Origin of the sequence: Streptomyces sp. NPDC052721 (genome assembly GCF_040678315.1) — a bacterium.
Lineage (GTDB): Bacteria > Actinomycetota > Actinomycetes > Streptomycetales > Streptomycetaceae > Streptomyces.
In genome coordinates this window covers 110,613-165,340 of sequence record NZ_JBFATL010000014.1, presented here as the reverse complement: position 1 = coordinate 165,340, position 54,728 = coordinate 110,613, and the positions used below count along the sequence as shown (strand labels likewise).

General features: G+C 71.6%; 59 protein-coding genes (2 of these 59 cut by a window edge). 30 read left to right on the top strand and 29 right to left on the bottom strand.

The window, feature by feature from the left end; genetic code table 11:
• Positions 1-392, bottom strand: the 5' end (the start) of a protein-coding gene (locus AB0L21_RS16680; protein WP_365784641.1) for an FAD-binding oxidoreductase. Its footprint begins 1,180 nt before the window's first position; only the first 392 of its 1,572 coding nucleotides appear in the window; the start codon lies at positions 390-392; the stop codon falls past the left edge of the window.
• Between the two features lie 323 nt (positions 393-715).
• Here AB0L21_RS16680 and pstS point away from each other — a divergent pair, with 323 nt between their 5' ends.
• From pstS to pstB, 4 genes are all read left to right on the top strand, one after another.
• Positions 716-1,849 carry a phosphate ABC transporter substrate-binding protein PstS gene (gene pstS, locus AB0L21_RS16675; protein WP_365784639.1) on the top strand — a complete coding sequence of 378 codons (1,134 nt, stop codon included), beginning with the start codon at positions 716-718 and terminating at the stop codon, positions 1,847-1,849.
• A 114-nt stretch (positions 1,850-1,963) separates the two neighbouring features.
• Positions 1,964-2,968: a phosphate ABC transporter permease subunit PstC gene (pstC, locus tag AB0L21_RS16670; RefSeq protein WP_365708758.1), complete on the top strand. Its 1,005-nt coding sequence runs from the start codon at positions 1,964-1,966 to the stop codon at positions 2,966-2,968.
• Entirely contained in the window at positions 2,965-4,026 is a 1,062-nt protein-coding gene (gene pstA, locus AB0L21_RS16665; RefSeq protein WP_365708756.1) for a phosphate ABC transporter permease PstA, read from the top strand. Before pstC ends, pstA begins: the two co-directional genes overlap by 4 nt.
• Before the next feature lie 72 nt (positions 4,027-4,098).
• Positions 4,099-4,875: a phosphate ABC transporter ATP-binding protein PstB gene (pstB, locus tag AB0L21_RS16660; RefSeq protein ID WP_365708754.1), complete on the top strand. Its 777-nt coding sequence runs from the start codon at positions 4,099-4,101 to the stop codon at positions 4,873-4,875.
• Positions 4,876-4,984: 109 nt separating this feature from the next.
• Here pstB and AB0L21_RS16655 read toward each other — a convergent pair whose 3' ends face one another.
• Both AB0L21_RS16655 and AB0L21_RS16650 read right to left on the bottom strand, forming a co-directional pair.
• Positions 4,985-5,983 (bottom strand): inorganic phosphate transporter, encoded by a 999-nt coding sequence (locus AB0L21_RS16655; protein ID WP_365708752.1) that lies wholly within the window; start codon positions 5,981-5,983, stop codon positions 4,985-4,987.
• Between the two features lie 7 nt (positions 5,984-5,990).
• Complete coding sequence (locus tag AB0L21_RS16650; RefSeq protein ID WP_015493282.1) at positions 5,991-6,611, bottom strand: DUF47 family protein; 621 nt, start codon at positions 6,609-6,611, stop codon at positions 5,991-5,993.
• 215 nt (positions 6,612-6,826) lie between these two features.
• Between AB0L21_RS16650 and AB0L21_RS16645 the strand changes: the two genes are divergently transcribed.
• Entirely contained in the window at positions 6,827-7,135 is a 309-nt protein-coding gene (locus AB0L21_RS16645; protein WP_365784637.1) for a metal-sensitive transcriptional regulator, read from the top strand.
• A gap of 5 nt (positions 7,136-7,140) precedes the next feature.
• Here AB0L21_RS16645 and AB0L21_RS16640 read toward each other — a convergent pair whose 3' ends face one another.
• Together AB0L21_RS16640 and AB0L21_RS16635 are read right to left on the bottom strand one after the other, a co-directional pair.
• The gene (locus AB0L21_RS16640; protein ID WP_014673530.1) at positions 7,141-7,302 is read right to left on the bottom strand and encodes a hypothetical protein; all 162 of its coding nucleotides are present in this window, start codon (positions 7,300-7,302) and stop codon (positions 7,141-7,143) included.
• A 117-nt stretch (positions 7,303-7,419) separates the two neighbouring features.
• Positions 7,420-8,283 (bottom strand): hypothetical protein, encoded by an 864-nt coding sequence (locus AB0L21_RS16635; RefSeq protein WP_365708748.1) that lies wholly within the window; start codon positions 8,281-8,283, stop codon positions 7,420-7,422.
• A 184-nt stretch (positions 8,284-8,467) separates the two neighbouring features.
• Between AB0L21_RS16635 and AB0L21_RS16630 the strand changes: the two genes are divergently transcribed.
• Positions 8,468-8,653, top strand: coding sequence for a hypothetical protein (locus tag AB0L21_RS16630; protein ID WP_365784635.1), 186 nt, complete (start codon positions 8,468-8,470; stop codon positions 8,651-8,653).
• A gap of 4 nt (positions 8,654-8,657) precedes the next feature.
• Here the strand turns inward: AB0L21_RS16630 and AB0L21_RS16625 are convergent, their stop codons facing one another.
• The 5 genes from AB0L21_RS16625 to mshD form a co-directional block, all read right to left on the bottom strand.
• Positions 8,658-9,071, bottom strand: a complete 414-nt coding sequence (locus AB0L21_RS16625; protein ID WP_365784633.1) for an NUDIX hydrolase — start codon at positions 9,069-9,071, stop codon at positions 8,658-8,660.
• Between the two features lie 17 nt (positions 9,072-9,088).
• Positions 9,089-10,246 (bottom strand): CHAD domain-containing protein, encoded by a 1,158-nt coding sequence (locus AB0L21_RS16620; RefSeq protein WP_365784630.1) that lies wholly within the window; start codon positions 10,244-10,246, stop codon positions 9,089-9,091.
• Positions 10,227-12,464 carry an RNA degradosome polyphosphate kinase gene (locus AB0L21_RS16615; RefSeq protein WP_365708740.1) on the bottom strand — a complete coding sequence of 746 codons (2,238 nt, stop codon included), beginning with the start codon at positions 12,462-12,464 and terminating at the stop codon, positions 10,227-10,229. Before AB0L21_RS16615 ends, AB0L21_RS16620 begins: the two co-directional genes overlap by 20 nt.
• A gap of 258 nt (positions 12,465-12,722) precedes the next feature.
• Complete coding sequence (locus tag AB0L21_RS16610; protein ID WP_365708738.1) at positions 12,723-13,109, bottom strand: GntR family transcriptional regulator; 387 nt, start codon at positions 13,107-13,109, stop codon at positions 12,723-12,725.
• A gap of 93 nt (positions 13,110-13,202) precedes the next feature.
• Entirely contained in the window at positions 13,203-14,129 is a 927-nt protein-coding gene (gene mshD, locus AB0L21_RS16605; RefSeq protein WP_365708735.1) for a mycothiol synthase, read from the bottom strand.
• A 175-nt stretch (positions 14,130-14,304) separates the two neighbouring features.
• Here mshD and AB0L21_RS16600 point away from each other — a divergent pair, with 175 nt between their 5' ends.
• On the top strand, positions 14,305-16,089 hold the full coding sequence (locus AB0L21_RS16600; RefSeq protein ID WP_365784628.1) for a bifunctional metallophosphatase/5'-nucleotidase: 1,785 nt from the start codon (positions 14,305-14,307) through the stop codon (positions 16,087-16,089).
• Here AB0L21_RS16600 and AB0L21_RS16595 read toward each other — a convergent pair.
• The 8 genes from AB0L21_RS16595 to AB0L21_RS16560 form a co-directional block, all read right to left on the bottom strand.
• Complete coding sequence (locus tag AB0L21_RS16595; RefSeq protein WP_365784626.1) at positions 16,073-20,917, bottom strand: trypsin-like peptidase domain-containing protein; 4,845 nt, start codon at positions 20,915-20,917, stop codon at positions 16,073-16,075. The genes AB0L21_RS16600 and AB0L21_RS16595 overlap by 17 nt on opposite strands.
• A gap of 16 nt (positions 20,918-20,933) precedes the next feature.
• Entirely contained in the window at positions 20,934-21,245 is a 312-nt protein-coding gene (locus tag AB0L21_RS16590) for a trypco2 family protein (RefSeq protein WP_365708728.1), read from the bottom strand.
• A 235-nt stretch (positions 21,246-21,480) separates the two neighbouring features.
• Positions 21,481-22,935 carry a HAMP domain-containing sensor histidine kinase gene (locus tag AB0L21_RS16585; protein ID WP_365784624.1) on the bottom strand — a complete coding sequence of 485 codons (1,455 nt, stop codon included), beginning with the start codon at positions 22,933-22,935 and terminating at the stop codon, positions 21,481-21,483.
• On the bottom strand, positions 22,932-23,666 hold the full coding sequence (locus AB0L21_RS16580) for a response regulator transcription factor (RefSeq protein ID WP_103809650.1): 735 nt from the start codon (positions 23,664-23,666) through the stop codon (positions 22,932-22,934). The genes AB0L21_RS16585 and AB0L21_RS16580 overlap by 4 nt, the downstream gene beginning before the upstream one ends.
• 145 nt (positions 23,667-23,811) lie before the next feature.
• Complete coding sequence (locus tag AB0L21_RS16575) at positions 23,812-24,036, bottom strand: hypothetical protein (protein ID WP_365708724.1); 225 nt, start codon at positions 24,034-24,036, stop codon at positions 23,812-23,814.
• A 25-nt stretch (positions 24,037-24,061) separates the two neighbouring features.
• Positions 24,062-25,051, bottom strand: coding sequence for a trypsin-like peptidase domain-containing protein (locus tag AB0L21_RS16570; RefSeq protein ID WP_365708722.1), 990 nt, complete (start codon positions 25,049-25,051; stop codon positions 24,062-24,064).
• Between the two features lie 122 nt (positions 25,052-25,173).
• Entirely contained in the window at positions 25,174-26,196 is a 1,023-nt protein-coding gene (locus tag AB0L21_RS16565; protein WP_365708720.1) for a LacI family DNA-binding transcriptional regulator, read from the bottom strand.
• A gap of 108 nt (positions 26,197-26,304) precedes the next feature.
• Positions 26,305-27,084: a response regulator transcription factor gene (locus tag AB0L21_RS16560; RefSeq protein ID WP_365708718.1), complete on the bottom strand. Its 780-nt coding sequence runs from the start codon at positions 27,082-27,084 to the stop codon at positions 26,305-26,307.
• Positions 27,085-27,264: 180 nt separating this feature from the next.
• On the opposite strand from AB0L21_RS16560, the gene AB0L21_RS16555 reads away from it, so the two are divergent.
• The 4 genes from AB0L21_RS16555 to AB0L21_RS16540 all read left to right on the top strand — a co-directional run bounded on the left by AB0L21_RS16555 (position 27,265) and on the right by AB0L21_RS16540 (position 30,951).
• Positions 27,265-28,113 (top strand): alpha/beta fold hydrolase, encoded by an 849-nt coding sequence (locus AB0L21_RS16555; protein WP_365784622.1) that lies wholly within the window; start codon positions 27,265-27,267, stop codon positions 28,111-28,113.
• A 66-nt stretch (positions 28,114-28,179) separates the two neighbouring features.
• Positions 28,180-28,434 carry a MoaD/ThiS family protein gene (locus AB0L21_RS16550; protein WP_030653626.1) on the top strand — a complete coding sequence of 85 codons (255 nt, stop codon included), beginning with the start codon at positions 28,180-28,182 and terminating at the stop codon, positions 28,432-28,434.
• A gap of 3 nt (positions 28,435-28,437) precedes the next feature.
• Positions 28,438-29,706, top strand: a complete 1,269-nt coding sequence (locus AB0L21_RS16545; RefSeq protein ID WP_365784620.1) for a hypothetical protein — start codon at positions 28,438-28,440, stop codon at positions 29,704-29,706.
• Between the two features lie 75 nt (positions 29,707-29,781).
• A complete protein-coding gene (locus tag AB0L21_RS16540) occupies positions 29,782-30,951 on the top strand; it encodes a serine hydrolase domain-containing protein (RefSeq protein WP_365784618.1) in 1,170 nt (389 codons plus the stop codon).
• Positions 30,952-30,964: 13 nt separating this feature from the next.
• Here the strand turns inward: AB0L21_RS16540 and AB0L21_RS16535 are convergent, their stop codons facing one another.
• Genes AB0L21_RS16535 through AB0L21_RS16525 form a run of 3 tightly spaced genes read right to left on the bottom strand, consistent with a single transcriptional unit; the run spans position 30,965 to position 33,002 of the window.
• A complete protein-coding gene (locus tag AB0L21_RS16535; RefSeq protein ID WP_365708710.1) occupies positions 30,965-31,930 on the bottom strand; it encodes a folate-binding protein in 966 nt (321 codons plus the stop codon).
• A gap of 9 nt (positions 31,931-31,939) precedes the next feature.
• Positions 31,940-32,377 carry a transcriptional repressor gene (locus tag AB0L21_RS16530; RefSeq protein WP_030653614.1) on the bottom strand — a complete coding sequence of 146 codons (438 nt, stop codon included), beginning with the start codon at positions 32,375-32,377 and terminating at the stop codon, positions 31,940-31,942.
• Between the two features lie 49 nt (positions 32,378-32,426).
• A complete protein-coding gene (locus AB0L21_RS16525) occupies positions 32,427-33,002 on the bottom strand; it encodes an FABP family protein (RefSeq protein WP_365708708.1) in 576 nt (191 codons plus the stop codon).
• A gap of 234 nt (positions 33,003-33,236) precedes the next feature.
• Between AB0L21_RS16525 and AB0L21_RS16520 the strand changes: the two genes are divergently transcribed.
• A complete protein-coding gene (locus AB0L21_RS16520; RefSeq protein WP_365708706.1) occupies positions 33,237-33,599 on the top strand; it encodes a DsrE family protein in 363 nt (120 codons plus the stop codon).
• On the opposite strand, the gene AB0L21_RS16515 is transcribed toward AB0L21_RS16520, so the two are convergent.
• Both AB0L21_RS16515 and AB0L21_RS16510 read right to left on the bottom strand, forming a co-directional pair.
• Positions 33,593-33,991 (bottom strand): VOC family protein, encoded by a 399-nt coding sequence (locus AB0L21_RS16515; protein WP_365784616.1) that lies wholly within the window; start codon positions 33,989-33,991, stop codon positions 33,593-33,595. The two genes, AB0L21_RS16520 and AB0L21_RS16515, sit on opposite strands and share 7 nt — an antisense overlap.
• A 9-nt stretch (positions 33,992-34,000) precedes the next feature.
• The gene (locus tag AB0L21_RS16510; RefSeq protein ID WP_365708701.1) at positions 34,001-34,261 is read right to left on the bottom strand and encodes a DUF3099 domain-containing protein; all 261 of its coding nucleotides are present in this window, start codon (positions 34,259-34,261) and stop codon (positions 34,001-34,003) included.
• Between the two features lie 131 nt (positions 34,262-34,392).
• On the opposite strand from AB0L21_RS16510, the gene AB0L21_RS16505 reads away from it, so the two are divergent.
• The 4 genes from AB0L21_RS16505 to AB0L21_RS16490 all read left to right on the top strand — a co-directional run bounded on the left by AB0L21_RS16505 (position 34,393) and on the right by AB0L21_RS16490 (position 36,748).
• Positions 34,393-35,130 carry a DUF2993 domain-containing protein gene (locus AB0L21_RS16505; protein ID WP_365708699.1) on the top strand — a complete coding sequence of 246 codons (738 nt, stop codon included), beginning with the start codon at positions 34,393-34,395 and terminating at the stop codon, positions 35,128-35,130.
• A gap of 232 nt (positions 35,131-35,362) precedes the next feature.
• Positions 35,363-35,443, top strand: coding sequence for an Ms5788A family Cys-rich leader peptide (locus AB0L21_RS16500; protein WP_350751515.1), 81 nt, complete (start codon positions 35,363-35,365; stop codon positions 35,441-35,443).
• Positions 35,444-35,568: 125 nt separating this feature from the next.
• Positions 35,569-36,414 (top strand): sulfurtransferase, encoded by an 846-nt coding sequence (locus AB0L21_RS16495; protein ID WP_365708697.1) that lies wholly within the window; start codon positions 35,569-35,571, stop codon positions 36,412-36,414.
• A 46-nt stretch (positions 36,415-36,460) separates the two neighbouring features.
• Positions 36,461-36,748 carry a DUF1416 domain-containing protein gene (locus AB0L21_RS16490; protein ID WP_043441578.1) on the top strand — a complete coding sequence of 96 codons (288 nt, stop codon included), beginning with the start codon at positions 36,461-36,463 and terminating at the stop codon, positions 36,746-36,748.
• Between the two features lie 105 nt (positions 36,749-36,853).
• Here AB0L21_RS16490 and AB0L21_RS16485 read toward each other — a convergent pair whose 3' ends face one another.
• A complete protein-coding gene (locus AB0L21_RS16485) occupies positions 36,854-37,165 on the bottom strand; it encodes a hypothetical protein (protein WP_365784614.1) in 312 nt (103 codons plus the stop codon).
• Entirely contained in the window at positions 37,162-37,563 is a 402-nt protein-coding gene (locus AB0L21_RS16480; RefSeq protein WP_365784612.1) for a hypothetical protein, read from the bottom strand. The genes AB0L21_RS16485 and AB0L21_RS16480 overlap by 4 nt, the downstream gene beginning before the upstream one ends.
• A 166-nt stretch (positions 37,564-37,729) precedes the next feature.
• Here AB0L21_RS16480 and AB0L21_RS16475 point away from each other — a divergent pair, with 166 nt between their 5' ends.
• Together AB0L21_RS16475 and AB0L21_RS16470 are read left to right on the top strand one after the other, a co-directional pair.
• A complete protein-coding gene (locus AB0L21_RS16475; RefSeq protein WP_365784659.1) occupies positions 37,730-38,572 on the top strand; it encodes a helix-turn-helix transcriptional regulator in 843 nt (280 codons plus the stop codon).
• The gene (locus tag AB0L21_RS16470) at positions 38,554-38,757 is read left to right on the top strand and encodes a DUF397 domain-containing protein (RefSeq protein WP_365784610.1); all 204 of its coding nucleotides are present in this window, start codon (positions 38,554-38,556) and stop codon (positions 38,755-38,757) included. The genes AB0L21_RS16475 and AB0L21_RS16470 overlap by 19 nt, the downstream gene beginning before the upstream one ends.
• Here the strand turns inward: AB0L21_RS16470 and dtd are convergent.
• Positions 38,754-39,179, bottom strand: a complete 426-nt coding sequence (gene dtd, locus AB0L21_RS16465; RefSeq protein ID WP_365708689.1) for a D-aminoacyl-tRNA deacylase — start codon at positions 39,177-39,179, stop codon at positions 38,754-38,756. The two genes, AB0L21_RS16470 and dtd, sit on opposite strands and share 4 nt — an antisense overlap.
• Before the next feature lie 159 nt (positions 39,180-39,338).
• Here dtd and AB0L21_RS16460 point away from each other — a divergent pair, with 159 nt between their 5' ends.
• The gene (locus tag AB0L21_RS16460; protein WP_365784608.1) at positions 39,339-39,944 is read left to right on the top strand and encodes an aerial mycelium formation protein; all 606 of its coding nucleotides are present in this window, start codon (positions 39,339-39,341) and stop codon (positions 39,942-39,944) included.
• Positions 39,945-40,303: 359 nt separating this feature from the next.
• Complete coding sequence (locus AB0L21_RS16455) at positions 40,304-41,218, top strand: winged helix-turn-helix domain-containing protein (RefSeq protein ID WP_365708685.1); 915 nt, start codon at positions 40,304-40,306, stop codon at positions 41,216-41,218.
• Positions 41,219-41,225: 7 nt separating this feature from the next.
• Here AB0L21_RS16455 and AB0L21_RS16450 read toward each other — a convergent pair whose 3' ends face one another.
• Positions 41,226-41,414: a hypothetical protein gene (locus AB0L21_RS16450; protein WP_365784606.1), complete on the bottom strand. Its 189-nt coding sequence runs from the start codon at positions 41,412-41,414 to the stop codon at positions 41,226-41,228.
• 130 nt (positions 41,415-41,544) lie between these two features.
• On the opposite strand from AB0L21_RS16450, the gene AB0L21_RS16445 reads away from it, so the two are divergent.
• From AB0L21_RS16445 to AB0L21_RS16415, 7 genes are all read left to right on the top strand, one after another.
• Positions 41,545-42,423 (top strand): GntR family transcriptional regulator, encoded by an 879-nt coding sequence (locus tag AB0L21_RS16445; RefSeq protein ID WP_365708681.1) that lies wholly within the window; start codon positions 41,545-41,547, stop codon positions 42,421-42,423.
• A complete protein-coding gene (locus AB0L21_RS16440) occupies positions 42,423-43,166 on the top strand; it encodes an HAD-IA family hydrolase (RefSeq protein WP_365708679.1) in 744 nt (247 codons plus the stop codon). The genes AB0L21_RS16445 and AB0L21_RS16440 overlap by 1 nt, the downstream gene beginning before the upstream one ends.
• Positions 43,167-43,507: 341 nt before the next feature.
• Complete coding sequence (locus AB0L21_RS16435; RefSeq protein ID WP_365708677.1) at positions 43,508-44,425, top strand: winged helix-turn-helix domain-containing protein; 918 nt, start codon at positions 43,508-43,510, stop codon at positions 44,423-44,425.
• A gap of 189 nt (positions 44,426-44,614) precedes the next feature.
• Positions 44,615-46,873: an aminoglycoside phosphotransferase family protein gene (locus AB0L21_RS16430; protein ID WP_365784604.1), complete on the top strand. Its 2,259-nt coding sequence runs from the start codon at positions 44,615-44,617 to the stop codon at positions 46,871-46,873.
• 9 nt (positions 46,874-46,882) lie between these two features.
• Positions 46,883-47,497, top strand: coding sequence for a TetR family transcriptional regulator (locus tag AB0L21_RS16425; RefSeq protein WP_365708673.1), 615 nt, complete (start codon positions 46,883-46,885; stop codon positions 47,495-47,497).
• A gap of 50 nt (positions 47,498-47,547) precedes the next feature.
• Complete coding sequence (locus tag AB0L21_RS16420) at positions 47,548-49,578, top strand: AAA family ATPase (protein WP_365784602.1); 2,031 nt, start codon at positions 47,548-47,550, stop codon at positions 49,576-49,578.
• A gap of 208 nt (positions 49,579-49,786) precedes the next feature.
• Positions 49,787-50,344 (top strand): DUF6817 domain-containing protein, encoded by a 558-nt coding sequence (locus AB0L21_RS16415; protein WP_365784600.1) that lies wholly within the window; start codon positions 49,787-49,789, stop codon positions 50,342-50,344.
• Positions 50,345-50,373: 29 nt separating this feature from the next.
• Here the strand turns inward: AB0L21_RS16415 and AB0L21_RS16410 are convergent, their stop codons facing one another.
• Positions 50,374-52,743 (bottom strand): excinuclease ABC subunit UvrA, encoded by a 2,370-nt coding sequence (locus AB0L21_RS16410; protein WP_365784598.1) that lies wholly within the window; start codon positions 52,741-52,743, stop codon positions 50,374-50,376.
• A 125-nt stretch (positions 52,744-52,868) separates the two neighbouring features.
• Here AB0L21_RS16410 and AB0L21_RS16405 point away from each other — a divergent pair, with 125 nt between their 5' ends.
• The 3 genes from AB0L21_RS16405 (at position 52,869) to AB0L21_RS16395 (ending at position 54,512) form a co-directional block, all read left to right on the top strand.
• Positions 52,869-53,357, top strand: coding sequence for a helix-turn-helix transcriptional regulator (locus AB0L21_RS16405; RefSeq protein WP_365784596.1), 489 nt, complete (start codon positions 52,869-52,871; stop codon positions 53,355-53,357).
• An 81-nt stretch (positions 53,358-53,438) separates the two neighbouring features.
• The gene (locus tag AB0L21_RS16400; protein WP_365784594.1) at positions 53,439-54,056 is read left to right on the top strand and encodes a hypothetical protein; all 618 of its coding nucleotides are present in this window, start codon (positions 53,439-53,441) and stop codon (positions 54,054-54,056) included.
• A gap of 108 nt (positions 54,057-54,164) precedes the next feature.
• Positions 54,165-54,512 (top strand): DUF2516 family protein, encoded by a 348-nt coding sequence (locus tag AB0L21_RS16395; RefSeq protein ID WP_365708661.1) that lies wholly within the window; start codon positions 54,165-54,167, stop codon positions 54,510-54,512.
• A gap of 112 nt (positions 54,513-54,624) precedes the next feature.
• Here AB0L21_RS16395 and AB0L21_RS16390 read toward each other — a convergent pair whose 3' ends face one another.
• Positions 54,625-54,728 carry the 3' portion of a fused response regulator/phosphatase gene (locus AB0L21_RS16390; RefSeq protein ID WP_365708659.1) on the bottom strand. It continues 1,198 nt past the right edge of the window, so only the last 104 of its 1,302 coding nucleotides appear in the window; its start codon lies off the right edge, out of view; it ends in the stop codon at positions 54,625-54,627.

Here is a 54,728-nt window from a genome sequence, read left to right as displayed (position 1 = left end):
CCGGCGTAGGAGTGGCCGCCGTTGCGGATGGAGACCTTCACGCCGTGCGCGTGGGCGTAGGCGAGGGTGGTGCGGATGTCGGCGGGGTGCGCGACATAGGCCACCGCTGCGGGCTTCAGCCCGTCGAAGCGGGTGTTGTACAACTGGTGGGCGGTCTTCCAGCTCGCCTCGCCGGGCCGCACCAGGGTGCCGTCCAGGTCACGGGCGAGGGCCGCCCAGTTCGCCGCGGCGGTCGCGCTCGTGGTCTTCAGGGCCGGGAGCGAGGAGGAGCGCGACGGCGTACCGGGGTGGTCCGCCGCGGGGGCGGACGAGCCTCCGCCCGCACCGCACGCGGTCAGTGCGGTCGTCGCGAGGGCGGCCGCGCCGCCCGAGATGAACGTACGCCGTTCCATGTCCGTCGCCTTTCCTCGGCTGTCGTGGAACGAGACGACGCGCCGCGCCGAGGGGTTCCCCCGACCGGGTGACGTACATCGAAGACATGTTCGCGCAACCCGGTCGTCGGAACCTTCGCGTGCTCTCCCCGTGAGCATTCCGTGACCTCACCGGGCTGACGGCAGGGGTTCACCCCTCGTTCACTTCCGGCCATCGGCGGCTTCACCTGATCTGCCTAATTTCGGCCTTACCGGGTGCTGAGTGCGGCCATGAAACGCGCTCACGCACCTCTATGACCTCGCGCGCCGCCGACAGCGGCGGCTCCTGGAAGGAACTCCCGAAAGTGAAGCTTCAGCGCAAGAACCGGCTGCGCGCCCTTTCTCTCGGTGCTGTCGCCGTCACCGGCGCCCTGGCCCTGACGGCGTGCGGCTCCGACGACAACGGCGGCGGTGGCGGTGCGTCGGGCAACCCGTCCACGTCCGCCGGCGCCGGCTCGGTCAAGTGCGACGACGCCAAGGGTCAGCTGCTCGCAGACGGCTCCTCCGCGCAGAAGAACGCGATCGACGCCTGGGTGAAGAACTTCTCCCAGGCCTGCGGCGTGCAGATCAACTACAAGGGCGGCGGCTCCGGTGCCGGTGTCACCGCGTTCACGCAGGGCCAGGTCGCCTTCGCCGGTTCCGACTCGGCGCTGAAGCCCGAAGAGGTCACCGCCTCCAAGCAGGTCTGCAAGGGCGGCCAGGGCATCGACCTGCCGATGGTCGGCGGCCCGATCGCCATCGGTTACAACGTCCCGGGTGTCGACAACCTGGTCCTGGACGCCCCGACCCTCGCCAAGATCTTCGACAGCAAGATCACCAAGTGGAACGACCCGGCGATCGCCGCCCTGAACAAGGGCGCGAAGCTCCCCGACCTGAAGATCCAGGCGTTCCACCGCTCGGACGAGTCCGGCACCACGGACAACTTCACCAAGTACCTGATCGCCACCACCCCGGACAACTGGAAGTACTCCGGCGGCAAGGCCTGGCAGGCCAAGGGCGGTCAGTCCGCTCCGCAGTCCGCGGGTGTGGCGCAGCAGGTGAAGCAGACCTCCGGCGCCATCGGCTACTTCGAGCTGTCCTACGTCAAGGACGGCCTCAAGGCCGTGTCCATCGACACCGGCGCCAGCAAGCCGGTCGCGCCCAGCTCCGAGAGCGCCACCGCCGACATCGCCGCCGCGCAGGTCGTCGGCACCGGCAAGGACCTCTCGCTGAAGCTGGACTACAAGACCAAGGCCGAGGGCGCCTACCCGATCACCCTGGTCACCTACGAGATCGTGTGCGACAAGGGCAACAAGGCGGACACCCTGCCCGCCACCAAGGCCTTCCTGCGCTACATCGCCAGCGAGGACGGCCAGAAGATCCTCCCGGGCATCGGCTACGCGCCCGTGCCCGCCGACATCATCTCCAAGGTCCGCACGACCATCGAGGGCCTGAGCTGACCTGATCCGAGAGTGCGGCCCGGTACCCGACAGGGCCGGGCCGCACCGTCCGGTGCACCGCCGCCATGAGCCGCCGCCCCCTCGCGGGTACGGCTCCGCAGACCGGAGAACCCGATGGACATATCGACGACAACCGACGTACCTCCCCCTGCCTCCCAGCCCACGGTCGCCGAGCACAAGCGCGCGGCCCGTGGCGCCACCCGCCCCGGTGACCGCATCTTCCTCGGCCTGTCCCGGGGCTCCGGCATCCTGCTGCTGGCGATCATGGCCGCCATCGCGGTCTTCCTCACCTACCGCGCCGCCCTCGCGATCAGCAAGGACCACGCGAACTTCCTGACCACGTTCGAGTGGAACACCAACGTCCTCGAACCGAAGTTCGGCATCGCGGTCCTCGTCTTCGGCACGATCGTCTCCTCGGTCGTCGCCATGGTCGTCGCGGTCCCGGTCGCGGTCGCCATCGCGCTGTTCATCACGCACTACGCCCCGCGCCGCATGTCCGGCCCGGTCGCCTACGTCATCGACCTGCTCGCCGCCGTGCCGTCCATCGTGTACGGCCTGTGGGGCGCCCTCGTACTCGTCCCGCACATGAACGGCCTGTTCGGCTGGCTCGACGACTTCTTCGGCTGGACCGGCGTCTTCTCCTGGGACCAGGGCGCGCCGCGCTCGATGCTCACCGTCGGCGTCCTGCTCGCGATCATGATCCTGCCGATCATCACCAACGTCAGCCGTGAGGTCTTCCGGCAGGTCCCGCAGATGCACGAGGAGGCGGCCCTGGCCCTCGGCGCCACGCGCTGGGAGGTCATCCGCATGTCCGTGCTGCCCTTCGGCCGCTCCGGCGTGATCTCCGCCTCCATGCTCGGCCTCGGCCGTGCGCTCGGCGAGACGATGGCCGTCGCCACCGTGCTCTCGCCGTCCTTCGACATCCAGGCCAGCCTGCTCAACCCGGGCGGCGGCACCTTCGCCCAGAACATCGCCAGCAAGTTCAGCGAGGCGAACGAGTTCGGCCGGGACGCGCTCATCGCCTCCGGGCTGGTCCTGTTCGTCATCACCCTGCTGGTCAACGGCGCGGCCCGGCTGATCATCGCCCGTCGCGCGGAGTACTCGGGGGCCAACGCATGAGCACCGCAGCCGTCACCGACAAGCGGCCCAGCACGCTGCGCGCCGCCAGCCTGCCCCGGTGGACGCCGTGGGCCATCGCCGCCGGCTCCCTCGCCCTGGGCATCGGCATCAGCCTGGCCGCCGGCCTGGACAGCAAGATCCAGTGGGGTCTGATCGCCGCCGTCCTCTTCGTCCTCGGCACGTTCGGGATCGCCGCGCGCGTCGAGGGCCGCCGCCAGGCCAAGGACCGCGTCGCCACCAGCCTCGTCTGGGTGGCCTTCCTGCTCGCCGTGGTGCCGCTGGTCTCCCTGATCTGGGTGACCGTCGCGCGCGGTGTGAAGGTCCTCGACGTCTACTTCCTGACCCACTCGATGGGGGTCGTCGCCGACACCGAGCCCGGCGGCGGCATCTACCACGCCATCATCGGCAGCCTGGAGCAGGTCGGCCTCGCCACCCTCATCGGCGCCCCGATCGGCGTGCTCACCGCGATCTACCTGGTCGAGTACGGCCGGGGCCGGCTCGCCAAGGCCGTCACGTTCTTCGTCGACGTCATGACGGGCATCCCGTCGATCGTCGCGGGCCTGTTCATCCTCAGCCTGATGCTCATCTTCGAGATGCAGCCGTTCGGCTTCGCCGGTTCGCTGGCCCTGGCCATCCTGATGATGCCGGTCGTCGTCCGCTCCACCGAGGAGATGCTCAAGCTCGTCCCGAACGAGCTGCGCGAGGCGTCCCTGGCGCTCGGCGTGCCCAAGTGGCGGACCATCCTGAAGGTGGTCCTGCCGACCTCCATCGGCGGTATCACCACCGGCATCATGCTGGCGGTCGCCCGTATCGCCGGTGAGACCGCGCCGGTGCTGCTGCTGGTGTTCGGCAACCCGTTCATCAACAACAACCCCTTCGAGGGCGCGCAGGCGTCGCTGCCGCTGTACATCTACCAGCAGTTCGCCAACAGCGCCGGCTCCGGTGCGGCGTACGACCGCGCGTGGGCGGCGTCCCTCACGCTGATCGCCTTCGTGATGATCCTCAATCTGGTGGCCCGCGGCATCGCCCGCTGGAAGGCCCCCAGGACCGGTCGCTGAGGCGACTATCTCCGGCTCCGCCGGGCGGAGCCCCACAGCGACCGAGCTTGAATCCCTGGAAGTGAAGCAGACATGGCCAAGCGAATCGACGTAAGCGGCCTCACCGCCTTCTACGGCTCCCACAAGGCGATCGAGGACATCTCGATGACCGTGGAGCCGCGGTCGGTGACGGCGTTCATCGGCCCCTCCGGCTGCGGCAAGTCGACGTTCCTGCGCACGCTGAACCGTATGCACGAGGTCACCCCCGGCGGGCGCGTCGAGGGCAAGGTGCTCCTGGACGACGAGGACCTGTACGGCACCGGGGTCGACCCGGTGTCCGTCCGCCGTGAGGTGGGCATGGTCTTCCAGCGCCCGAACCCGTTCCCCACGATGTCGATCTTCGACAACGTGGCGGCGGGCCTGCGGCTGAACGGCAACTACAAGAAGTCGGAACTGAACGACATCGTCGAGAAGTCCCTCAAGGGCGCGAACCTCTGGAACGAGGTGAAGGACCGCCTGAACAAGCCGGGCTCCGGCCTGTCCGGTGGTCAGCAGCAGCGCCTGTGCATCGCCCGCGCCATCGCGGTCGAGCCGAAGGTGCTCCTCATGGACGAGCCCTGCTCCGCCCTGGACCCGATCTCCACCCTCGCCATCGAGGACCTGATCGGTGAGCTGAAGGAGCGGTTCACGATCGTCATCGTGACGCACAACATGCAGCAGGCGGCGCGTGTCTCGGACCGTACGGCGTTCTTCAACCTCGCGGCGGTCGGACAGCCCGGCCGGCTGATCGAGATCGACGACACGGAGCGGATCTTCTCCAACCCGTCGGTCCAGGCCACGGAGGACTACATCTCCGGCCGCTTCGGCTGATCCCCCGATCCCCTCGCGGTGCTGCATGGCGGTGCCACCGCGAGGACGCAAAGGGCCCGCCCCTGGCTCCCGGGGCGGGCCCACTGCGGCTGGAAGGCGTGGGGCCCGGCTACAGCGCCACCAGCTTGACCAGCCCGAAGGCCAGGGCGGCTACCAGGGCCGCTGCCGGCATCGTGATGAACCAGCCCAGGATGATGTTCTTGGCCACGCCCCAGCGGACGGCGTTGACGCGCTTGGTCGCGCCCACGCCCATGATGGCCGAGGTGATGACGTGGGTCGTGGAGATCGGCGCCTTGAAGAGGAACGCCGTGGTGAACATGATCGAGGCGCCGGTCGTCTCGGCGGCGAAGCCCTGCGGCGGGTCCAGCTCGATGATCTTGCGGCCCAGCGTACGCATGATCCGCCAGCCGCCCGCGTAGGTGCCGAGGGACAGCATGATCGCGCAGACGATCTTCACCCAGACCGGGATTGGGTCGCCGTACGTCTCGTGGCCGGAAATCACCAGTGCCATGACGACGACACCCATCGTCTTCTGGGCGTCCTGGAGGCCGTGGCCCAGGGCCATGCCGGCCGCCGAGACCGTCTGGGCTATGCGGAAGCCGCGCTTGGCCTTGTGCGGGTTGGCCCGGCGGAAGATCCACAGGATTGCCGTCATGACCAGGTAGCCGACGATCAGGCCCACGACCGGGGACACGAACATCGGGATGATGACCTTGTCGACGACCCCGTGCCAGATCACCGTCGTACCGCCCGCCAGCGCCGCGCCCACCAGGCCGCCGAACAGGGCGTGCGAGGAGGAGGACGGCAGGCCGAAGTACCAGGTGACCAGGTTCCAGACGATCGCGCCGAGCAGGGCCGCGAAGAGGATGCCCATGCCGGTCGAGCCCCGGGGCGTCTCGATCAGGCCCTCGCTGACCGTCTTGGCGACGCCGGAGCCCAGGAAGGCACCGGCGAGGTTCATCACGGCCGCCATGGCGAGGGCCGCCCGCGGGGTCAGCGCCCGCGTCGACACCGACGTGGCGATCGCGTTCGCCGAGTCGTGGAAACCGTTCGTGTACGTGAAGAAGAGCGCGACCGCGATGGTCGCGACCAGGGCGAAGGTGTCCATCGACGCCTCAGGACTCCTTGACGGCGATGGTCTCCACCGTGTTCGCCACGTGCTCGAACGCGTCCGCCGCCTCTTCCAGGACGTCCACGATCTGCTTGAGCTTCAGCACCTCGATCGCGTCGTACTTGCCGTTGAAGAGGTGGGCGAGCAGCTTGCGGTGGATCTGGTCGGCCTGGTTCTCCAGCCGGTTGACCTCGATCCAGTACTCGGTGAGGTTGTCCATGGTGCGGAGGTTCGGCATGGCCTCCGCCGTCAGCTCCGCGGCCCTGGCCAGGACCTCGATCTGCTGCTCGACGCCCTTCGGCAGTTCCTCGACGTTGTAGAGGACGACCAGGTCGACGGCCTCCTCCATGAAGTCCATGATGTCGTCCAGGGAACCGGCGAGGGCGTAGATGTCCTCCCGGTCGAACGGCGTGATGAACGAGGAGTTCAGCTGGTGGAAGATCGCGTGCGTGGCGTCGTCACCTGCGTGTTCCGCGGCCCGCATACGCTCTGCGATCTCGGCCCGGGCGGAGGAGTCCGCCCCGAGCAGTTCCATCAGGAGTTTCGAGCCGGTGACGATGTTGTCCGCGGACGCGGCGAACATGTCGTAGAAGCTCGTCTCCCTGGGGGTCAGACGAAAGCGCACGTGGGGTCCTCGGGGTGCTTCGGTTTCGGTCAGGCTGATGCTAGGCGCATCATCCGGCCACGGCTAATGGGCCGTATCCCAGTGTCGCCCATCGAGCAGCGTGATCAGCACGGGGGCGTACGAAGGGCCCTCTACCCCGGAAAGTTCGTTACCATATACCCAGTAGGGGTATGTGTCCTTTTTGTCCCCTGCTCGTCCCGAGACGGAGGCCCGCGATGACGACGACGACCGAGGCCGGCGCCACGCACGGCTACCACAAGCAGAAGGACGAGCACCTCAAGCGGCTGCGCCGGATCGAGGGCCAGATCCGCGGCCTGCAGCGGATGGTGGAGGAGGACACGTACTGCATCGACATACTCACGCAGGTCTCCGCCTCCACGAAGGCCCTGCAGTCCTTCGCGCTCCAGCTGCTGGAGGAGCACCTGCGGCACTGCGTCGCGGACGCGGCCCTCAAGGGCGGTGACGATATCGACGCCAAGGTGGACGAGGCGACGAAGGCGATCGGCCGGCTGCTGCGCAGCTGAGCCGCTCAGGCCGCGTTCCGCTCCTCGGCCACCCGCAGCACCTCGTCGATGCTCTCCAGGCTGAGCCGGTCCTCGGCCGCCGAGGCCGCGATGATCAGCTCTCCGCACAGCTCGATCTCGGCGAGGGCCACGTGGTCCTGAACCGCCGTGCCGCCGACCGCAGCCACCCGCCTCACCTCTTCCCAGTCGTCACCGCTCCCTAGAGTAGGCAGCGCCCTACACACCGCGCATGGCACGGACGGGCTACTTACGGGGTGGCGTCCCGGACTAGTGACTGGCCGGTTTCAGGCCCCGCCGCCGGTGCCGGCCTCCTGGGCGATCCGGCCCGCGTAGATGTCCGCCGGGGCCGGCAGCCGGACGTCGGCGGGGGCGCCGAAGTCGTACAGCAGCAGGGTCGAGGCGACCGCCACGGTGGCCTTCTGGCGGCCGTTGACGAAGCTGAAGCGCTGCCGCAGCTTGCGGATGCGGCCCTGGTCGTCCAGGTACGCGTCGAACGGCACCTCGGCCGTGGCGAACCCTTTCGCCGCCGCGGCCAGGGCCGCCCTGTCCGCGGCGGAGGCGTACCGGGCCGCGCGGCGCAGGTCGGCGGTGCCCCGGTAGTGCCGCACCGCCGTCCCGGCGACCTCGGTCCGGCCGACGAAGACCGCCTCCCGCGTCCCGCGCAGCACCTCGGCCGCCGCGTACGGGTCGGTCGCGCCGCCGGTGACCAGATTGCCGTCGGACAGCGTCGCGGTCTCCACCCGCACCCACTTGTCGGCGGGTACGCCCGCACCCCGGTTCTTCATGAACAGCGCGCCGGGGGTGAGGAGTTCGGTGATGGGCCGGTGTTCGGAGGTGCCCGTGGGGTCCTCGGGCAGCACCACCGTGAGCCGGCCGAGGCGGCGCCGGTAGTCGTAGACCCCCTTGCCGCGGATGGTGACCCGGGTGCCGCCCGTGGCCATCTCCATCGAGGTGCCGGCCTTGGAACTGCCCGCGTCCCGCAGCGCGTCGGCGGCCCGGTGCAGGGTGGTGACGGGGTCGCCCGCGCCCTTGACGTCCTCGGCGGCGGCCCCGCTGCCCGAACAGCCCGTGGCGCCCGTGCCGAGGGCGAGGAGGACGCCCACCGCGACGACCGTCCCGCCCGCGCGCCTGTGCTGCCGCCGATCCATCGCCTGCCTACCCCCAGCCGGTGTCTCCGTCACGGGCCCCCTGTCGTCCGGATAACGACGGGTGGGGGGTGCCGTCACGCGCCGCCGGGAGCGGCGGCGGGGCCGCGCCGGGCCGACGGAAGCGGGACCGAGGCCGACGGGAGCGAGACCGACTCTTCAGCCGGTGCTGGGTACCGTTGGCGGCGTGGCAGTCACCGCGGTACCGGAGAACGGGCCGGAACGCGCCCGGTCCGGGCAGGAACATCTCACGACGACTACCGAGCAGGGACCCTTCTGCGTGGCCAGATGCAGCTGCGGCTGGCGCGGCCCCGCCCGCCGGGCCCGCAGCCAGGCCCGCACGGACGCGGAGGGGCACACGACGGGCCTGTGAGCCGTCACCGGCGCTCCAGGGCCCGCAGGAGCGCGTCCACCAGGTCCCCGTCGCGCGGCTGGGTCAGCCGGTCGCGGGCCGCCGTCGGGGCCAGCCACAGGATGCGGTCCACCTCGTCGTTCGGCGTTAAGTGGCCGGAAACCGCCTCCGCGGCCCAGTACCGCACCCGCTTCGGGCGGCCGTTGGCCGTATAGCGCAGGGTCGGCAGCTCGCCGCCCGGCTCGGCCGTGCACCCGGTCTCCTCCGCGACCTCGCGCAGGGCGCCGGCGAGCGGGTCCTCCCCCTGCTTCAGCTTGCCCTTGGGGTGGGACCAGTCGTCGTACTTCGGCCGGTGGACCAGACAGATCTCCAGGTCGCCGGAGACCGGGGAGCGGCGCCACAGCACACAGCCGGCCGCCTGGACCACGGTGTCGTTCACACCGCCTCCTCGGGGGGTCAGGGCGCGTGGACGGTCTGCTTCTGCCACGCCTGCTGGAACGCGAACCGGGCCGCCTCCACCTCGTGCCGCTGGTCGGCGTGGAGGACACCGAGCGCGTACGCCGTCGCCGGGGTGATCCGGGGAGTGCGGGCCGCCTGCGCCGCCGCGGCCGCCGCCTCCGAGGCGTCCCGGTGCCGGTTCAGCGCCTGGCCCGCCGTCAGCAGCCGTACGTCCACCGGGGCGTTGCCGCCGTGCAGCACCTCGCGGGCGTACCGGTGCAGGCGCAGCAGCAGGCGTACCTGGTGCCAGGGGCCGTCCTGGGGGTGCGGTGACGGGTCCGGGGCCAGACCGTGGACCAGGGCCTCGGCGTTGTAGGGGTGGCCGGCGGTGACCAGGGGGAGCGCGGTGACGGCGTCCGAGAGGCGCTCCTCGGCCGCGGCGGCGAGGGGGCGCAGGGCGGTGGTGGGGGCGGTGGGGGTGAGGGGGACCTCGCTGGCGAGTACGGCGACCTTGTCGGCCACGGCGTGGAAGCGGGAGGAGCCGAGGGCCTGGAGCGCCGTGGAGTGGGCCCTTGTCCGGGCGAGGGTGAGCTGGCGTTCGAGCAGGGCGCCTGCCTTCGCCGCGCCTACGGTGAGGTTGCCGCGCTCTGTCGTCGCCGTCGCGCCGGCCGGGCCACCGGTGCCGATGCGTGCCGCTGCGCCCACCCGTGCCGCCCCAGCGGCACGACCGCCCGCGGCTACGGCGGCTGCCGTGTCGCCCGGGCCCGCTCGGCCGCCCGCGGCCACGGCGACGTCCGCCGCCTGTGCGGGCAGGACGGCCGCTCCCGACAGCCGGTGCAACGCCAGCAACAGGCGTTCCAGGCGGGCCTCGTAGGCGTGTTCCAGGCCCAGCGTGCCGGACAGCCAGGCCAGTTCCGGGCGCATCTCCTCCGACCAGTCGGGGTCCAGGAGCGGGCGGAAGGTGTGCAGGCTGGCGCTGATGCGGCGGGCCGAGCGGCGCAGGAGGCGGGCCGCGTCGAACTCCTCCGCGCCGTTCGCCGTGCCCCCGCCCGTCTCCCGGTGCAGGCGCAGGGCGCGGAGGAACTCCGTGGCCTGGGCGCGCAGGTAGCCCGCGAGGGCGTCCCCCGTCACCGCCGCGGCCGTGGGGTCCGTCGGGTCAAGGTGTTGCTGTGCCACGCCGGCGCCTCCGGGCGTCTATGAGCATCTCCTGGACGTTGCGCAGGGGCTGGCCGTCCGTGTCGGTCGCGTGCCGCGTCCACTCGCCGTCCGGGCCGAGGTGCCAGGAGGCGGTGCTGTCGGACATGCCGGTGTCCAGCAGCCGGTTGAGGGCTGCGCGGTGGCCGGGGTCGACCACCCGGACCAGGGCCTCTATCCGGCGGTCGAGGTTGCGGTGCATCATGTCGGCGCTGCCGATCCACACCTCGGGTTCGCCGCCGTTGCCGAAGGCGAACACCCGGGAGTGTTCGAGGAAGCGGCCGAGGATCGAGCGGACCCGTATGTTCTCCGACAGGCCCGTGACGCCCGGGCGGACGGCGCAGATGCCCCGCACCCAGACGTCGACCGGCACGCCCGCCTGGGAGGCCCGGTAGAGGGCGTCGATGACCGCCTCGTCCACCATCGAGTTGACCTTGATCCGGACGAAGGCCGGACGGCCCGCACGGTGGTGCTGGACCTCCTTGTCGATCCGCGAGATCAGGCCGTCCCGCAGGGACTTGGGCGCGACCAGCAAGCGGCGGTAGGTCTCGCGGCGCGAGTAGCCGGACAGCCGGTTGAAGAGGTCGGAGAGGTCCGCGCCGACCTGCGGGTCGGCGGTGAGCAGACCGAGGTCCTCGTACAGGCGGGCCGTCTTCGGGTGGTAGTTGCCGGTGCCGACGTGGCTGTAGCGGCGCAGGGTGTCGCCCTCCTGGCGGACCACCAGCGACAGCTTGCAGTGCGTCTTCAGGCCGACCAGGCCGTAGACGACGTGGCAGCCGGCCTCCTCCAGCTTGCGCGCCCACTTGATGTTGGCGTGCTCGTCGAAGCGGGCCTTGATCTCGACCAGGACGAGGACCTGCTTGCCGGACTCGGCGGCGTCGATGAGCGCGTCGACTATCGGGGAGTCGCCGGAGGTGCGGTACAGGGTCTGCTTGATGGCGAGGACGTCCGGGTCGGCCGCCGCCTGCTCCAGGAACGCCTGCACGGAGGTGGAGAAGCTGTCGTACGGGTGGTGCAGGAGCACGTCCCGGGCGCGCAGCGCCGCGAAGATGTCGGGCGCGGACGCCGACTCGACCTCGGCGAGGTCGCGGTGGGTGCCGGCGACGAACTTCGGGTACTTCAGCTCCGGCCGGTCGAGGCTGTGGATGCGGAAGAGGCCGGTGAGGTCCAGCGGGCCGGGCAGCGGGTACACCTCCGCCTCGGAGATCTTCAGCTCGCGCACCAGCAGGTCCAGCACCTCGCGGTCGATGGACTCCTCGACCTCCAGGCGCACCGGCGGGCCGAAGCGGCGCCGCATGAGTTCCTTCTCCAGGGCCTGGAGGAGGTTCTCGGCGTCGTCCTCCTCGACCTCCAGGTCCTCGTTGCGGGTGATCCGGAAGGCGTGGTGCTCAAGGATCTCCATGCCCGGGAACAGCTCTTCCAGGTGGTTGGGGGCCGCGATGACGTCCTCGATGGGGACGTACCGGCCGGGGGAGGCCTCCAGGAAGCGGGACAGCAGCGGCGGCACCTTCACGCGCGCGAAGTGCTTGTGGCCGCTGACCGGGTTCCGTACCACGACGGCCAGGTTCAGGGAGAGGCCGGAGATGTACGGGAAGGGGTGCGCGGGGTCGACGGCCAGCGGCGTGAGGACCGGGAAGATCTGGTGCCGGAAGAGCGTGAAGAGCCGGGCCTGCTCCTTGTCGGTCAGCTCCGACCAGCGGACCAGGTGGATGCCCTCGTCCGCGAGCGCGGGGGCGACGTCCTCGTGGTAGCAGGCGGCGTGCCGGGCCATCAGCTCGCGGGAGCGGGCCCAGATCATCTCCAGTACCTCGCGCGGCTGGAGGCCGGAGGCGGAGCGGGTGGCGACGCCGGTGGCGATACGGCGCTTCAGACCGGCCACCCGGACCATGAAGAACTCGTCCAGGTTGCTGGCGAAGATCGCGAGGAAGTTCGCGCGCTCCAGCAACGGCGTGTTCGGGTCCTCGGCCAGCTCCAGGACGCGCTCGTTGAAGGCGAGCCAGCTGCGCTCCCGGTCGAGGAAACGACCCTGGGGCAGGGGCGCGCCGTCGGTCGGCGCCTCCTCGTAGGTGTCGAGGCCCGCGTCGAGATCGGGTTCCAGGTCGGAGACCACGGCGGCCACGGCGTGCTGGCGGTGCGCGGCGATGGAGCCCACGGAGGGCTGGGGGTGCTGTACCTCTGCCTGGGTGTCTTGCTGACTCATGAACCCATTCTTCCGCGCAACGGGTGACACAAGCGCGTCGGAACGTGCGGGCGGGAGCGTGACGGCCCCGTTCCCCGCGGGCCCCTCGGGGGGCGGCGAAGGCTCTGGCACGGCGGGCTTCATTGGCCGAGCGTCGCAAGCCTGGCTGAATCAATGGTTACGGCGACATGACGTGCGGGATAGCGGGGAGCGGCCCGAAGGGGTTCCCGGATGCGAAAACGCCGGTCCGGTGCGTCTCCGTCAACGCCGTGTCGCTGCTCATGTCGGGTCTCCCTGGAAGTGCGTGTCGAGTACGGCGGTGAAGAGTGCGGCCACGTCGTCCCGCTCCAGCCCGGCGGCGCGGGCGCGGTCCGCCCACTCCTCCAGCTCGCCGCGCAGCGGCGAGTCGGCGGGGGTGGTGCCCAGGGACCGCCGGACGAAGGTGCCGAGGCCGCGCCGCGCCTCCACCAGGCCTTCGCGTTCCAGTTCGCGGTACGCCTTCAGGACGGTGTTGGGGTTGATGGCGGTGGCCTCCACCACCTCGCGGGCGGTGGGCAGCCGGTCGCCCGGCCGCAGCAGGCCCAGACGGAGGGCCTGTTTGGTCTGCTGGACGATCTGCACGTAGGTGGCCACGCCGCTGTGCCGGTCGATGCGGTACTCGACCATCGGGTACAACCACCCTTTCACTAATTGAGTAGTGGAAGGGTGGTGCAAAAGAGGGGCGGCCGTCAAGACGGCCGCCCCTCTCGTGCGGAGATGTCAGGTTTCCGTGCGGTACATCAGGTCCGTCTCGTGGACCGTGAAGCCCAGGCGCTCGTACACCGACACCGCCGCCTTGTTGTCGGCGTCGACGTAGAGCATCGCGGTCGGCAGCTGCTGGGCGGCCAGGTGGCGCAGCCCGATCGTGGTGAGGGCCTTGCCGAGACCGCCGCCCTGTTCACCGGGCCGGACCCCGAGGACGTACACCTCGCCCAGCCCCTCCTCGGCGTGCACCTTCGTCCAGTGGAAGCCGATCAGCTCGCCGCGCCGCTCGGCGAGGAAGAACCCGGCCGGGTCGAACCACGGCTCGGCCTTGCGGTCGTCCAGGTCCCGCTGGGTCAGCGAGCCCTGCTCCGGGTGGTGGGCGAAGGCGGCGGCGTTCACGGCGAGCCAGGCCGCGTCGTCCTTGCCGGGCACGAAGGCGCGCACGGTCACGCCCTCCGGGAGCACCGGCTCGGGCAGTTCCAGGTCGGTCAACGACCGCCGCATCTGGCGCAGTTCGCGGAACAGCGTCAGCCCGAGCACCTGGGCGAGGTGCCGCGCGGCGGGATGCCCGCCGTGCGCCCACACCCGCAGCCGCTTGCCGGAGGCGGCGAGCAGGGCCGAGCCGAGCGCCCGGCCGTGGCCGTGCCCGCGGTGCGCGGGATGCACGACCAGTTCGGCGGCCGGCGCCTCCACCGGGTCGGTGTCCTCCAGCTGGGCGTAGCCGACGAGTTCGCCGTCGACGGTCAGCAGCAGATGCGAGACGCCCTCGCGGGCTCCGCCGCGCAGTTGCAGCCGGCCCTGCTCGGACACCGGCTGCTGCCCGTCGACCCGGGCGGCCTCGCCGAGCAGGCGCAGCACGGCCTCGGCCCGGTCGGGAGTGAGCGCGGAGTAGGTCTCGATGGAGCGGGCGGGGAAACCCCGTACGGTGTCGTCGCTGCTCATGCGTATGAGGGTACGGGGCGGCCGGGGCGAATTCCCGGCACATCGGCCACGGCGGGAGCACCGGTAAAGGCATCGGCAAAGGGAAACCAGGATGTAACCATGAACCCCCTGTCGTGCTACGCGCGTTGACTTTAGGCTGCGCCGAGCCACCACAGCCGACCCACAGGGGGGTCCCATGCCAGCCGCGCCCCGGCGCACCAGACGTCGTACGTACGCCCTTCTCGCGAGCGCAGCCTCTCTCGCCACGGCCGCGGCGCTGACCGCCGCGCTCCCGGCGGACGCGCACGAGAGCCAGCACCGTCCGGGCCGCTACGAGGACGTCCAGCTGCTCTCCTTCAACGACCTGCACGGCAACCTGGAACCCCCGTCCGGCTCCTCCGGCCGGGTCACCGAACTCCAGCCGGACGGCACGACGAAGACGGTCGACGCGGGCGGTGTCGAGTACCTCGCGACCCACCTCCGTCAGGCCCGCACGGGCCACCCGTACTCGATCACCGCGGCCGGCGGCGACCTGGTCGGCGCCTCCCCGCTGCTGTCGGGCCTCTTCCACGACGAGCCCACCGTCGAGGCGCTGAACAAGCTGGACCTGGACGTCACCTCGGTCGGCAACCACGAGTTCGACGAGGGCGCGCGGGAACTGGCCCGCCTGCAGAACGGCGGCTGCCACCCGAAGGACGGCTGCTACACCGACCAGGAGTTCGAGGGCGCGGACTTCCCGTACCTGGCCGCGAACGTCCTGGACGACAAGACCGGCAGGCCGGTCCTCAAGCCGTACTGGGTCTGGAAGAAGAAGGACGTCAGGATCGGCTTCATCGGGGTCACGCTGGAGGGCACCCCGGGCATCGTCTCCGCCGACGGCGTCAAGGGCCTGACCTTCAAGGACGAGGCCGAGACCATCAACAAGTACGCCAAGGTGCTCCAGCGCCAGGGCGTGCAGTCGATCGTGGCCCTGATCCACGAGGGCGGCTACCCGGCCTCCGGCTCCTACAACTACGACTGCGACTCCCCGGGCGCGGGCAGCGGCATCTCCGGCCCGATCGTGGACATCGCCAAGAGCGTGACCCCGGCGGTGGACGCCCTGGTCACCGGCCACACCCACCAGGCGTACGTCTGCACGGTCCCGGACCCGTCCGGCCGCCCCCGCATGGTCACCTCGGCGTCCTCGTTCGGCCGCCTCTACACCGACACCACGCTGACGTACGACCGCCGCACCGGCGACATCGCGCGTACGGCGGTGAAGTCCGCGAACCACGTGGTCACCCGGGACGTCCCCAAGGCGCCGGACATGACCGACCTGATCTCGCGCTGGAACACCCTGGCCGCCCCGATCGGAAACCGCCCCATCGGCTGGATCTCCGCCGACATCAACAACACCGGCACCGAGTCCCCGATGGGCGACCTGATCGCCGACGCGCAGCTCGCCCACGGCCGGGAACTGGACCCGAGGACCAGCCTCGCGCTGATGAACCCGGGCGGGGTCCGGGCCGGCCTCACCTACGCGGCCAAGGGCGCCGAGGGCGACGGTGTGGTCACCTACGCCGAGGGCTTCACGGTCCAGCCGTTCGCCAACACCGTGAACCTCCAGGACTTCACCGGCGCCCAGCTGATCCAGGTCCTCAAGGAGCAGGTCAGCGGCGCCAACGCGGCGGCCCCGAAGATCCTCCAGCCGTCCGCCGGCCTCACCTACACCCTGGACCTCACCAAGTCCGGCGCGGACCGCGTGGTCACCGGTTCCATCCGCCTGAACGGCGCCCCGATCGACCCGTCGGCCACCTACCGGGTCGCCACCAACAGCTTCCTCGCGGGCGGCGGCGACGGCTTCCCCACGCTGGCTCAGGGCACCGGCGACCTGGTCGGCGCGGACGATCTGACGGCCCTGGAGACGTACCTGACGGCCAACTCGTCGGCCACGTCCCCGATCGCACCGCCGAAGACGGACCGGATCACGGTCGTGCGGTAGGACCGGCAGGACCGGTGGAGGCGGCGGGAGGCGGCGCCCCGAGGGCGGCCAGCATCTCGGCCGCCTCCTGCCGCTCGAACCAACGGGACCGGAACAGTCCGCGCCGTGCGGACGCGGTGCGCAGCGCCCGCAGGGTCGGCTCGCGGTACTCCTCGCCCAGGTGCCAGAGACTGACCACCGCGTTGCGCATGGCCACGCTCTCGGTGAAGGGGCTCGTGATCACACCGAGAAGTACCGCGACCGCCCGGGAGTGGTACTCCTTCCCCAGCCCCAGCAGACACCCGGCCACCTCCACACGGCGCTGCGACGGGCTCAGCCGGGTGAACCGCGCCGAGGTGAGGGCGTCGGCCGCCACGGCGCGGTACGGCCCAGGCAGGTGTGCCAGCTCGGTGACCGCCAGGGCACGCAGGGACATGGCAGTCCAGGGACGGCGGACCACTCTCCGCAGAACGCGTGCCGCGTCCGGGACGTGGTCGGTCATCTCGCTCAGGAAGTAGGCCTTGGCCAACTGCTGGCCGATGCCGGCCCACCAGCGGCGGGCCGACCGTCGTACGCAGTCCGCCGCGGCCTTGTCGTAGGGTGCGCCGAGAGCGGCCAGTGTCCGGGCCGCATCCGGTCCGTGGCGCCAGCGCACCGTGGCTGAGCGAAGGGCACGCACGGCCAGGTGCAGGTGCGGGTCACCGAGCAGCACCAGCAGGGTCACGGCGAGCAGGAAGTCCTCATGGCCGGTCGTCCGGCGCCTGGCCACGGAGAAGAGCAGCTTGGCCGCGGTACCGGTGTACCCGCGGTCGAGGCAGAGCAGGATGTCCACGGCGCGCAGACGCTCGCCGGTACTGCTGCGGCGATCGGCGGCCACGGCGCGCAGCACGTCGGTGTCCACCGGTATGCACGGCCCGTTCAGCGCCAGGAGGGCCCGGGCGGCGTTCAGCCGTTGCTCGCCGGTGGAGGCTGCGTCCGTCGCCTCCTTGTCCAGATCGGTGGCGACCGAGGACAGGTGGGACCAGCCCAGCAGCCGCAGCGATGCCGCCGCGGTGTGCCGGCGCCGGGCGTCGGCGCCGGTGAGTGTGTGCCGCAGTACGCGGACCAGCTCGGGCACGGGAGACTCGTCCGGGGCGGGCAGGAGGGTGTGCAGCTTCTCCCAGGAGAAGGAATCCCCGGGTGTGTCGACGAGAAGCACGCACAGTGGCTCGAAGTCCTTCCGCGGGTCGAGCAGGCCGAGGGCGAGCAGCGCTCGCGCGGCGGCCGACCGATCCGGAGACGTGTCGGCCGCCGCGGCGAAGCGTGCGCGCAACCGCCGCCCGGCGTGGTCCAGGTGGGGTTCACCGAGCTGGAGCAGTACGTTCGCGGCATCAGCCTGCGATCCCGGCGGGCTGTCCCGGTCGATGAGTACGGTCAGCAGCGCCTCGGCGGCTTCCGCGTCGAAAGGCGGTTCTCCCAGGGCTGCCAGCCCTTTGGCCGCACTCAGTCTGAGCGCGGGCGACGAGCGCCGGTTGCCGAGGGTCCTGCGTGCCACGCGTGTCGTGGCGTGCTCCAGCATGCCGATCGCCTGACCGGGTGGCGGAGCGGTCGCGGGTTGCGCCGCACGCTCCTTCAGCCGGCGCAGGCCCGCCGCCGCCTCGGCCTTGAGTCCCGGGCCGACTGCCCGGTCGTCGAGCAGCGCCCGCCAGGCACGCTCGGCCTGGTCCGTGTACTCCGGGCCCAGACCGGTCAGCAGCCCGGCGCTCCTGGCGCGCCAGGATGCCGGGACGCCGGGGTTGGCGGACATGGCGGACAGCATCTGCGCGGCTTCCCCCGTGAACGGGGCACCGAGACGCGCGAGCTGGTCGACGGCCTCGTGACGGTGGTGCGCGCTGACCGCCTCGGTGATGAAGCCCCGCAGCGCCTGCGCGGCCCGCTCCCGGTACGGGGGCCCCAGCCCGGCCAGGGTCCGGGCGGCCTCCAGCCGCATGAGGGTGTGGGTGAGCGGGTCCCGGATGACCGAGGAGAGCCGTTCGGCGGCCAGGGGGTAATAGGGCTCGCCCAGCGCGATCAGTTTCTCCACCCATGTGTGCTGCCGGTGGTCGCTGAGCAGCGGATCGGCGGCCAGGAGGGCGTATCTGCGGGCGACCTGGTCGGTGTAACCGCCGCCGATCTCCAGCAGATGGCGTACGGCCTTGTCGAACCCCAGGACCTCGGGCCGGGCCTCGTTGATGAGGTCCACCAGGACGCCGGCTCCCTCGTGCAGGTACTCGTCGCCCAGGGTGGCGAGCAGGTTGGCCGTGTCCGCCCGGTCCCAGAGATCGGCGCGCGGGTGGGCCAGTACGGTGCGCAGCACGTCCGCGGCCGTGTCCCTGTACGCCGGATGTGCCTCGGCCAGCGCATAGGCGGTGCCGGCCAGCCAGAGGAGCCGGGCGTCCGCGCTGTCCGCGCTGTGTGCCAGGGCCCGGGCCGCGCTCCCCGCGTCGTGTTCCACGAGCGCGAACGTGGCCTCGGCCCGCCAGGGGCCCTCCCGGTGCGCGGTGTCATCCAGCAGTGCCCGCACCTGCGGGTCCCGCATCCGCGACAGCAGATCCCACACGCGCCCACGGGAGGCGAGCCCCGGCTCGCGTCGCACCGCCTGGACCACGTGCCGGTAGTGCACCCCCTCGGCCGGACACCGCGCCGCGAGCAGCTCGGCGGCCAGCATCTGGTCGGTCAGCGGGCCCTGTTGTAGCCAGTCCAGCAGGGACCGGCCGCCCTGCCGGTGGCGGTGACAGTAGTGAACCAGGGCGGTCAGGTACAGGTCGCGCTGCGGGTGCTCGGTCCGGCCGGACGCCGTGACGATCGCGGTGCGCCAGGCCCGCGCCCCCAGATCGAAGGAGTCCGGCAGCTCGTCCGCGAGCAGCTCCGCCGCCATGTGCTCGGCGAACGTCGTGTGCAGGAAGGCGAGGTCCCGTCCCTGCCGTACGAACAGCCCGGTGCTCAGCAGGGCTTCCGTGATGGCGTCCGCCCAGCCGTCCACCGGGGCGACGGCGCCGAAGCGGTGCCCCTCGTCGTCCGTCGCCGTCTCCTCCCACCAGCGGTGTGCCGCGCCCGGCAGGTCGCGGACGTCCTCGGTGAGCTGGGCGTGGGCGAGACGGCCGAGCAGCTCGTCGAGCCGGTCGCGCAGCGTCGCCACGGCGCGCCGCGCCCGCGCGCCGGCGCACCCGTCCTCCAGCTCCCGCCACATGCGCTCCGCCTGCCTGCCCTTGGTGGCGCGCAGATGCAGCCGGTACTGCTCGTACAAGCCCCAGCGGTTGTCGGGCAGGGGCCGGTCGGGCGCGTTCTCGAAGACGACCGCCGTGACGGTCGCCAGCAGGGGGTTGCGCAGCAGGTCGGCGAGGCCGCTGTCGTCGATCTGCCGAAGGAAGTCGGCGGCGAGGGTGCCCGGTCCGGCGTCCCGGAACCAGGAGCGGGCGAACTCCTCCAGACCGTGCCGGTCGAAGGGGGCGAGCAGGTAGCGCTGGAAACCGGCCCTGGCCAGCTCCGCCGTGGCCTCCGGGTCGGGGCGTGTGGTCACCAGCAGACGCAGGGGGCCGGCGGCCTGGGCGGCGTGGTCGGCGAGCCGGTGGATGAGGCGGTCGCGGCGGTGGTGGTGGACCTCGTCGAGCGCGTCGACGAGAACGAGCCAGCGCGCGCCGGCGGGCAGCCGGGGCAGCGTGCCGGTGCCGGTGTCGAGGCCGGTCGCCGCCGCCACCGCCGCCTCCAGGGAGTGGGCCGGGTCGGCGAGTTCGGCGGCCGTGACCCAGAGCGGCACCAGGCAGCCCCGGCCGCTGCCGGCCGCGAGGGCGGCACGGCCGTACTCCAGGGCGCACCTGTGCAGCAGCGTGGACTTGCCCGCGCCCGGACCGGCCTCCACGAGGACGTGGCCGCTCTCGTCGCCCAGGATGTCGGCGAGCCGGCGCGGGGGGCCCGCGCTCTGTGCCACACGCCCCGGGTGCTCGGCGCCCTCCGGTCTGCCGCCGGGTCCCTCGGGACTGTTCTCCCAGGCGTTGAGCACCTGCCGGACGTACACCGCGGTGAGCCGTCGTGGGCGGCGGTCCTGGCGGAAGCGGTGGGGGAGTTCGTCCGCCTCGGCCTGCTGCCGGGCGAGCACGGTCCGCACCGGGTGCGGCAGCCAGTGCGGGGTGCCGGGGGCGGGCGGGTGGACGGGGATCGGGGCGGGGTCGACACCGTGCGCGGCGAGGACGGCCAGGAACGCGGGGTCGTCCAGGCCGGTCAGGTCGGTGGCGGTGGTGGTGCGGCGGTCGCCCGAGGGGCGGTGGCTGGTGACGATGCCCGCCAGCAGGCCCTCGGCCTTGGTGAGGACGCCCGCGCCCGAGAACCCGGACCACGGGGAGCGGCCCGGTGCCGCCGGTGGCGGGTCGCTGCTGAGGACGGAGAGCTGGAGCTGGCGGCCGGTGCGGTCGGAGCCGAGCTGGACGGTCGCGTCGATCTGGTGGCTGCGGGGCCCGGAGCCCTCCACGGCGAACCGGGGGAACCCGACGGCGTGGACCTCGATCTGGCCGATCGTGTGCGGCAGTTCGGCGAAGCGCAGGGGCGGACCGAGCGGCTCCGGGGCGGCCCCGTCCGGGTCGAGGACCAGGAGGGCGAGGTCGCGGCCGGGGTGGGGGACGACACGGGACACCCGCAGCGGCTTTCCCGCGCCGGCCGACGGGCGCACCTCGTACCGGACGCCGCCGGGGACGCCGTCGGTGGCTTCCTGTACCGCGTGAGCGGCGGTCAGGGCCAGGTCGTCGGCGAGCAGTACGCCCGATGCCACGAAGAACGGGCCGGCACTGTCAGCGGGGTCCCGGCCGACGACCTGTATGACGCGGTCGAGGTGGTTCATGGGTCACCTCGTCCGGTCAGCCGTCCGTCAGGCGCACTCGCTCGGTGGGGTCGGCGCCGGTGAGCACCCGGCCGCCGTCGGCCGTCTCGGCCTTCAGCCGGAGGGAGATCGTGTGGGTGACGGCCGTCGTGCCGGTCGCCTTGCCGTTCGCCGACACGACCCAGAACTTCACTCCGCCGCCGGCCTCCAGGCTGTCGGTGACGGCGACCTGGAGATTCAGGTCGACCGACTCGACGTGGAGCCGCACCGCGTGTCCCTCGGCCTCCTGCGTGGCCTGGGCCAGTTCGTCGCGCAGCGCCTTGAGGGCGTCCGCGAGCCCGATCTCCACCGTTGTGCCTCCCCCGACGATCGTCCTGACGTGCCGTCATCGTAGCCGCGGGCGATTCCCCGCCGAAGGCGAACGGCGCGTACGGGGCCGCCGGTTGCCGGTGGTGCGTACCGGCGGCTGCGCCGCGGCCGTTGTCCACAGCTGTGGAAAAGAGGTGTCGAGGTGTCCGTCAGGAGGCGGCCGGTTTCCAGTCCCCCAGCCTGCGCGCCATGCCCCGCCCGGACTGAGAGCCGGGTCAGCCGGCCGGTGTCTCCGGCGGCGGGGTCGGCGCCCCCGGCAGCCGTACGGTCGCCACCGTGCCGCCGCCCTGGGCGGGGGCCAGGGAGACCTCGCCGCCGGCCTGCTTCACCGTACGGGCGACGATGGACAGGCCGAGGCCCGAGCCCGGCAGGGCACGGGCGCTGGGCGAGCGCCAGAACCGGTCGAAGACGTGCGGGAGTTCGTCCTCGGCGATGCCGGGACCGTGATCGCGGACCGTCAGCACGCCCTCGCTGAGCCGCACCTCGACCGTGCCGCCCTCGGGGCTGAACTTCACCGCGTTGTCCAGGACGTTGACGATCGCCCGCTCCAGCGCGGAGGGCTCCGCCCGGACGAACCAGGGCTCCAGGTCCGCCGTGATCGACAGCTCGGGGCCGCGCAGCCGGGCCCGGCGCAGGGCCGCCTCGACGGTGTCCTGGAGGGCGACCACCTGGACGCGCTCGCCGCGCTGCTCCTCGGAGCGGGACAGCTCCTGGAGATCGCCGATGAGCGCGGCCAGTTCGGTCATCTGCGCCTTCACCGAGGCGAGCAGCGCCTTGCGGTCCTCGGGCGGGATCGGGCGGCCCGTCTCCTCGCTGCGGGTGAGCAGTTCGATGTTCGTCCTGAGCGAGGTCAGGGGCGTACGCAGTTCATGGCCGGCGTCCGCGATCAGCTGCTGCTGGAGGTCGCGGGAGCTGGCCAGCGAGGCGGTCATCGAGTTGAACGACCGGGACAGCCGGGCCACCTCGTCCTCGCTGACGTCCTCCACGGGGATGCGGATGGTCAGATCCTCCGTGCGGGCCACGTGCTCCACGGCCTCGGTGAGCTTGTCGACGGGGCGCAGCCCGGCCCGCGCCACGGCGAGGCCCGCGGCACCGGCGCCGACGACTCCGACGGCGGAGACGAGGAGGAGGACCAGGGCGAGGTCGTTGAGGGTCTTCTGCGTGCTCTTGAGCGGTACGGCGATGAGCACGCCGACGTTGGGTCCGCGCCCACCGGTCAGGGTCGCGGTGGGGCCGACGGGCTTGGTGAGCACCCGCAGTTCGTTGCCCTCGTCGTCGCTCCCGTTGCGGAAGTAGAGGATGCTGGGGTCGAAGTGCTTGATCTCGGTCTTGTCGGCCTGAGTGACCTTGATCTTGCCCGAGGCTGCCCCGAAGAGACAGACCGTGCCGTCCTCCGTGACCAGCTGGGAGTACCGGTCGCGCAGCAGGAAGCTGTTGGCCTGCGGGGTGTCCGTGCAGTTGTCGAGGGTGAACTGCAACTGGTCCGTCTGCGTCGTGTTCCGCAGGGACTTCTGCAGATCCTCGTCGAGCTGGTCGTACAGCTTCCGCTCCACGATGAACCAGCAGGTCACCGAGACCGCCGCCACCGCGAACGCCACCGCCGCCGCGACCAGCATCGCCAGTCGCGCGCGCAGCGGCAGCGCCCGGTACCGGCGCGTCAGCTGCCTCACTCGGCGCCGCCCTGCCGCAGGACGTAGCCCACCCCGCGCACGGTGTGCACCAGCCGCGGCTCGCCGCCGGCCTCGGTCTTGCGGCGCAGGTACATGACGTAGACGTCGAGGGAGTTGGAGGAGGGCTCGAAGTCGAAGCCCCACACCGCCTTCAGGATCTGCTCACGGGTGAGCACCTGACGCGGATGTGCCATGAACATCTCCAGCAGGGTGAACTCCGTGCGGGTCAGTTCGACGGGCCGGCCGCCGCGCGTGACCTCCCGGGTCGCGAGGTCCATGCGCAGGTCGGCGAAGGTGAGCGCCTCGTCCGCCTGGGCCTCGGCGGACACCGCCGCCGCGTAGGAGCTGCGGCGCAGCAGGGCGCGGATGCGGGCGAAGAGCTCGTCCAGCTCGAACGGCTTGACCAGGTAGTCGTCGGCGCCCGCGTCCAGGCCGGTGACCCGGTCGCCGACCGTGTCGCGGGCGGTGAGCATCAGGATCGGGGTGGTGTCCCCCGCACCCCGGATGCGGCGGGCCGCGGTCAGCCCGTCCATGCGCGGCATCTGGATGTCCAGCACGACCAGGTCCGGCTGGTAGGCCGTGGCCTTCTCCAGGGCGTCCGCGCCGTCGACGGCGACCTCGGTGTCGTACCCCTCGAAGGCGAGGCTGCGCTGGAGGGCCTCGCGTACGGCCGGCTCGTCGTCGACGATCAGGATGCGCTGGGGGTCACGGTCGCCTTCGGCGGGACTCATCGCTCGCGTTTCCTCGGGGTGCGGTGGGCGGGAGGCCGGTCTCCCGGCCGGTGGTCGGTGTCGTCCGGCCGGGGGTGGGGGTCTCCCGGCCGTGGGCGGTGTCTCTCAGCGTCCCATGCGCGGGGGCCGGGGACACGCGCGCCGGTCAGACCCGGACCGTGTTCAGGCGGTGCAGCGGGACCTTGCGGCGGTGCGGACGGGCGGCGGAGGTGCGCAGGCCCATCAGCTGGGGGACCGGCGTCACGGGCGGGGCCACCTCGGGAGCCCGGGGCGCCGGGACGGGCACGTGCAGCTCGGACACGATGGACAGGGCCAGGGTGAGGCCGGCCGGACCACGCTCACTGAAACGGTGGGGGACGTGCTTGATCATGACCTGCTCCTTGCACTCGGTGTTGCTAGCTGTCGGAGCCCGCCCGCAGCTTGGCCAGGTCGGACTTCACCGTGTCGATGGGGATGGCGAAGCCGAGGCCGATGCTGCCCGCGTCCGAGGACGAGGACGCCTGCGAGGCGGAGGAGTACATCGCGGAGTTGATGCCTATGACGTGACCGCTCGCGTCGATCAGCGCACCGCCGGAGTTGCCGGGGTTGAGGGACGCGTCGGTCTGGATGGCCTTGTAGGTGGTGGTGGACGAGCCGGTGTCGCCGTTGAACTCACGGCCGCCGAACTGGAAGGGCCACTGCCCCTCGCCGCCCTGGCCCTGTCCCTGGTTCTCGTCGGTGGAGACGGTGACGTCCCGGTTGAGGGCGGAGACGATGCCGCTGGTGACCGTGCCGGTCAGGCCCTCGGGGGAGCCGATCGCGACGACCGTGTCGCCGACCTGGACGCTGCCCGAGTCACCGAGCGCCGCCGCCTTCAGACCGGAGGCGCCCTTCAGCTTGATCAGCGCGAGGTCCTTGGAGCTGTCGGTGCCGACGACCTCGGCGGTGTGGCTCTTGCCGTCGCTGGTGCGCACCTTGACCGAGGTGGCGCCGGAGACGACGTGGTTGTTGGTGACGATCTCGCCGTTCGACGTGATGATCACGCCGGACCCGGTGGAGGAGCCGTTCGGGAGCGTCGCGTTGATCTCGACCACGCTCGGGCTGACCGCGGCGGCGATGGCGGCGACGTCGCCCTTCTTGCTCGACGGCACCACGGTGGTGGTGCTGCCCGCGGTGGCGACCGTGTCCTTGCCGGTCAGCTCCTGGAAGGCGTACGCCGTGCCGCCGCCGACCGCCGCCGCGACGATCGCGACGGCCGCGAGCAGGGCCATCGGTCCCCGGGTGCGCTTCTTCCCGGGCTCGGGGGCCGCGACCGCCGGCTGGTACGGCGGCGGGGGCGGCCACTCGGGGTTCGGGGGAGCGGAGTAGGAGTGTGGCTGCTCGTAGGTGCCCTGGCTCTCGGTCATGACAGAAGAGTCCCCCGTGACCATGAGAGCTTCCTGAGTGCCGCCTGAGAAGCCCGGCAGAACCTCGTTTGCCCGATATAAAGAGGCTCGGGACGGCGAGGCTCGGGGCCGGGCCGGCGGAGCTACACGCAGCCGCAGCTCGTGCGCACCACCAGCCGCGAGGGGAACGTCTTCAGCCGCTCGCGCCGGGACCCGGCGATCCGCAGGCCGTCGTCCAGCACCAGGTCGACCGCCGCCCGGGCCATCGCCGAGCGGTCGGAGGCGACCGTGGTCAGCGGCGGGTCGGCGAGCGCGGCCTCCTTGATGTCGTCGAAGCCCGCCACCGCCAGCTGCCCGGGCACGTCGATGCGCAGCTCGCGCGCGGCCCGCAGCAGGCCGATGGCCTGGTCGTCGGTGGAGCAGAAGATCGCGGGCGGCCGGTGGGGGCCGGAGAGGACGTCCAGGGCCACCCGGTAGGCGTCGTAGCGGTTGTACGGCGCTTCGAACAGCCGGCCCTCGGTGGACAGGCCCGCCTCGGCCATGGCCCGCTTCCAGCCCTCGACGTGGTCGGAGACCGGGTCGCCGACGGCCGGCGTCTGCGCCGTACCGCCCATACAGGCGACGTAGTCGTAGCCGTGCTCCAGCAGGTGGCGTACGGCGAGCTGGGCGCCGCCCAGGTCGTCCGTCACCACGGCGACGTCGTCGATGGCCTCCGGGCGCTCGTGCAGCAGCACCACCCGGGCGTCCCAGGCGTCGATCTCGGCGGCGGCCAGGTCGTTCAGGGCGTGCGAGACGAGGATCAGGCCCGAGACGCGCATGCCGAGGAAGGCGCGCAGATAGTGGACCTCGCGCTCGCCGATGTAGTCGGTGTTGCCGACGAGGACCATCTTCCCGCGCTCGGAGGCGGCCTGCTCGACCGCGTGCGCCATCTCGCCGAAGAAGGGCTGGCGGGCGTCGGGGATGATGAGGCCTATGAGGTCCGTGCGCCGGGAGGCCATCGCCTGGGCGACCCGGTCGGGCCGGTACCCCAGTTCCTTGATCGCGGCGAGGACACGCTCGCGCGTTGCCGGGGCGACCGGCCGGGGTCCGTTGTTGATGACATAACTGACGACGGCTGTGGAGGTTCCAGCCAGCCGTGCCACGTCATCCCGAGTCACCTTGGCCACGCGCGGAGTCTACGCGGATTGACCCGCGCTGGGCAGGGCGTATCACATGGCGGCTGTGCGATGACCATGCCCCGCCCGGGCGCCGCCCATGCGTCCGCTGTGGGCCGGCTACGCCTCCGCGTGGACCTCGGTGCCCTCCAGGACGGCGGTCGCGTCCGCATCCTCCGGCTTTGCCCCGCCCGCCTTGGCCTTGGCCTCCTCGGCGGACCGGTCGGTCTTCTCCGGCGTAACGAATCGATAACCGACGTTCCGGACGGTTCCGATCAGCGACTCGTGCTCGGGGCCGAGCTTGGCGCGCAGCCGCCGTACGTGCACGTCGACCGTGCGGGTGCCGCCGAAGTAGTCGTAGCCCCACACCTCCTGGAGCAGCTGGGCGCGGGTGAAGACGCGGCCCGGGTGCTGGGCGAGGTATTTGAGCAGCTCGAACTCCTTGAAGGTCAGGTCCAGGACCCGCCCCTTGAGCTTGGCGCTGTACGTCGCCTCGTCCACCGAGAGATCGCCGTTGCGGATCTCCATCGGCGAGTCGTCGTTGACGATCTGCTGGCGCCCCATGGCGAGCCGCAGCCGCGCCTCGACCTCCGCCGGACCGGCGGTGTCCAGCAGGACGTCGTCGATGCCCCAGTCGGCGGTGACGGCGGCGAGGCCGCCCTCGGTGACGACGAGGAGCAGCGGACAGCCGGGGCCGGTGGAGCGCAGCAGCTGGCAGAGGCTGCGCACCTGGGGCAGATCGCGCCGGCCGTCGACGAGGATGACGTCGGCGCCCGGGGTGTCGACCAGGGCGGGCCCCTCCGCCGGAGCGACCCGCACGTTGTGCAGGAGCAGGCCGAGGGCCGGAAGCACCTCCGTCGACGGCTGGAGGGCGTTGGTCAGGAGCAGCAGAGAACTCATACGTCTGGTTCCTCCTCGGTCCCTGCGAGGACAGTGCGGACGGGTACTGCTCTGCGATCCCGAAGGCCCCGTACACCGGCGGTCACCTGAGGTTTCCCGCTTCGTATACAACGCTTCCGAAAGCACAAAAGGACCCGGGGGCTACGCTGCCCGAGTCCTCTGCCCAGCAGAATAGCCCACATGAGCAACCGTCCGGCAGGTCATGGGGCACGTTCCACCGTTCGTCCGAATTGCGAGACAGGCAGACGGGGTCCTATCCGGACGTTTCTGCGCACGGCTGACGGAATTCCGATCGATTCCGTATACGATCCGCCTCCCGCCGTATACGACGCCCGTCCGGACGCCTCCCGGCCGGCCTCCCGTGACCTGGTGTTCGTCATCGCGCACGGCTTCACCGGGGACGTGGACCGCCCGCACGTGCGCCGGGTGGCGGGCGTCCTGCGCGGCTACGGCGCCGTCGTCACCTTCTCCTTCCGGGGCCACGGCCGCTCCGGCGGGCGGTCCACGGTCGGTGACAAGGAGGTCCTGGACCTCGACGCCGCCGTGGAGTGGGCGCGCGACCTCGGGCACGCGCGCGTGGTGACCGTCGGCTTCTCCATGGGCGGCTCGGTGGTCCTGCGGCACGCGGCGCTGCACGGCGGCACGGACGCCGTCGTCTCCGTCAGCGCACCGGCCCGCTGGTACTACCGGGGCACGGCCCCCATGCGCCGCCTGCACTGGCTGGTCACCCGGCCCGAGGGCCGCCTGGTCGGCCGCTACGGCCTGCGCACGCGCATCCACCACCGGGACTGGGACCCGGTCCCGCTCTCCCCGGTGCAGGCGGTCCCGGAGATCGCCCCGACGCCCCTCCTGATCGTCCACGGCGACCGCGACGGCTACTTCCCGCTGGACCACCCCCGGATGCTCGCTGAGGCGGCCGGCGAGCACGGCGACCTCTGGGTCGAACCGGGCATGGGCCACGCGGAGCACGCGGCGGACGACGCCCTGATGGCCCGGATCGGGGACTGGTCGGTGTCGGCGGCGGGCTAGCCTGACCCACACTGTCCTTATCGTTCTCTTGTTTGTTCTTGTCCCTGCCGTCGATTGAGGATTCAGATGCCCAAGGTCACGGTGCGCTACTGGGCCGCCGCCAAGGCCGCGGCCCAGGTCGCCGAGGAGCCGTACGAGGCGGACACGCTGGCCGACGCGCTGGCCGCCGTGCGTACGCGACACCCCGGTGAACTCACCCGCGTGCTGCAGCGATGCTCCTTCCTCGTCGACGGTGACCCCGTCGGGACCCGCGCGCATGAGACGGTACGGCTGGCCGAGGGCGGCACGGTCGAGGTGCTCCCGCCGTTCGCAGGAGGGTGAGCGATGACCAACCAGCCGTATCAGGGCGGCCCCTACGAGGGTGACGACCCGTATCAGCAGCAGTGGCCCGCGCAGGAGCCGCACCACGGGCAGCCCGGCCACGACCCGGAACTCACCCAGCAGTGGCAGGGCCAGACCTGGGAGACGCAGACGCACGCGCCGGTGCCGGCCGCGGAGACGGCGTATCTGCCGCGACAGGAGCAGCAGGCCGGGTATCAGCAGGCGGGGTACCAGCAGCCGGGGTACCAGCAGCCGGGGTATGCGCAGCCCTCTTACCAGGAGCCGCGGTACCAGCAGCCGCCGCAGAACCAGCAGTATGCGGAACCGTACGCGGGGATGCATGAGGGGACGTACGGGGGAACGCACGCGGGAGTGGGAACGTACGCGCCCGCGCCGAACCCCGAACCGGTACCCGCGCCCGCGCCGGCCCCCGCGGCCGCCGCCGCGCCCGCGTCTCCGGCAGACCCGGAGGCCGGGCCGGCCTACGGCCCCGCCACCCTCGCCGGCAACGCGCGGATAACCGATGCCCAGCGGGCCCGGCTGGAGGGCCGTTCCCCGGTCATCGAGCCCGGCATGCAGCCGGCGCTGCTCACCGCCGTGCTGGGTCTGCTCCTCGCCGCGGCGGCACCCGTCGCCTCGTACGCCCTGGTCGTGCCGCTGGTGCTGCTCCAGGCGGTGACGGCCGCGGGCTGGTTCCGGCTGAACGGCATGTGGCCCGCCCGGCAGGGCATCGCGCTGGCCTTCGCGGGCGCGCTGACGTCCGACGTGGCGGTCCTGGCGGCCGGCCGTGACCACGCCCTGGTGGCCATCCTCGGCCCGCTCGGCCTCTGGGTCCTGCTCTCCCTCGTCCTCCAGCTGCGCTCGCACGCCTCGCCGGACGAGCGGATGTACGGCCTGATGGCTACGGTCGCCTCGTCGGCGCTCGCGGTCCTGGCCACCGGGTACCTGGCCGCCGACCCGCACGCGGTCGCGGTCGGCGCGGCGGCGGTCGCGGTGGCCGTCCTGGCCCGTGCCCTGCCCCTGCCGGCCCCGGTGTCGGTCGCGGTCGCCCTGCTGGCGGCGGCGGGCGCGGGGATCGCCGTGGGCGGCATGACCGACTTCGGCACGAAGGGGGCGCTGCTGGGCGCCGCCGCCGGAGCGTGCGCCCTGATCGGCCACCGGGTGGCCAGCTACGACTACCCGTCCCGCTTCGTCCACTTCACGGCCGGCGTGGCCCTGCCCCTGTCGGCGGCGGCACCGGTGGTGTGGGTCCTGGGGCGCGCCCTGGGCTGAGGTCGGGGGCGGGCCAGGGTTCCGTCGGGGGCATCCCGGATGTCCCGGCGCGCGGGCGGGAGAAAGATCGATCACATGACTTCTCTCTCCCGACGCGCCTTCACGGGCATGGGCGCAGCCGCCGCTCTGACGCTGGCCACCGCGGGCCTCGCCGCTCCGGCGACGGCCGCGCCGAGCACGGACCCCACCGCCCTGGACCCCACCCCTTTCGACCCCGCCGCCTTACGCGCCGCGATCAGCGATCTCTCGCATCCGGAGGCGACCGCCTCCCAGCTGCTGGTGGAGCGGCGGAGCAGCCGTTGGTACGGCACGGCGGGCACGGCCGACCCGGCGAGCGGCCGGTCCGTACGGGCGGACGACCGCTTCCGCGCGGGCAGCGTGACGAAGGCCTTCGTGGCCACGGTCCTCCTGCAACTCTGGGCGGAAGGCCGGGTGGATCTGGACGCCCCGATCAGGCACTGTCTTCCCGGCCTCGCCCTGCCCTCCCGCTTCGACCGCGTCAAGGTGGCGCATCTGCTCCAGCACACCAGCGGGCTGCCCGACCACCGGGGCCTGCCGGACCTCGGCACACCGGAGGCGGTCCTGCGCCACCGCTTCGACCACTGGACACCGCGGGCCCTGGTCGCCACGGTGACGCAGGACCGCCTCAAGTTCACTCCCGGCCGCGCGCAGGAGTACCGGGGCGTCAACTACGTGTTCCTCGCCCTCCTGACCGAGGAACTGACAGGCCGCCCCTACGGCGAGGTGATCGCCTCCCGGATCCTGCGGCCCCTGGGACTGACCGGCACGCGGATACCGGGCGACGATCCCCGCCCGCACGGCCCGCACGTCCACGGCTTCCTGCGCATGACGGACGGCAGCCTGCGCGACGTCACGGTCTACGACCAGTCCGCCGCCTGGGGCGAGGGCGAACTGGTCTCCACCGCGCAGGACCTCTTCCGTTTCCAGGAGGCCCTGTTCAGCGGGGTGCTCCTGCCGAGGCGGGCGCTGAGGAAGATGGTCACTCTGCCCCCGCCCACCGTGCGCATGCTGAACGGCACCCCGGCCCGCTACAGCATGGGCCTGCAGGCGGCCACGGTGAACGGCACGACCTTCTGGGGGAAGACCGGGGAGACCTACGGCTACCGCACCCGCGTGTTCGCCACCTGCGACCTGTCGACCCGCTTCGTGCTGTCCTACACGCCGACCGCGCTGAACGCGGGGCAGGACATGATCAGCCGGGTGGTCGACGTGCTCACCGCCTGAGCCCCGCGCGGGGCTACGGCTCGACCACGACCTCCTGCGCCGCCGCCGTCTCTCCGGCCAGGAGCCGCGCGTCGACCGGGACGTTCCGCTTCACCAGTGCCAGTGCGACCGGCCCCAGCTCGTGGTGCCGTACCGACGTCGTCACGAAACCGATCTTGCGGCCCTCCGGGCCCTCGTCCGCGACGCGGATCTCCGTGCCGGGCACCGGGAGATGGACGTCGCTGCCGTCCAGGTGCAGGAAGACCAGCCGGCGCGGCGGCTTGCCCAGGTTCTGCACCCGGGCGACGGTCTCCTGACCCCGGTAGCAGCCCTTCTGGAGGTGCACGGCCGTGCCGATCCAGCCCAGCTCGTGCGGGATGGTGCGGTGGTCGGTCTCGAAGCCGAGCCGGGGCCGGTGCTGCTCGACGCGCAGCGCCTCGTAGGCGAGGAGCCCGGCGGCGGGCCCGTGGGAGGCGGCGAACTCCTCCAGGCCGGCACGGGGCAGGAAGACGTCACGGCCGTACGGCGTCTCGCGTACGACGACCCCGTCCGGCACGTCGGCGATCGAACCGGCGGGCAGATGCACCACGGCGATGTCGGCGGTGCGGTCGGCGACCTCCACCCGGTAGAAGAACTTCATCGACTCCAGGTACGCGATCAGCGCGTCCTGGGTGCCGGGCTCCACGTGGGCCCAGACGGTCGTGCCGTCGTCCACCAGGTACAGGGCGTGCTCGATGTGCCCGTGCGCGGAGAGGATCAGTGCCTCGGTGGCCTCTCCGGCGGGGAGTTCGCTGACGTGCTGGGTGAGCAGCAGGTGCAGCCAGCTCAGCCGGTCCTCGCCGCTGACGGTGACGACACCGCGGTGCGAGAGGTCGACGAAACCGGTGCCGTCGGCGAGGGCACGCTGCTCGCGGAACAGGTCGCCGTAGTGGGCGGCGACACCTTCGTCCGCACCCTCGGCGGGGACGGCGCCGGGCAGGGACAGCAGGGGGCTCTTCATACCGCAAGCCTACGACGTGGTACTTGAACCCTTCAGGGAACAGTCCTGGCAGCGGCCGAAGATCGCGAAGTGCTTCATGTCGGTGTCGAAACCGAACTGCCGGCGCAGCTTGTCCGTGAACTCCGCGGCCACGTCCACGTCCGCCTCGATGACGTTGTCGCAGTCCCGGCACACCAGGTGCAGATGGTGGTGGCGGTCGGCGAGGTGGTAGGTCGGGGCACCGTGCCCGAGGTGGGCGTGGCTGACCAGGCCCAGTTCCTCCAGCAGCTCCAGCGTGCGGTAGACGGTGGAAATGTTGACCCCCGACGCCGTCTTCCTCACTTCCACGAGGATGTCGTCGGGGGTCGCGTGCTCAAGGGTGTCCACGGCTTCCAGGACAAGCTGCCGCTGCGGCGTCAGCCGGTAGCCGCGCTGCCTGAGGTCGCTCTTCCAGTCGGTGCTCACCACACCGACGAGTCTAGAGCCACCGGGCGCGTGCCCACTGGACGAAGGCGGCCTACTTGAAGAAGGCGATGCCGTCGTCCGGGAGGTCGTCGGGGAGGGCCTTCGCCCAGCGCTCGACGTCCTCGGGGGTGACGACCTTCTTCAGCTGGGCCGACATGTAGGGGCGCAGCGGGACCTCGGGGGTCTGCTTCTCGCCGACCCACATCAGGTCGCTCTTGACGTAGCCGTAGAGCCGCTTGCCGCCGCTGTACGGGCGCGAGTCCGCGATGCGGGCGACGGCGTCCGTCACCAGGTCGATCTGCGGCTTCTTGTCGGCCATCTCGCCGTACCAGATCTCGATCACGCCGTCGTCGCGGGTCATCGTGACCTCGACCTTGCGGTCGGGGCGGATCCGCCAGAAGCCGGACTCCGACTCCAGCGGGCGGACCTTGTTGCCGTCCTGGTCGAGCACCCAGGTGCGGGAGCGGTACTCCAGGAAGTCCCGGCCGTCGTGGGTGAAGCTGACCTCCTGCCCGAAGTTGCACTTCTCGGCGCCGGGGAAGTCATGCACGCCCGCGCCGGCCCAGTTGCCGAGCAGGAAGGCGAGCGGGACGAGGTCCTTGTGCAGGTCGGACGGGATCTCGATCATGAGCGGAAGCTTTCGTGGGTGTGGATCAGCGCTGGCCCTGGTACAGCTTCTTCACGGTCAGACCGGCGAAGGCGAGCACGCCGACGCAGACCAGGACCAGCAGGATTTCGAAGAACGTCTCCACGGGTGCTCCTTGAGCGGGGTGAGCGGACGACAGAGCCGCAGCCCAGCTTACGCGGCCGGGCCGGGGCGCTCTGTGCGAGGGGCGGCACCGCCGAGGGCTACGCTTCCCGCATGGCGAAGAAGCTCGTGATCAAGGTGACGGCCGGGGCGGACGCTCCCGAGCGGTGCTCGCAGGCGTTCACGGTGGCCGCGGTGGCCGTGGCCAGCGGGGTCGAGGTCTCGCTGTGGCTGACCGGGGAGTCGTCCTGGTTCGCGCTGCCGGGCCGGGCCGCCGAGTTCGAACTGCCGCACGCCGCGCCGCTGCCCGATCTGCTGGAGTCGGTCCTCGCCGCCGGACGCGTCACGCTGTGCACGCAGTGCGCCGCCCGCCGGGAGATCACGGAGAAGGACGTCATCGAGGGCGTGCGGATCGCGGGCGCGCAGGTCTTCGTGCAGGAGGCACTGGCGGACGACACCCAGGCGCTCGTCTACTGAGCCGGGGCGCCGAGCTGCCGCGTCCAGAGGCAGAAGGGGTGTCCCGACGGGTCGAACAGCACGCGTACGTCGTCCTGGGGCTGGTGCTCCGCGAGGGTGGCACCCTCCGCCAGGGCCCGCGCCGTCCCGTCCGCCAGGTCGTCGACCTCGATGTCGAGGTGCAGCATCACCTGCTGGTCGCCGGGGTTCCGGGTGGGCCAGACGGGACGGACGTAGTCCCGCTCGGTCTCGAAGGCCAGCGCGACGCCGTCGGTGCCGGGCGCCGGGCCGATGAGCACCCAGTCGGGTTCCTCGGCGCGCACCTCGTAGCCGAGCAGCCGTCGGTAGAAGCCGGCCAGTTCATGAGCGTCGTGCGCGTCCAGCACCACGGTGGAGAGCCTGACGGTCGCCATGCCCGTCTTCTACCGCGGGCGTTTCCTGCCGTCCAGCTCGTCCCACCACTCGTCGGACTGCGGGTCGCCGGAGGGGTCGTCCCACCAGCGGTCGTCCGGGCCCCGGCGGTTGGCGATCATCGCGGCGACCGGCGGGATGACCATGGCCACCACGCACATGCCGACGGCCGCCGGCACCGACCAGATGCGGATGACCCCCCAGGCCAGGACGAAGAGGCCGATGCAGGTCCCCATCATGGCGAAGTAGATGTGCCGACGCCGGGCGTACATACGTCCACTGTAGGTCCGGCGGGACCTGTCACAACTGATCCACAAATTCCGTGCGACCGGGCCCGGCGGGGTTACCGTGACGTATCCGTACCGGATTCCGAACACCGTCGCCGACCCGGGGGAACCACCACATGCGCGCCCTGCGAATACTCCTGATCATCGTCGTGATCCTGGGCGGTCTCTTCGTGGTCGTGGACCGGGTCGCCGTGCACTTCGCCGAGGGCGAGGCCGCGGACAAGCTGAAGGCGACCGAGAACCTGTCCTCGGCCCCGGACGTGGACATCAAGGGCTTCCCGTTCCTCACGCAGGTCGCGGGCGGCTCGCTGGACGACGTCGAGGTCGGCATCAAGGACTACGAGGCGGCCACCGGCAAGCCCGGCCAGACCATCCGGATCGACGACCTGAAGGCCGACATGAAGGGCGTCGAGTTCTCCGGCGACTACAGCTCGGCCACCGCGTCCACCGCGACCGGCACGGCGTCGATCTCCTACGCCGAGCTGCTGAAGACGGCCAGGTCCGAGCCGACCGAGGTGGCTCCCGGCGTCACGGCCCGGGTCGTCGGCCTGTCCGACGGCGGCAACGGGAAGATCAAGGTCGCGGTGGAGGGGACCGTCTCGTCCCTCGGGATCAAGCAGACGGTGTCCGTGCTCAGCTCGGTGGCCGTGGTGAACAACAAGGTCGAGGTGCACGCGGACTCCCTGCCGAAGCTGGGCGCCGCCGCGATCGCCGAGGACCGCATCCGCGAGATCACCGACTTCCAGCAGGTCATCGACCAGCTGCCCGGCGGGATCAAGCTGGACAAGGTGGAGGCCGCGCCGAAGGGCGTGCAGATCAGCGTGAAGGGTTCGGACGTCAGGCTGGCGGGGTAGGGAGACGGACGCGGGGGGCCGGGGAAGGGACCTGCCCGGACCTGCCCGGGACCTGTCCTGTCCGACTGGCGAGACGATGACGTCCGCAGCGCAGATGCGATGACCGGAGCGAGCGCCCGGAGGCCGTGGGGCGGCCTCCGGGTGTGGTGCGTATCCCGCCATTCGGACGATCCCATCTCGCCATGTGACACACCGGTGACACGCCCGCCCGGACGTCCCTACGATCGAGCCCATGAAGCGACAGGCGGATCTCACGAAGCGGCGGGCAGTGGACCTGTGCCGCGTTGCCGCCATGCTCTGTCGCCCCTTCTGAGCGGAAGCCCCGGCTCCCGCGTCTCACCCGCCCTGCTGCCAGGGCATCCGTGCGCCGCTCGGCACCGAGCGCGCCCCCCTTGCTACTCGCACGCCCCGCCGCGACTGCCCCGGAGGAGAAAGAGCATGAGCCGCAGCGACGTCCTGGTCGACGCCGACTGGCTCCAGGAGCACCTGGACGACCCGACCATCGCGATCGTCGAGGTGGACGAGGACACGTCCGCCTACGACAAGAACCACATCAAGAACGCGATCCGCATCGACTGGACCAAGGATCTGCAGGACCCGGTCCGCCGTGACTTCATCGACCAGGAGGGCTTCGAGAAGCTCCTGTCGGAGAAGGGCATCGCCAACGACCACACGGTGATCCTCTACGGCGGCAACAACAACTGGTTCGCGTCGTACGCCTACTGGTACTTCAAGCTGTACGGCCACGAGAACGTCAAGCTCCTCGACGGCGGCCGGAAGAAGTGGGAGCTGGACGCCCGCGAACTGGTCGCCGGCGACGAGGTCCCCGAGCGCCCGAAGACCGACTACAAGGCCAAGGCGCAGGACACCTCGATCCGCGCCTTCCGCGACGACGTCGTGGCGGCCATCGGCTCGCAGAACCTGGTCGACGTCCGCTCGCCCGACGAGTTCTCCGGCAAGCTGCTCGCCCCGGCCCACCTGCCGCAGGAGCAGTCGCAGCGCCCGGGCCACGTGCCGACCGCGAAGAACATCCCGTGGTCGAAGAACGCCAACGACGACGGCACCTTCAAGTCGGACGACGAGCTCAAGGAGCTCTACGCCGAGGAGAACGTGGACCTCGCCAAGGACACGATCGCCTACTGCCGCATCGGTGAGCGCTCGGCCCTGACCTGGTTCGTGCTGCACGAGCTGCTGGGCGTGGAGAACGTCAAGAACTACGACGGCTCCTGGACCGAGTACGGCTCCCTCGTCGGCGTGCCGATCGAGCTCGGCGCCGCCAAGTAACCCCGACCGACCTTCTGGTCAGACCGAGACCCCTCTGGAGAAAGACATGTGTGGAGCGAAGGCCGGCGGCCCGGACGCCTCGACGATCAAGCCCGGTGAGACCACGATCCAGGGCCAGGTGACCCGCGACGGCGAGCCGGTGGTCGGATACGTCCGACTGCTCGACTCGACCGGCGAGTTCACCGCGGAGGTGCCCACCTCCGCGACCGGCCAGTTCCGCTTCTACGCGGCCGAGGGCACGTGGACGCTGCGGGCGCTGGTGCCGGGCGCGACCGCCGACCGCACGGTCGTCGCCCAGAAGGGCGGCCTGGCCGAGGTCGCCATCGCTGTCTGAGCGGGCTCTTGAGGGCCTGTGACGGGCTCAGTGACGGCTGAGGGCCGCATCCCCTGGGTTGGACGCCAGTGGGGGTGCGGCCCTTCGGCTGTGCGCGGGGTTCCGTCAGCAACGCCGGACCGCCGCGAGACCGATCGCCGCGAGCAGCGCGCCGACGCAGAGCGCGGCGAGGAAGCCGCTGACGGCCGCACCGTCGGCCATGGGGCGCTTGCGGCGGCGCCTGGGGCGAGGCGGGGGACTCGGTGCGTGCCGGGGGCCGGAGACGTCGGGCACGGCACGTACCCCGGGAGGAAACCCGGGATGGAACGGCGGGAGCGCGTAAGCCGGCGGCGTCATGGTCCGGTCCCGCGGGGCCGGGTTCTCCTGCTGCCACCGTTTGCAGTCCTCGTACGGCAGGCCGTCCCGCCCGCCCGTCATGCGCGGTGCTCCGTCCGCTGGTGCTGGCGCAGCAGGACGTTCGCGTCGGTCTCGGCGCTGCGGTCGTACGCCACCCGCGCCGCCTCGTGCCGCTCCGCCAGTTCCAGACAGGCGGCACAGCCGGGCACGGGACGCGGTGGCCGGCTCGCCTCGTCCAGGGGCGGCGGCAGCGGCGGAATGCCCCTGGCGCGCTGGTTGACGGCCCGCACACCCGCCCCGATCCGTTCGCGGTCCGTGGCCGGACGCACCCTCTCCGGATCGGCCTGCCACTCCACCCCACCGCCGACGGGGCGCAGCATCACGTAGGGGCCGGCTCTGTCCCGGTACTCGCCGACCTTGTCGGTGGCGGGGTCGTAGAGAAGACGTCCGGGCTCGTGGGACTCCGGCTTCGTCGTCATCGTGGCGGCTCCTTTCCAGAACGCATGTGCGCAACGCGAAGTTGCAGCTACGCTGCGTGTTCGGGCGGTGTCCAAGAGCATGGCGCACGGAAACGGCGTCCGGGCTGTTGAGCGGGCCAAATTCAACGCTGGGCCCGCCAAATTCAACAAATTCAACAGGAGCGCGATGCCACAGCGGTTGGTGATCACGGGACGGAGTCAGGAGCCGAGGGCACGGTTCACCGAGGAGTTACGGCGCCTGAGGAGCGAGCGGGGACTGAGCCTGCGGGACTTGGCGAAGGAGGTCGGCTGGGACGCGTCCCAGTTCAGCAAGATGGAGAGCGGGCAGACGCTGGGCGGACCCGAGGTCGTCCAGGCGCTGGACCAGTTCTACGGGACGCCGGGGCTGCTGACCACGCTGTGGGAACTGGCGATTGCCGACCCGACGCAGTTCAAGGAGCAGTACCGGCGGTACATGATCCTGGAGGCCGAGGCGATCAGCCTTTGGCACTACGGGGTGAGCGCACCACCGGGTCTTCTCCAGACGGCCGGGTACGCGCGTGAGGCGCTTGCGGTGGGCTGGATCGAGGGCCCAGAGCTGGAGCAGCAGGTCGAAGCACGCCTCGGACGACGTCAGTTGCTTGAGGGTGACAGCCCGCCGCCCTTCCGCGCCATCCTCTCCGAGGCGGTACTGCGCACGACGCTGCGCGACATGGGGGCGTGGCGGAAGCAGCTGGAGTACCTGGCGGAGGCTGCCGAGCGCCCCAACATCACCATTCAGGTGCTGCCGTTCAGCGCCGGTCTTCACGGCCTGTTGAACACCGCCGTGATGTTCTTGCGGCTGCTTGACGGCCGTACGGTCGCGTATACGGAGAACGACCTGTGCGGTGAACTGGTCGAAGAAAACGTCTCAGTTGAGCTGCTGCAGCGTAGGTACGATGCGATGCGCGACCTCGCGCTGTCCCCGGCGGAGTCGCGCAAGTTCATCCTGCGGACGCTGGAGGAAATGCCGTGCGAGCCATCGACCTGAGCAGCGTGACGTGGCGTAGGAGCAGCTACAGCAACACGAGCGGCGGCGAGTGCATAGAGGTCTCCGACGACGTCCCCTCTGTCGTCCCCGTCCGTGACAGCAAGGCCCCCGCCCGTGGAACCCTCGTCTTCGGGCCGGAGGCCTGGTCGGCGTTCGTGGACGGGGTCAAGGGGTCCGTCTCCTAGATCTCCAGCAGCACCGTGAACGGGCCGTCGTTCGTCAGTGACACCCTCATCTGCGCTCCGAAGCGGCCCGTCGCCACCGTCGCGCCGAGGGCGCGCAGCTGGGCCACCACCTCGTCGACCAGGGGCTCGGCGATGTCGCCGGGGGCCGCCGCGTTCCAGGTGGGGCGGCGGCCCTTGCGGGCGTCGCCGTAGAGGGTGAACTGGCTGATCACCAGGAGCGGGGCGGCGATGTCGCTGCACGACTTCTCGTCGTGCAGCATCCGGATCGTCCACAGCTTGCGGGCCAGCTGGGCCGCCTTCTCCTTGGTGTCCTCATGGGTCACCCCGACGAGGACGCACAGCCCCTCGCCTTCGATCGCGCCGACCGTCTCGCCGTCCACGACGACGCTCGCGCCGTCCACCCTCTGCACCACCGCACGCATGCGGACCATCATGCCCGGTGTCCCGCACTAGCCCGCACGGGGTCCACTATGGATCTCTTACCGCCCATCTGGGGATGTTCAGGGACACTCGGTCACATTGCGGCCGGTTGGGGTGGCACGATGCTTACCACACGCCGGTCGAGGGGACGGTCACAGCAGATGAGCACACCGAGTACCAGCGAGCGGCTGGGGACGCAGGGGACGTACCACCGGCCGCCCGCCCAGCGAGCCGAAGGCACCACGGGCCCCGCCCTGCCCGCCGAGCCTCCCGAACACGACCTGGTCCGGCTGAGCCTGCCCGAGCTGCGCACCCTGCGCCGCGACGCCCAGCGCGACGAGGCGGACCTCAGCTATGTGCGGCGGCTGCTCCAGGGGCGGATCGACATCCTGCGCGCGGAGCTGGGCCGGCGCGGCCGGGCGTCCGTGCCGGCGCCTGCGGACGGCTCCATGGTCGACCGGCTCCCGGAGATCCTGAAGGACGCCCCGGCCCGGCAGCGCTCCTCGGCCCGCCATGTCACGCTCGGCACCCCGCACAAGGAGGAGTACGGGCAGCTGGCCGCCGAGATGCTCGCCGAGGTCGAGCTGTCCGATCTGACGGCGCGAACGGATCTGGAACTGAGTGCCGCCATGGGGCGGTTGGTCCGCTACGAACAAGAGGTCTCGCGGCGCCGCCAGCGGTTGCAGCGTACGGCCGACGACTGCAGCGGGGAGATCGCCCGCCGGTACCGGGTGGGGGAGGCCCAGGTGGACGATCTGTTGATGTGACCGGCGGCCGACCGGCAGATCGTGGGCCGACGACGAAAGGGCGCCGCCTCGTTCGAGGTCGGCGCCCTGTCTGCTGTGGTTCCCTTCGCGTGCTGGTCATCCGTAGCGAGCTGTTCAGTTGTGGCTGTGCGATGTCGGTATTCAGATGTCGCTGTTCAGTTGTGGCTGTGCGCTCCGGTGGCCGTCCCCTGTCCGGGCTCCCGGCTCCCCTCCGGAAGGGAACCCGATCGGCCAACCACTGGGAAGTTCGACCATGTCCTGCAAGTTGGCTGCCAACTTCACTGTACTTATCTCCGCTGGAATGCGGCTTATAACCAGCTGCCGGGGAACTGCCGGAAGTTGGCGGGAAGTTGTAGGGTTTGTTCGTGGACCCGGAGCACGTCTCCGCCAGTGGGCGGACGGAGCCCCAGCGGCACCGCTCGTCCCACCGCGAGATCGCCGACGAACTCCGCAGCCGGATCAGGTCCGGTGTGCTGCGGCCGGGCGAGCGCATGCCCACGCAGGCCAAGCTCGCCGACGAGTTCGGGGTCGAACGCGGCGCGGTGCGGCAGGCCTTGCGCATCCTGCAGTCGGAGCGGCTGCTCACCAACGTTTCCAAGGGCAGCCCGGCCACCGTGGCGGCGGTCCCGGGGCCGGCGCGCCCTCCGGCGGGCCCGGCCGCGCCGCCGCAGCCCACCATGGTCGGCCTCGCGCCGCGCATCGCCGCCGCCTTCGCCGTCCCGCACGTGCGGATCGACGCCCTCTGTCTGACCTCGGTCTCGCTCACCCTGGCGATCGGCGAGCCGCTGCGGCAGATCCACGCGGGGGAGCTGAAACCGGCCAAGATCGACGTGCGGCTGCTGCTGCCCAGCCGCGACATCGACCTCGCCTTCCCGACGCCGGTGGGCGCCGACGACGGCGGTCTGCTGCACCGGCGGTGGCTGGCCCAGCGCAACGCCCAGGGCCTGGTGCTGCGGCAGAACCTGCTGGCGCTGTGCACCACGCACGGCGTCGACGTCCAGGTCTCCTTCCGGGCGCTGCCGTTCACCCCGCCGGTGAAGCTGTACCTGCTCAACGACTCCGAGGCGCTGTTCGCGTACTACACGCTGAAGCGCCGGGAGCGTCAGATCGAGCACGAGCACGTGGAGCTGTACGACGCCGACGGCACCCGGTCCATGCTGTTCGCCTTCGAGCAGCGGGCCGGACAGCGGGACGCGGCGTTCGTGGAGCAGTCGCGCCTGTGGTTCGAGGCGCTGTGGGAGACGATCAGTTCGGAACTGGTGCTGACGCCCTAGGAGGGCGTCACAGCGCGGGACCGGCCAGCAGGACCGCCAGCAGGACCGCGCCGGCGGAGCTGACGGCCGGGCTCTTGGCCTTGACGCCGACGGTGAGCAGGAGCAGGCCGACGATCCCGGCGGCCCCGAACCGCCACTGGACGAGCTGCTCGAAGCCGACGACGAAGAGGGCGGAGAGGAGCGCGAGGACAGGCATGGACGTTCCCCCTTTCGGTCTGCCAACTTGACCAAGTTGGCAACCAACTCTGATTAAGTTGTCCCCACTTGGCCCCCATCCGCAAACAACTTTTCAACAACTCCCCGTGGAGGGATCAGGGTTGTAGCGTTTGGTCGTGACCCAGGAGAACGTGGCAGTGAATGGCAGCGGACGGCTCACGCCCCAGCAGATCGCCGACACCCTGCGCGAACGCATCCGGACCGGCGTCCTCCGCGCCGGCGAGCGGCTGCCCACCCAGGCCGAGCTGGCCGAGGAGTTCGGCGTGGAGCGGGGCGCCGTACGCCAGGCCCTGCGCGCGCTCCAGGTGGACGGTCTGCTCAGCAACGTCAGCAAGGGCAGCCCGCCCCGGGTCGCCGAACCGGGCCCCTCGCGCGAGGAGCCGCAGCCGACCATGGTGGCCCTCGCGCCCCGGCTCACCGCCGCCTTCGCCGCGCCGCACGTGCGCATCGACGCCGTCTGCCTGACCGCGCAGAGCCTGATCCCCGCCCTCGGCGAGCCACTGCGCCTGATCCACGACGGCCGGCTGCGGCCGGAGCGGGTCGACGTGCGCATCCTGCTGCCGTCCCGGGACATCAACCTCGCCTTCCCGGTCTCGGTCGACGCCGGCCGCGACGACGACGCCGTCCACCAGCGGTGGCTGGCGATGCGCAACGCCCAGGGGCAGGTGCTCCAGTACAACCTCCAGGCCCTGCGCGGCACCCACGACATCGACGTCCACGTCGCCTTCCGGGCGCTGCCGTTCACCCCGCCGGCGAAGTTGTACCTGCTCAACGGCGCGGAGGCGCTGTACGCGTACTACATGGTCACGCGCCGCGAGGAGCCCACCGAGAGCGGAACGCTGGAGATGTACGACACCCTCGGCTCCGAATCCCTGCTCTTCTCCTTCGAGAAGCGGACCGGGCGCCGCGACGCCGCGTTCGTGGAACAGTCCCAGAAGTGGTTCGACGCCCTCTGGGAAACCATCACCACGGACCTGACACTCTCCTAGTGACCACAGAGACAACGACTGACACGACGACCGGTACAGCGGCCGGTACGGCCACGCAGCTACGAGAACTGCTGCGCCGCGCCCGGGTGGTTCTCTGGGACTTCGACGGCCCGATCTGCCGCCTGTTCGCCGGGCACAAGGCGGAACGGGTGGCGGCCGAACTGGTGGAGTGGCTGGCCGGGCGCGGGCTGCACGGCCTGCTCGACGACACCGAGCGCGAGGCGATGGACCCGCACGTGGTGCTGCGCGCCGTGGACCGCCGGCACCCCGGCAGCGACCTCGTCGCCGAACTGGAGGAACGTCTCACCAAGGAGGAACTGCGGGCCGCCGCCTCCGCGCTGCCCACCGCCTACGCCGACCCGCTGATCCGCACCTGGACCGCGGTCGGCTCCCGCCTGGCCATCACCACGAACAACTCCCCGCGGGTGGTCCGCGCCTACCTCGACACCCGCGGCCTCACCGCCTGCTTCGCCCCCCACATCTACGGCCGCACCACCGACCTGCACCTCCTCAAGCCCGACCCGCACTGTCTCAACCGGGCCCTGAGCGCGATGGGCGCCGCCCCCTCGGCCGCCCTGATGATCGGTGACTCTCCCTCCGACCTGACCGCCGCACGCGACGCCGGCGTGCCGTTCCTCGGGTACGCGCGTAACGAACGGAAGGGGAAGCTTTTGCGGGAGGCCGGAGCCGAGTGCGTCGTCGGGTCGCTGGAGCCCCTGCTGCTGGCGCTGCGCCGCCGGTGACCGCGGGCCGCGCCGGGTCCGGGAGCCCGGCCGCGCGCCGGCGCCGTGCCCACCTCCGGATCCAGGCGGTGAGGGGCGTCAGCAGGCCGACGCCCCAGAAGGCCAGTTGAATCAGGTCGTCTATCCGCACGTCCATCCCGAGCACATGGACCGTCAAGGCTTCCACCCCCCGCACGCCGCCGCTGATCAGTCAACCGCTCAGGTCCTGCCTGTTGACTGGTGAAGTTGACTGCTTGTTGCTGCATTCCCTGTCAACTAGATCCAGTAACCGGCAAGTTGACTTGACTGGTTGACTGGTCGCGCGGTGTTTGCCGCAGACCCGCCGGAGGTACGTACCGTCTGTGACGGGCAGGAAGGACGACGAGGCCGGCGGCAAGGCGTTCCGCCGGGTCTCCGAGGAGCTACGGGTGCGGATCGCCGACGGCGGTTATCCGCTGGGCACCGAGCTGCCCTCGCAGAACGCGCTCGCGAAGGAGTTCAGGGTCTCGCGGTTCACCGTGCAGCGGGTGCTGACGGAGCTGGGCAACGAGGGCTGGATCGAGTCGCAGCAGGGCAAGCGCTCACGGGTCGTCAGGAACCAGCGCATCCACTCGGCCGCGCCCCGGGCCAGCAGGTCCCGGCACCCGATGACCCTGGGCCCGCTGATCGCCGAGGCGTTCGAGCGCAACGAGGTGACGCTGGACATCTACACCCTGACCTCCGAGAGCCTGGACACCCACATCCACGCGCAGGCCGAGCGCATCCGGGCCCGCATCATCGCGCCCGAGCGCATCGCCCTGCGCATGGTGCTCCCGTCCCCGTCCATCATCGAGCTGCTGCCCTACCCGCGGGGCAAGGACCCCAAGGACGACGCCCGGCTGCTGGACCGGCTGCGCGGCATCACCGAACGGCACACCGCCTCGCTGCACAAGGTCCTCGGCGAACTGCGCACCGAGAAGCTGGTGCGGTCGGTGGAGTACGAGTTCCGGCACGTCTCCCTGGCGCCGTCGTTCAAGCTGTACGTCATCAACGGCGAGGAGGTGCTGCACGGCACCTACACGCCGGTGGAACGCCCGGTGATGCTCGAAACGGGTGAGGAGATCGACGCCGTCGACGTCCTGGGCCTCGGCGCCACGCTCACCCATCATGTCCGCGACGGCCGCCCCGACTCCCCGGGCTCGACCTTCGTGGACAAGATGACGGGCTGGTTCGAGGGCGTCTGGACGTTGCTCACCGATGAGGCCCGTGCCCATGCGATAGCATCCGCGGACGCAGACTGAGCGACCGCTCGGATCTCTGCGTGAGGGACGGCGAACGAGCCGGCCTCGGCCGACCCCGCACAGGTGAGTGGCAGACCACCGTTGGCCTACTCCGCTGGGCGTCCGGTCGTGCCGGCTGTCACGCGGACTTACCGTTTCCCCAGCCTTCCCCTTTTCGTGTTCTCGCGCGATCGACCCCCGGAGCGGCCAGTGGGCGCACCTTCCGTCCCCCTCGACACGACCGGGGGCCGCGCCGACGGAGCCCGGATCCACGCCGTCCTCCAGACGTTCCTGGAGTATGCCGCCGCCGAGGGGGCGGCCAGCGGCGGGTTCCACAACCAGAACTACGTGGTGCCGCTGTCCGAGCCGGTGGCCCGGCTGCTCGACCGGGAACCGGGCGTCCCCGTGACCGTGCGGGTGCGGCGGACGGGCGCGCTGCCGGTGGTGATCCGCACCTGGCAGAACGAGTCGGCGATCCTGCGGGCCGTCAACGGCGTGCTGCCCAACGTGCCCGAGTGCCTCGCCGAGGGCGACGGCTTCGCCATCCACAGCTATGTGGACGGTGTACCGCTGTCCAGCGTGTGCGGCGACGGCAAGCCGGTCGACGGTCTGCTGATAAGAGCGCTGGCGGGACTGCTCGCCGAGACCGCCCAGGTGCGCAGCAGCGCCACGCTACCGCCCCTGCCGTCGCTGTGGCCGCGCAACTACACCGACAGCCAGGGTTTCCTGCAGACCCTCGCCCGCATGGCCGACCTGCAGATCCGGCAGCCCAACTGGACGGCGTTCGGCGGCCTGTTCGCCGCCCTGGGCATCCCGGAGGACGCGCTGGTCCGGCTGGCCGAACGCGTCCCGGCCATGGCACGCCGGCCGTACAGCCTGCTCCACGCCGATCTGCACCGCGACAACGTGATCATGTCCTACGGCGGCGATCCGCCTCTGATCTGCGTCGACTGGGAGCTGGCGAGCTACGGCGACCCGCTGCACGACCTCGCCACCCACCTGGTCCGGATGCGCTATCCGGACCACCAGGAGAAGGAGGTCGTCGACGCCTGGGCGTGCGCCGTGCAGGCGGTGCGCCCCGCCGCCGTCAACGGGGTGGCCAAGGACCTGCCCCACTACCTCGCCTTCGAGCGGGCCCAGTCGGTGTACCCCGATGTGATGAGAGCGGCGAAGTCCCTGCAGGACTCCTTCGACCAGAAGAGCCTGGACGAGGCGACGGCCCGCGTGCACCGCGCCCTGGAGCTGGCCGCCGAGCCGCTGCGTCTGGGGCAGGTGCCGGGGGAGCGGGAGATCGAGGGGATCCTCTACCGCTGGCGGGCATCGGCGAGCGACGCGGTGTGGCGCGGCGGCGCGGGCCGCGGCGGCCGGGTCACCCGCGCCATCGACTGGAAGCCGGACGGGCGCGTGTCGGAGCACCCCGACTTCCCCGGCTCGGCCGTCGGGAACGCCCTGCTCCTGGAGGGCGCGGCCCCGGCCGAACGGGTGTTCAAGGGCACGGTGCACCTCAACACGGTGGTGTGGGTCCCCGGCACCGCCTTCCCCGTGATCGTGCGGCGCAAGGTGGCGGACGCCCGTCGGCTCGAACGCAGTTTCCTCAGCGAGCACGCGGTACTGCGGGCGATCGAACAGTCCCGGGCGGCGGTGGCCGCGCCCAGGATCCTGGCACTGGGGGAGAGCCACTCCGGCAACCGGACGTACTCCGGAGACCGCTTCGCGATCCACACCTACGAGGGTCCGCGCGACCCCGGCCGCAAGCCCGCCCACCCGGTCCACGGGCTGCTTCCGCAGGAGGCGGACGGACTCGTGGACCAGCTGGCCGCGCTCACCGAGGTCGACCACGCCCAGCTCGACCCGGTCGCCGTCCGCCTGGACTTCTACGACTGGCTCAGCGACCAGCTCGTCCTGCTCGTCGCCGGTCTGCCCCAGGAGTCACAGCAGCTGGCCCGCTTCCTCGGGCTGCCCGGCGCGCCCCGGCTGCGCGAGATCCTGGGCCGGCACCGGCTCACCCGCCGCACCCCGGCCCTGCTGCACGGCGACCTCAACCCCTGGAACCTGGTGCGCCGGGACGACGGCCTGGCGCTGACCCTGATCGACTGGGAGATGGCGCTGGTCGGGGACCCGCTCTACGACCTGGTCCGGCACATGCACCTCACCCCCACCCGGCCGGAGATCCGGGACCGCATGTTCCGCCGCTGGGAGCGCAGCCTGCCGCGGGAGTGCACCCGGAACTGGCGTCAGGACTGGCGGGTGTACCGGTGGATCGAGACCGTCCGTTCGGCGTACGTCGATCTCGACCGGCTGGTCACCGGAGCGAGCCGGGAGGCGCCCAACGTCCGCCGGGCGCTGGACTCGTACGCGATGACCCTGGCGGCGGCCACCGCGTCGCTGGGCCTGACCATCCCGCCCCGGTCGAATCCCTACCTGACCCGCGCGCTGGGCCTGCGAACCGGTCCGGACGGCCCTGCGTAGGCTCCTGCCATGGGTGAGATGGGCCTGCGCGAGCGCAAGAAGCAGCGGATGTACCAGGACGTGTCGGACATCGCCGTACGGCTGTTCCTGGAGCGGGGCTTCGACGCGGTGTCCGTGGCGGAGGTCGCCGCCGCGGCCGGGATCTCCAAGCCGACCCTCTTCCGGTACTTCCCGGCCAAGGAGGACCTGGTCCTTCACCGCATCGCGGACCACGAGACGGAGGCCGCGCGGGTGGCCGCCGGGGCGGCCGACCCGGTGGACGCGCTGGGCCGGCACTTCCTCGCCGGCCTGGAGCGGCGCGACCCGGTCACCGGCCTGAACGACCACCCCGACGTGCTCGCCTTCCACCGTCTGCTCTACGGCACTCCGTCCCTGGTGGCGCGGGCGTACGCCCACCAGGAGCGGTCGGAGGCGGCGCTCGCCGAGGCGCTCGGGGGTGATCTGGAGGCACGGCTGGCCGCCGGGCAGATCATCGCCGTCCAGCGCGTCCTCGCCCTGGAGAACTGGCGGCGGATCGCGGCGGGGGAGCCGGTGGCGGAGGTGGCGCCGGACGCGGTGGCGGCGGCGGAGCGGGCGTTCCGGCGGCTGGCGGAGGGCTTGCCGGAGCTTCGGCGCATGCCGTGATACTCGGTTAAAAACTTAACTCAGTTACATTTCTGCCGTACGCTGGCGCCATGCCGTCACCCGACTCCGCCCTCAAGGACACCCTGCACACCGAGCGCGCCTACCACGACACCTGCCGCACGGCCCTCGCCGCGATGGTCGAGGGCGCCGCCGAACAGGTCGTCACCGGCGAGGACGTCTCCGCCTCCGGAGCCGACGCGGAAGTCCTCGGCCACCGGCTGCGCAGCCAGGCCAAGGCCATGCGCGAACTCCCGCCGGGCCCGCTGTTCTTCGGCCGGCTCGACTTCGCCGACGGCGACCCCGCACACGGCGGGCAGAGCTACCACGTCGGCCGGGTCCGCATCACCGAGGACCCGGCCGCACCGCCGCTCGTGGTCGACTGGCGGGCTCCCGTCTCCCGCGCGTTCTACCAGGCGAGCGCCCGCGACCCGCAGGGCGTGGCGGTCCGGCGCCGGTTCGGCTGGGCGCCCGGCAGCCGCGGCGACTCCGCCGACCTCACCGGCCTGGAGGACGAGCACCTGGGCCGGGGCGAGTCCCGGGCCAGCGACATCGTGGCCCGCGAGATCGAGCGGCCCCGCGTCGGCCCCATGCGGGACATCGCCGCGACCATCCAGCCCGAACAGGACGACCTCGTCCGCGCCCCCCTCACCGACTCCGTGTGCGTACAGGGCGCCCCCGGCACCGGCAAGACCGCCGTCGGCCTGCACCGCGCCGCCTACCTGCTCTACACCCACCCCAAGCGGCTCCAGCGCTCCGGCCTGCTGATCCTCGGCCCCAACCGCACCTTCCTCAGCTACATCGCCGAGGTGCTGCCCGCCCTCGGCGAGACAGGCGTCCGCCAGTCCACGCTGCTGGACGAGATCGCCCGCCACCCGGTCACCGGCACCGATCCCCTGAAGACCGCGGCGCTCAAGCACGACCCGCGCATGGCCGAGGTGCTGCGCCGGGCGCTGTACGCGCGGGTGAGCACCGCGGGCGTCGGCGACCTCACCGTGCCCGACGGGTCGTACCGCTGGCGGGTGCCCGCCGGCGAACTCGCCGACCTCGTGGCCGAGGTGCGCGCCGAGGAACCGCCGTACGCCGTCGGACGGGAACGGGTGCGCACCCGGGTGGTACGGCGGCTGCGCGACCGGGCCGAACGGCGCTCCGGAGTGCTGCCCGCCTCCTGGGTGCGCCGCGTCGAGCGCTGCCGGCCGCTGACCGAGCAGCTCGACGCCGTGTGGCCGAAGGTCCGCCCCGAACAGCTCCTCACCGAACTCCTCACCGACGGGGAGGCATTGGGGCGCGCGGCCGAGGGCCTGCTGGACCCGGACGAGCAGGCGGCACTGCTCTGGCCCCGCCCGCCGCGCTCGTACAAGTCGGCCCGCTGGTCGGCCGCCGACCTGGTGCTGCTGGACGAACTCGCCGGGCTCGTCGAACACCCCGAGGGCTACGGCCACCTCGTCGTGGACGAGGCGCAGGACCTGTCGCCGATGGAGTGCCGGGCCATCGCCCGCCGGGCCGCGTTCGGCTCGCTGACCGTCCTCGGCGACCTCGCCCAGGGCACCACCCCGTGGGCCGCCCGCGACTGGTCCGTCCCACTGCGCCACCTGGGCCGGCCGGACGCGGCCGTGGTGCCGCTGACCACCGGGTTCCGCGTGCCGGCGGCCGTCCTGGCGCTCGCCAACCGGCTGCTCGCCCGCCTCGACGTCGCCGTACCCGCCGCCACCTCGCTGCGCACGGACGGCGAGCTGACCCTGCGGCCCACCGAGGACCCGCTCGGCACCACCGTCACCGCCGTCCGCGACGCCCTCGCCCGGGAGGGCTCGGTCGGCGTGGTCACGGCCGACGCGGACACCGACCGGGTGCGCGCGGCGCTCGGCCGGGCCGGTCTCGACCCGGCCGGCCCCGGCACGCTGGGCGCCCGGCTGACCGTCGTCCCCGCGAGCATGGTCAAGGGCCTGGAGTACGACCACGTCATCGCCGTGGAACCGGCGGCCGTGGCCGAGGCGGAGGAGCGCGGCGCCCACCGGCTGTACGTGGTGCTGACCCGGGCGGTGTCCCGGCTGGACGTCGTACACAGCCGGCCGCTGCCGTTCTGACGGCCGACGGGGGGTTGCCGTTGGGTGAAAGGCGGAGCTTGGGGCCGTGGAGGAAAGCGGAGGATTGACCGGACCGGGGGCTGCTCGCATGCTCGGGGAGGGCTGCCCGCCGGCTCACGACCTGCCCGGCCGGAGCCACCGTTTCCGCCGGGTTCCCGCACCGAGTGCCGTGTTGTGCCGACGGCGCCGTAAGCGATGGAGGAGCATCGTGCCCCCTTCCCCCGACACACCGTCCGCCACGGCTCGGGCCGTCGCGCTCCTGCGCGGCCTCGGTGCCCCCGGCCTCGCCCACCCGGGCGGCACCCTCCTCGCCCACCTCGGGCGCGTCGAACGGCAACTCGCCGACTGGGGCGCCCGCCCGGCCCTCCGGCTCGCGGGCCTGTGCCACGCCTGCTACGGCACCGACGGCTTCGCCACGGGTCTGCTCCCGCTGGACCGCCGGGCCGACCTCGCCGCGGTGATCGGAACGGAGGCCGAGACGATCGTCTACCTGTACGCCTCCTGCGACCGGAGCGCCACCTACCGGACACTCGCCGAGCCCGACGGCGCCTTCCACGACCGGTTCACCGGCCGCGCCCACGTCCCGGAGCGCGGCCCGCGCCGCGACATCGCCGAACTGACGGCCGCCAACGAACTGGACCTGGCCCGTGAGGACCCGTCCTTCCGCGCGCGGTGGGGCCCGGACCTGCTCGCCCTCTTCACCCGCCTGCGCCCCCTGCTGAGCCGGCCGGCGTGGGAGGCCTGCGAGTCCGTGCTGGCCCGTTAGCGGACCGAGCGGCCGGGCCCCGGCACGCCTCACGCGCCCACGTACTCCGCCAAGTGCTCGCCGGTGACGGTGGAACGGACCGCGACCAGATCCGCGGGGGTGCCCTCGAAGACGACGCGCCCACCGTCGTGACCGGCGCCGGGGCCGAGGTCGATGATCCAGTCGGCGTGCGCCATCACCGCCTGGTGGTGCTCGATGACGATCACCGACTTGCCGGCGTCCACCAGCCGGTCGAGCAGGCCCAGCAGCTGCTCCACGTCGGCGAGATGGAGACCGGTGGTCGGCTCGTCCAGGACGTAGACCCCGCCCTTCTCCGCCATGTGCGTGGCCAGCTTCAGCCGCTGCCGCTCGCCGCCGGAGAGGGTGGTGAGCGGCTGGCCGAGGGTGAGGTAGCCGAGGCCCACGTCGGCCATGTTCCGCAGGATGCGGTGGGCGGCCGGGGTGCGGGCCTCACCGTCGGCGAAGAACGCCTCGGCCTCGGTCACCGGCATCGCCAGCACCTCGCTGATGTCCCGCCCGCCCAGGCGGTACTCCAGCACCGACGCGTCGAACCGCTTGCCCTCGCACTCCTCGCAGGTGGTGGCCACCCCGGCCATCATCGCCAGGTCGGTGTAGATGACACCGGCGCCGTTGCAGGAGGGGCAGGCGCCCTCGGAGTTCGCGCTGAACAGCGCCGGCTTCACCCCGTTGGCCTTGGCGAACGCCTTGCGGATGGGCTCCAGCAGACCGGTGTACGTCGCCGGGTTGCTGCGCCGCGACCCACGGATCGGCGCCTGGTCCACCGACACCACACCCTCGCGGGCCGGGATGGACCCGTGCACCAGTGAACTCTTGCCGGAGCCGGCGACCCCGGTGACGACGACGAGCACGCCGAGCGGGATGTCGACGTCCACGTTCCGGAGGTTGTGGGTCGTGGCGCCGCGGATCTCCAGGGCCCCGGCCGGCGTGCGCACCGTCTTCTTCAGTGCCGCCCGGTCGTCCAGATGCCGCCCGGTGAGCGTGCCGCTCGCCCGCAGCCCGGCGACGGTGCCCTCGAAGCAGACGGTGCCGCCCGCCGTACCGGCGCCGGGGCCGAGGTCCACCACGTGGTCGGCGATCGCGACGACCTCCGGCTTGTGCTCCACCACCAGCACCGTGTTGCCCTTGTCCCGCAGCCGCAGCAGCAGGTCGTTCATCCGCCGGATGTCATGCGGGTGCAGGCCGGCGGTCGGCTCGTCGAAGACGTACGTGACATCGGTCAGCGAGGAGCCGAGATGGCGGATCATCTTCGTCCGCTGGGCCTCGCCGCCCGAGAGCGTGCCCGCGGGCCGGTCCAGGGAGAGATAGCCGAGGCCGATCTCCACGAACGAGTCCAGCGTCTCGCCCAGCGCGGTGAGCAGCGGCGCGACCGACGGCTCGGCCAGGCCGCGCACCCACCCGGCCAGGTCGCTGATCTGCATCGCGCAGGCGTCGGCGATGCTGATCCCCTTGATCTTCGAGGACCGGGCCGCCTCGCTGAGCCGGGTGCCGTCGCAGTCGGGGCAGGTCGTGAAGGTGACCGCCCGGTCCACGAACTCCCGGATGTGCGGCTGCATCGCCTCCCGGTCCTTGGCGAGCATCGACTTCTGGATGCGCGGCACGAGACCCTCGTAGGTCATGTTGATGCCCGCGATCTTCATCCGGGTCGGCTCGCGGTACAGGAAGTCCTCCAGCTGCCGCTGGGTGAACGTCCGGATCGGCTTGTCGGGGTCGAAGAGGCCCGACTCGGTGTAGAGGCGGTGGTTCCAGCCGCCGGGCTTGTAGCCGGGGACGGTGAGCGCGCCCTCGCTGAGCGACTTGTCCTCGTCGTAGAGCTGGGACAGGTCGATGTCCGTGACCGTGCCACGGCCCTCGCAGCGCGGGCACATGCCGCCGGTGATGCTGAACGCGCGGCGCTCCTTCACCGTCTTACCGCCGCGCTCCACGGTGACCGCGCCCGCGCCGCTGATCGAGGCGACGTTGAAGGAGAACGCCTTGGGCGAGCCGATGTGCGGGGTGCCGAGCCGGCTGAACAGGATCCGCAGCATCGCGTGGGCGTCGGTCGCGGTGCCGACCGTGGAGCGCGGGTCGGCGCCCATCCGCTGCTGGTCGACGATGATCGCGGTGGTCAGCCCGTCGAGCACGTCGACGTCGGGCCGCGCCAGCGTGGGCATGAAGCCCTGGACGAACGCGCTGTACGTCTCGTTGATCATCCGCTGTGACTCGGCGGCGATGGTGTCGAACACCAGCGAGCTCTTGCCCGAGCCGGAGACCCCGGTGAACACCGTGAGCCGGCGCTTGGGGATCTCGACGCTGACGTCCTTGAGGTTGTTCTCGCGTGCCCCGTGCACACGGATCAGGTCATGACTGTCGGCGGCATGCCGTGCGATGGCGTCGTCCATGCCGGCCACCGTAGCGGCGGCCCGGCGGCCGGCGCTTCTCCGTTCCTGATCCCTTCCCGGTGACACGACACACTCTTGCAAGCGGGTGCTTGCAATTGTTAGCGACGGTGGGGCAAGGTGGAGGCATGGCATCGCTGAACGTCGGCAACCTCGGTGAGTACCTGCGCGAACAGCGGCGGAACGCCCAGCTGTCGCTGCGGCAGCTCGCCGACGCCGCCGGGGTGTCCAATCCGTACCTGAGCCAGATCGAGCGCGGGCTGCGCAAGCCCAGCGCGGAGGTGCTCCAGCAGGTCGCCAAGGCCCTGCGCATCTCCGCCGAGACGCTGTACGTCCGCGCCGGCATCCTCGACGCCGAACGGGACCGGGACGAGGTCGAGACGCGCGCCGTCATCCTCGCCGACCCCACGCTCACCGAGCGGCAGAAGCAGGTGCTGCTCCAGATCTACGAGTCCTTCCGCAAGGAGAACGGCTTCGGGATCGGCGAGCGCGCCGAGGAGGACGGGCCCGGGGACGGACCCGTGGACCAGGGGACCGGCGGCGGCAGCCGTACGGCCGGCGGAGGCGATGCCGCCGGAAGTGACACGGACGCCGGCCCGCGGCGGACGGCCGGCTGACGCCGGACCAGGGCACCGGACGCCCGCCGCGGACCACACCAACCCAGCCGAACGCGAATCCGATCCGGGAGGACCCTCACCATGGCCATCACCGACGACCTGCGCAAGACCCTCAGCGACCCGACCCCGCTCTACTTCGCCGCCGGCACCGCCGACCTGGCGCTTCAGCAGGCCAAGAAGGTGCCGGCCCTGGTCGAGCAGCTGCGCGCCGAGGCCCCGGCGCGCATCGAGGCCGTGCGCAACACCGACCCGAAGGCCGTGCAGGAGAAGGCCGCCGCCCGCGCCAAGGAGGCGCAGGAGACCCTTCAGGCCAAGGTCAACGAGTTCATCGGGACCATCGACGTCGACCTCAAGAAGCTCGGCGAGACCGCCCAGGACCTCGCCCTGCGCAGCGTCGGCGTCGCCGCCGAGTACGCCGTCAAGGCCCGCGAGACCTACGAGCGGGTCGCCGAGCACGGCGAGCAGGCCGTGAAGACCTGGCGCGGCGAGGCCGCCGAGGAGATCGAGGACCTGGCGATCGCGGTCGAGGGCAAGGCCGAGCCGGTCGAGGTCAAGGACGACCAGCCCAAGCCGGCCCAGGCGAAGGCCGAGCCGGCCGAGGACAAGAAGCCCGTGGCGAAGAAGGCCCCGGCGCCCCGCAAGACCACCACCACCACCACAACCGCCACGACGAAGAAGACCACCCCGCCGGCCAAGTGACCACGGCCGACGAGACGGGTCCGGGCCGGGCACCTTTGGGGTGTCCGGCCCGTTCTATGGGTACGGTGGCGGCGTAGCAGGATCGGGAATCAACGGGCGGTGGGCAGCATGCTGATGTTGGGCTTCGCGGGTTTCATGGGCATCTTGAAGATCGTTCTGATGGCCCTGTCCGCGTTCGGACTGTTCGACGCGGCGTTCCGGCGCGAGGACGCCTTCCGCGCGGCCGACAAGCAGAACAAGGTCTTCTGGCTGATCATCCTCGGCATCGCCCTCGTGGTCAGCTACCTGTTCTCGATCCTGTCCATCCTCCCCATCGCCGGCGCGGTGGCGAGCATCGTCTACATCGTCGACGTCCGCCCCGCCCTCCAGCAGGTGGGCGGCGGTCGCGGCTGGGGCCGCCGCCGCGGCGGAAGCAGCAGCGACGGCCCGTACGGCCCGTACAACGGGGGTCGCTGACAGAGCGCCCCCGCAGGGGCTCGGGTTCCGCTGACCGCCGCAACACCCGGCACACGGGAACGGCGAGACACGCTCTACGGCGAGTCTGTCGCTCACCGGCTCCGACCGTGGCTCACCGGCTCCGGTCCAGCAGAACCACCGCCACGTCGTCCGTGAGCTCGCCGCCGTTCAGCTCACGCACCTCGTGCACCGCGGCCCGCAGCAGCTCCTCGCCCC

Coding starts and splice junctions, on each gene's coding strand:
- mshD (WP_365708735.1), bottom strand. CDS start 14,129: ATGAGCAGCGACGACACCGTACGGGGTTTCCCCGCCCGCTCCATCGAG.
- AB0L21_RS16450 (WP_365784606.1), bottom strand. CDS start 41,414: ATGCCTGTCCTCGCGCTCCTCTCCGCCCTCTTCGTCGTCGGCTTCGAG.
- AB0L21_RS16420 (WP_365784602.1), top strand. CDS start 47,548: ATGCCGTCACCCGACTCCGCCCTCAAGGACACCCTGCACACCGAGCGC.
- AB0L21_RS16550 (WP_030653626.1), top strand. CDS start 28,180: ATGCCCAAGGTCACGGTGCGCTACTGGGCCGCCGCCAAGGCCGCGGCC.
- AB0L21_RS16510 (WP_365708701.1), bottom strand. CDS start 34,261: ATGTACGCCCGGCGTCGGCACATCTACTTCGCCATGATGGGGACCTGC.
- AB0L21_RS16525 (WP_365708708.1), bottom strand. CDS start 33,002: ATGATCGAGATCCCGTCCGACCTGCACAAGGACCTCGTCCCGCTCGCC.
- AB0L21_RS16570 (WP_365708722.1), bottom strand. CDS start 25,051: ATGACCGAGAGCCAGGGCACCTACGAGCAGCCACACTCCTACTCCGCT.
- AB0L21_RS16555 (WP_365784622.1), top strand. CDS start 27,265: ATGAGCAACCGTCCGGCAGGTCATGGGGCACGTTCCACCGTTCGTCCG.
- AB0L21_RS16635 (WP_365708748.1), bottom strand. CDS start 8,283: ATGGATCGGCGGCAGCACAGGCGCGCGGGCGGGACGGTCGTCGCGGTG.
- pstB (WP_365708754.1), top strand. CDS start 4,099: ATGGCCAAGCGAATCGACGTAAGCGGCCTCACCGCCTTCTACGGCTCC.
- AB0L21_RS16495 (WP_365708697.1), top strand. CDS start 35,569: ATGAGCCGCAGCGACGTCCTGGTCGACGCCGACTGGCTCCAGGAGCAC.
- AB0L21_RS16645 (WP_365784637.1), top strand. CDS start 6,827: ATGACGACGACGACCGAGGCCGGCGCCACGCACGGCTACCACAAGCAG.
- AB0L21_RS16545 (WP_365784620.1), top strand. CDS start 28,438: ATGACCAACCAGCCGTATCAGGGCGGCCCCTACGAGGGTGACGACCCG.
- AB0L21_RS16395 (WP_365708661.1), top strand. CDS start 54,165: ATGCTGATGTTGGGCTTCGCGGGTTTCATGGGCATCTTGAAGATCGTT.
- pstA (WP_365708756.1), top strand. CDS start 2,965: ATGAGCACCGCAGCCGTCACCGACAAGCGGCCCAGCACGCTGCGCGCC.
- AB0L21_RS16500 (WP_350751515.1), top strand. CDS start 35,363: ATGAAGCGACAGGCGGATCTCACGAAGCGGCGGGCAGTGGACCTGTGC.
- AB0L21_RS16480 (WP_365784612.1), bottom strand. CDS start 37,563: ATGACGACGAAGCCGGAGTCCCACGAGCCCGGACGTCTTCTCTACGAC.
- AB0L21_RS16655 (WP_365708752.1), bottom strand. CDS start 5,983: ATGGACACCTTCGCCCTGGTCGCGACCATCGCGGTCGCGCTCTTCTTC.
- dtd (WP_365708689.1), bottom strand. CDS start 39,179: ATGCGTGCGGTGGTGCAGAGGGTGGACGGCGCGAGCGTCGTCGTGGAC.
- AB0L21_RS16490 (WP_043441578.1), top strand. CDS start 36,461: ATGTGTGGAGCGAAGGCCGGCGGCCCGGACGCCTCGACGATCAAGCCC.
- AB0L21_RS16400 (WP_365784594.1), top strand. CDS start 53,439: ATGGCCATCACCGACGACCTGCGCAAGACCCTCAGCGACCCGACCCCG.
- AB0L21_RS16600 (WP_365784628.1), top strand. CDS start 14,305: ATGCCAGCCGCGCCCCGGCGCACCAGACGTCGTACGTACGCCCTTCTC.
- AB0L21_RS16610 (WP_365708738.1), bottom strand. CDS start 13,109: ATGGTCGAGTACCGCATCGACCGGCACAGCGGCGTGGCCACCTACGTG.
- AB0L21_RS16475 (WP_365784659.1), top strand. CDS start 37,730: ATGCCACAGCGGTTGGTGATCACGGGACGGAGTCAGGAGCCGAGGGCA.
- AB0L21_RS16540 (WP_365784618.1), top strand. CDS start 29,782: ATGACTTCTCTCTCCCGACGCGCCTTCACGGGCATGGGCGCAGCCGCC.
- AB0L21_RS16575 (WP_365708724.1), bottom strand. CDS start 24,036: ATGATCAAGCACGTCCCCCACCGTTTCAGTGAGCGTGGTCCGGCCGGC.
- AB0L21_RS16520 (WP_365708706.1), top strand. CDS start 33,237: ATGGCGAAGAAGCTCGTGATCAAGGTGACGGCCGGGGCGGACGCTCCC.
- AB0L21_RS16485 (WP_365784614.1), bottom strand. CDS start 37,165: ATGACGGGCGGGCGGGACGGCCTGCCGTACGAGGACTGCAAACGGTGG.
- AB0L21_RS16580 (WP_103809650.1), bottom strand. CDS start 23,666: ATGAGTCCCGCCGAAGGCGACCGTGACCCCCAGCGCATCCTGATCGTC.
- AB0L21_RS16560 (WP_365708718.1), bottom strand. CDS start 27,084: ATGAGTTCTCTGCTGCTCCTGACCAACGCCCTCCAGCCGTCGACGGAG.
- AB0L21_RS16515 (WP_365784616.1), bottom strand. CDS start 33,991: ATGGCGACCGTCAGGCTCTCCACCGTGGTGCTGGACGCGCACGACGCT.
- AB0L21_RS16410 (WP_365784598.1), bottom strand. CDS start 52,743: ATGGACGACGCCATCGCACGGCATGCCGCCGACAGTCATGACCTGATC.
- AB0L21_RS16595 (WP_365784626.1), bottom strand. CDS start 20,917: ATGAACCACCTCGACCGCGTCATACAGGTCGTCGGCCGGGACCCCGCT.
- AB0L21_RS16505 (WP_365708699.1), top strand. CDS start 34,393: ATGCGCGCCCTGCGAATACTCCTGATCATCGTCGTGATCCTGGGCGGT.
- AB0L21_RS16405 (WP_365784596.1), top strand. CDS start 52,869: ATGGCATCGCTGAACGTCGGCAACCTCGGTGAGTACCTGCGCGAACAG.
- AB0L21_RS16460 (WP_365784608.1), top strand. CDS start 39,339: ATGAGCACACCGAGTACCAGCGAGCGGCTGGGGACGCAGGGGACGTAC.
- AB0L21_RS16615 (WP_365708740.1), bottom strand. CDS start 12,464: ATGAGTCAGCAAGACACCCAGGCAGAGGTACAGCACCCCCAGCCCTCC.
- AB0L21_RS16535 (WP_365708710.1), bottom strand. CDS start 31,930: ATGAAGAGCCCCCTGCTGTCCCTGCCCGGCGCCGTCCCCGCCGAGGGT.
- AB0L21_RS16425 (WP_365708673.1), top strand. CDS start 46,883: ATGGGTGAGATGGGCCTGCGCGAGCGCAAGAAGCAGCGGATGTACCAG.
- pstC (WP_365708758.1), top strand. CDS start 1,964: ATGGACATATCGACGACAACCGACGTACCTCCCCCTGCCTCCCAGCCC.